Genomic DNA, 40,933 nt, shown 5'->3' with positions numbered 1-40,933 from the left:
GGAAATCTTATATCACTATTGTGGAAAAAGTGGGGAATTACTTTGATACTAACTGGGGAATTATTCTGATACCAGGTGGGGAATTATTTTGATACTAACTGGGGAATTTCGCTGATACTCGACAATATTCCGTAAATACGAAAAAAATGATAGAGAATGGTTTAATGTTTTTAAGGGTAAGATCAAATATGATGACATCTATTTGCCATAAAAAAGAGCGTGCCCTGCAGGTGCGTGCCCCCTGGCTTAGCCAACCTATGGAAGGGAACACCAGAGGAACCTACACAGGTCTTATCGCTCATTTATAATATGACATGCACACGCATAGATGTCAAGCACTAAATTAAAGCTATGATACCAAAGAAAATCATAGATAACAGTGAGTTAAAGCTGTCAGCCTTCCTCAACAGCGTTCTTGAGGAAATTCCTGATACTCGATTTGACATCGCTACAGCTTTTTTTAACATCCAGGCATACGCCTTAATAAAGAAGAATATTCAGGGCGTCAAGGGTTTTCGCCTTCTGCTTGGAAGGGCTCCGGAGATAAGGAGTGAGACAACCCTCGGAGATGTGCTCTTGAAGATGATAAGGGAAGAAGTTGAAGGATTTGACTTATCAAAGGAAAAGAATAGCCTTGTTAAGGAATTCATAGGGTTTCTCAATAAAGAGAATGTAGAGGTCAGGCTGTATGATAAGGAATTCCTGCATGGTAAAACATATATCTTTGACAAACTCGTTGTTATTGGCTCATCAAATTTTACTCCTTCAGGCTTAACACATAATACTGAATTAAAGCCGTTTCTCTAGCGGTGAGAAATTGACCATGGCTTACTACCGTATTCTTGAATATAAAAAGGTGGAAAAACTCTCAAAGGCAGAAGAGATGGCTTTAGGAAGAATGATAGCCCTGGATGGCATCTTCAGGACTATTCTTTTAAAGAGACTTGAAAGCAGTGTTGAGGCATTTAGAAAGAGCGTGGCAAATCATGTCAAGTTCCTTAATCAGAATAAGATCAGAAATATTGACAGCTCTGTGGGACTTGACACCACTGTCCTTGGAGAGGAAGTAAATCCCAAGGTATTTGGGATTATAAGGAGAATACGAGAGCAGGATGAAACAATCTTTGACGAATTAGAGAAAGAGGTCTTCGGAGGTGGAGAAAAATTTTATCAGCCATTGATGGATTACCTGAGGGCAAAGACTGCAAAAGAACTGGAATCTATTCCCTTTGGGATTCACAGCGGGCTTAAGAGAGGAACAAAAGGAATTTTTTTCTACTACAAGTACAGCGACGATTTCCACTTCTGGTATCTATATGACCTCATAACAGGTGAAATGATAAAAAACAAGACAAAGATACTTGATTACATAGCCTGCTCTCCTGAGGAGACAAGGGTTATACCTGATTTCTTCGAAAGGGTTTATGAGGCAAATGCAGAAATAATCCGTGATATAGAAGAAATATATAAAGAAGTAGAGCAAAGAGAAACGGTTGACCCGACACTCGGAGAATTCACCAGCGATAAGAGCAAGAAGTTTATATCAAGCATTATAAGGGAAATAGATTTGAGGTTGGACGAGTATCTTCTTGACTTCCCGGAAGATAAAGAAGCGGAAGAAAGATGGGAGAAAATAAAAGAAAAGCTCATGTCAGTCAGCCTTACAAAAAAGAGACTCCAAAATCTGAGGGCGGTTTGGAGGAATTATAAAAATAACCATAAAAGCTGGAAAAAGCTCCTGAAGGATATATCGGAATTTCTGGAGGGTAAACTATATATTGAGAAAGAAAAACTCTCACCTTATGACCCTTTGCTGCTTAAACTGGTTAGTATTGATTTTGTTTCATAAGGATTTTCTCTAATACATAAAACCTTCAATGCTTCATCCGGGGCTTGGACGGGGCTTGCGTGAGTTTGACTTCCCTTAGAATAGATAGACTTAAGGCTAATCTTTTAAAATGCAGGTGGAAGACCCACTTGCAAAATGTAAACATTAAGCCTTACCTCAGCATTGACATCGCCCGTTCAAGATTCATCCTGTCGTCGTCCTCGGTTTTCTTAGGTGTCTCGAGGATAAGGGGGATATCTTTGAACGGTGGGTAGTTTATAAAGCTCGCAAGTCCTTTCATCCCGATTTTTCCTTTTCCTATATGCTCATGCCTGTCTATGCCAGAGCCACAACCTGCCTTTGAATCATTCAGGTGGATAAGTTTCAGGTTTTCAATTCTAATGTGTTCTTTTATCTCTCTTGCTATCATTTCTATTCCGTTATCCTTTGAGATGTCATAGCCTGCTGAAAAGGCATGGCAGGTATCTATGCATATCCCACTGATTAGGGTGCCTTTTACAGCATTTATTATCTCTGCCATCTCCTTGATGCTTGATGATATATCTCCTCGCTCTCCTGCAGTATTTTCAATAAGAAGCCCTGCCTTCCATGAACCTCTACTTGCTACTACATTCAACGCTTCTATAGCCCTCTTCCTTGCATCAGATGGCTTATCTCCAGATGAGCTTCCTGTATGAATGACTACATACTCTGCACCTATTGCATCAGCCCTCTCCATCTCCACAACAAGCATATCTATTGACTTTTTCAAGAGGGTATTATTCACCGATGCAAGATTTATCAGGTAAGAGGTGTGTATGAATACAGGTGTGATGTTGTATTTTTCTCTTAACTTTTTAAATGCATCTGTATCTGTGTCAGAGATGCCTTTAACTGTCCAGCCCCTTGGATTATGGGAAAATATCTGCACAGTGGTGCACCCTAAATCCCTTGCCCGCTCAATGGCTCTATGTATGCCACCTGCAATGGATGTCTGAAATCCAAGTCGCCGCATAAGATAATATACAAAAAATTATTGCATCTTTGCACGATTTCTGGTATTTCTTTTGGAGAATGATAGTGAAAACCTTCAAGGTCTTCAGGTTTGATTCTGATAAAGATAAAAAACCATACTTTGATACCTTTAATGTCTCTGTCAAGCGGGGGACAACGGTTATCGAAGGGCTGTTTTATATACAGCAGAATATCGATCCTTCTCTTGCCTTCAGGTTTTCATGTAGAGGAGCAGTCTGTGGTTCGTGTGCCATGCATATTAATGGTAAATATCGCCTTGCCTGTGAGACACAGGTGCTTGATATAAAGAAGAATACTATAACCATCCAGCCACTTGGACACCTCTCTGTGATAAGAGACCTCTTTGTTGACATGGATAGGTTCTGGCAGTGCTACAGAGAAGTGAAGCCATACCTCATGGCTGGTTCTCCTCCACCTGAAAAGGAAAGGATACAAACCCCTGATGAACGAAAAAGGCTTGATGATATGATTGACTGTATACTGTGCGGTTCGTGTTTTAGTGCCTGCACTGTCACTGGGACAGATGAAAAATACATTGGTCCTGCAGCGCTATTGAAGGCAAATAGATTTCTCAAGGACAGCAGAGATGGGGTTAAGGGAGAAAGACTTCAGATAGTTGATGGACTACACGGGATCTGGCGATGTCATACGATTATGAGCTGTCAGGAGGTCTGCCCGAAAAACCTTAGTCCTACTGAGGCAATAGCAGAAATAAAGAGGACGATGGTTGCGAAAAAGTTCTCTGGCGAGTAAAATACCAGAGAGGATATTAAAGGAGGTGAGTATTTATGAACCTAGCAGTGAAGCAGGTTAAACATCCTTATATTACAAGAGATAAAAAGGTTAGAGGTGGAGTACCGATCATTGCCGGCACAGGGATTCGAGTTCTGGACATAGCCATTAGATATGAAGTTATGGGGATGTCGCCTGAGGATATAATAACTGCACTTCCGCACCTAAACCTTTCACAGGTTCATGACGCTTTGTCATACTACTACGAGCACAAGTCAGATATTGATAAGGAATGGAAAAGTGCAATTAAAGAAGCAGATTCAATGAGAAAAGCTTATCCATCGGTTCTGGAGAAAAAGATTGGCAAAATTAAAGATATACACCGATGAAAATGTTGATATAAGGATTGCATCTGGTCTAAGAAAGCGTGGCGTAGAAGCATTCTCTGCTAATGAAAAAGAAATGGTTGGTGCTTCAGATATCGAACATTTCAGATATGCGAATAATCTGAAATCTGTTATCTTTACACACGACCATCATTTCCTTGAGATAGCAAATTCGCTGACACAAGAAGGGGAAGGTCATTGGGGTGTAATTTTTGTTGAGATGAATCGCTTGAGTGTTGGAGAATGTATCAGACGACTATCACTCTATGCCGATGTTTTATTGGCTGAAGAAATGATAAATTCGGATAGAGTTTTTATGAGTCCAATTTTAAATAAAAATCATAGGAGGATAGTTGAAAGATATAAATTTAGAGTATTAAATGAATTAAAAGAGAAGGCTTTTAAATAATGGGAAGGGGTTAGATAAAACTATTCAAAATATAAAAAACTCGATGAACACTTTTAATATAGATAGCATCTTTATTTATGAAAAAGTCAAAAATGATAAGATGGCAAAGCAAATTATTTCTCAATTTCCAAATGTAAAAATTGAATATATACCTGATCAACTCCCAAGCACAATCCGAAAACGTGAATATAGATTTGCCAAGATTAACACAAATAATAAAAATGCTGGTATTGTAAACCTTGCGAAAAAACTTTTGGTTATTGGAACAGCAAGCCGAAATCAATTCGTTGAAAGATTCAGAAATAAACTCGATTGCTTATGTCCAGGGTTTTATTGCATAACTCCATTAAACAATGGATGTTATTATTCGTGTATGTATTGCTATCTGCAAATTACCTATAGGGGTGTTTTCCCTTACATTAAGATTAATGTTAACTTAGATGAGCTTAAAAAAGCCATAATAGATGCAGTAAAAAAAGAATGGTCTCTAAATAATCGAGGTTCAGATTTCAATTGTGGAGAAAAACTTGATTCTTTATCATTTGATAATTACTTAGAATTAAGCAAAATTCTCGTCCCTTTCTTCGCTGAAACTCATGAATTAGAACATTCCACCTTATTAATGCTCACAAAAAGTGATAATGTAAATAATCTCATTAATATTGCAAGAGAGAATTCAAATATGACTAAGAATACTGTTCTTTCTTGGAGCCTCAATGCTGAAGAATTTGCTCAGAAATATGAGATAGGAAGCCCATCACCTACAAAAAGATTGGCCGCTGCTAAAAAATGTCAAGATGTTGGATATAAGATACGCTTGAGAATAGACCCCCTTCTAATATTGCCAAATTGGAGATATGGATATACAAAATTAGTGGAAGATATATTTATAACATTCAAACCAGAATATATTAAGGAAAAGACCGGTATAGAGCCTCATGTTGGTCTACTCCGAGGTGCTGAAAACTGTTCTCCAGACTATTCTTGGTTTCCTAACTTATCATACTCGATTACCTTTACAACTAGAGGATGTCCCAGAAGATGCCATTTCTGTGCTGTGAGAAAGCACGAGCCTAAATTTATTGTAAAAGAAAACTGGGTAGAAGATATAGATATTACTAAAACAGGAATAATATTTTGGGATAACAATTGGCTTGCATCACCCAACTTTGAAAAAGATGTTAAACGATTGATGAAATTTCGGAAAATAGGAATAACACAGATTGATTTTAATCAGGGGCTAGATTGTAGATTAATTAATGAAGATAAAGTAAAACTATTGAGTCAGATAAAAATCAAGCCATTAAGACTTGCATTCGATAATAGTTCAGAAGATGGATATATACAAAAGGCTATAGAATTAGCTCAAAAATATGGATTTAAGGATATTAGAGTTTATGTCTTATACAACTCTAATGACAATCATGACACACCAGAATATTTTTATTATAGGATCAATGAAATCAATAAATTGGGAGCATTAGCATATCCGATGCGTTATCGTCCTATCGATAATATCAATGGACAGTATATATCTGATAGATGGGATAAAGAATTATTAAGAGCTTTGAAGCTGTCGCTTATGTTTTACTACACAAAAGGGATGATTACTAAAAATCGTAAAGCTTTTGAAAATATTTATGGGAATAATGCTCAGGAGTTCAAAGATAAATTGTATAAAATATATCAAAAAGACAAGTCGATAAAAAATAAAAAGGAAAATGTGGACTAAGTTAATAAAATGGCATTTGGACGTTTTGCTTGACATTAACTAAGATCATCGTGGATAAATGTCTTACTACTTCAGGCATATAAAGGATAATATTTGTTCTACAGGCATAGAGATAACCAAGAATAACAAGAAAGATATTGACAGGGCAATCCACGAGATTGTTGGTGTTAACTTTAAAAGTTGTCCAAATACATGGAAGAAAGGAAGAAAAATAAAGGGCAACGAAAGGCTGCAGTAGAAGTTTATCACAAAACTTGAGTCCAAAACTCGGGAAGCAATTGAATTGGGAAAAGGAGGGTAAATTATGTCAAGGTATCAGTGTTCGGTTTGTGGTTATGTTTATGATCCGGAAGCAGGAGATCCTGATGGCGAGATACCGCCGGGGACACCATTTGAGAAATTACCTGACACATGGCACTGTCCTGTATGTGGAGCAGCCAAGAGTGAGTTCGAAAGGATAGATTAACATGTATGACCTCATAATTATCGGTGCAGGTCCTGCGGGATTGACTTCAGGGATCTATGCCATGAGGGCAAAACTCAATACCATACTCATTGAAAAGACAGGTGCAGGAGGGCAGATAGCCCTCTCGGATGTTATAGAGAACTATCCAGGATTTCCGAGCATAAGCGGATTTGACCTCGGGAAGAAATTTGAGGAGCATGCGAGAGGACTGGGGCTTGAGATTAAGTTTGAAGAGGTAGAAAAAGTAGAGGATAGAGAAGACTATAAGGCGGTTGTGACCTCAGAGGCAGAATATAAAACAAAGGCGATTATTATTGCCACAGGGTCACAGCCAAAGAGATTAGGTGTAAAGGGAGAGGATACCTTTTCAGGAAGGGGGGTCTCTTACTGTGCAACCTGTGATGGATTCTTCTTCAGAGATAAGGATGTAGTCGTTGTCGGTGGTGGGGATACAGCCATAAAGGAGGCTGTATTTCTTACAAAGATGGCAAAGAAGGTTACAATCATCCACAGGAGGGACCAACTCAGGGCAGAAAAGATAATACAGGAGAAGGCATTCTCAAATCCAAAGGTCAATTTTATATGGGACTCGATTGTTGAAGAGATAGCAGGTAGAGATAGTGTTGAAAGGGTTATCACAAAGAATGTAAAGACACTGGAGGGCATGGAGATTCCGACCGATGGAGTTTTTATATTTGTTGGTATAAAACCAAATACAGGATTTATAGATATAGAAAAGGATGAATCAGGCTTCATCAGAACGAAGGAAAATCTCGAGACATCAATACCTGGAATATTTGCTGCAGGGGATTGCAGAACTAAACTACTGCGTCAGGTCTCAACAGCAGTTGGAGATGGTGCATTAGCAGCAGTGATGGCAGAGGAATATATTGAAAAACAGTGATAAGGATTAAAGGATTAAGGGGTAAGACATGCGTAGGGCAAAGATAGTCTGCACAATAGGACCAGCCAGCAACTCAAAGAGGATACTATCGTCCTTGATAAAAAACGGAATGGATGTCGCAAGGCTTAACTTTTCTCACGGAACACACGAAGAACATGGAAGGGTGATAAGACTTATAAGGGAGATAGCAGGTAGATTCAATAGTCCTGTAGCAATAATCCAGGACCTGCAGGGACTGAAGATAAGGGTAGGGAAGTTCAGGGAAGGAGAGGCATTTCTTAAGACAGGGACACGGTTTACAATTACGACGAGGGATGTCTCTGGAGATGAGAGGATTGTTTCCACTTCCTACAAAGGGCTGCCATCTGATGTACGGAAAGGAAATTGCATACTTCTTGATGATGGAATAATAAAACTCGAGGTGCTCGGAGTTAATGGAAAGGATATAAACTGCAGGGTTATAGATGGAGGCATGCTAAAGGACAATAAGGGCATGAACCTTCCAGGTGTAAGTATCTCTGCATCAACTATCACTAAAAAGGATATAGAAGATATTGCATTTGGATTAGAACATAAGGTGGATTATATTGCTCTTTCCTTTGTGAGAAGCTCTAAAGAGATAAAGTCAGTTAAGGATATCATATGCAAACATGGAGCAGACATCCCTGTGATAGCAAAAATAGAAAAACCAGAGGCTGTAGAGAACTTAGATGAGATACTTGGCTTATCTGATGGGATTATGGTGGCAAGAGGCGATTTAGGGGTAGAGATGTCTCCTGAAAAGGTTCCTATCATTCAGAAGGAAATAATCAAGAAGGCAAATGAGGCAAATATACCTGTTATTACAGCCACACAGATGCTTGAATCTATGACAGAACACCCAAGACCGACAAGGGCAGAGGCATCTGATGTTGCCAATGCAGTGCTTGATGAGACTGATGTCCTTATGCTTTCTGCAGAGACATCCTTAGGGAAATATCCTGTTGAATCCCTCAAGATGATGGTAAAGATAATCGAGGAGACTGAGCGTGTGTTTCTGAGAAGGAGGTTTTGGGACATCCATTCTGCAGATTTTCCAGAAGCCACCGTAGGAGCAGCAAGTCTGGCTGCAAAAAGTATAGGAGCAAAGGCAATGGTAGCCTTTACAAAATCAGGTCTTACCGCCCTGTTGATTTCAAAACAGCGTCCTCCTATGCCGATAATTGCCTTAACCCCAGATGATGCTGTAAGAAAAAGGATGTCACTTTATTGGGGAGTGATTCCGCTACTTCTCAGGAAGATAGTGAGCACAGATGAGATGATAGATGAAGTGGATCGTGTTATAATAGAAAAAAGGCTTGCAAAAAAGGGGGATGGAATAGTGATACTTTCAGGTGCACCCATATATAAAAAGGGCACTACGAACCTGATGAAACTGCACAGAGTAGGTGAATAGAGTTAGGGTATTGAGCGTTGGCTTATATAACTTAATTGCTGGATTTATGGAGAAGTAATAATGAAGAATGGGATACTCAAGGCGGTTGAGGAAGGGATAAAAGTAAAGGAAAAATTCTTTAAGGAAAATGTGGATATGATTGTCGAGGTTGTATACCTGATAACAGATGTCTTCAATACGGGGAAAAAACTTATACTCTTTGGAAATGGTGGAAGTGCAACGGACGCCTCACATATTGCGGCTGAGTTTGTTAACAGATTTCAGAAAGAACGCCCGGGACTCCCTGCCATAGCACTTAATACAGACATGGCAATCATAACAAGTATAGCCAACGACTATGAATATTCAGATGTCTTTGCAAGGCAGTTAAAGGCAATAGGGAATGAAGGGGATATTGTGATTGCTATCAGTACCAGCGGAAATTCGCCGAATGTACTCAAGGCGGCTGATGTAGCGAGGAGAAAAAAGATGAAGATTATTGCCTTTACCGGTAACACTGGAGGGAAACTTGCATCAAAGGTTGATTATGCCTTTCTGGTTCCTTCAGATTCAACACCGAGGATACAGGAGACACATATAACGCTTGGACACCTCATATGTCAGATGGTTGAAGAAAGTCTATTTGGCAGACACAGAAGGGAAAAATAAGATGGTCATCTTAAGAATCAGATCAATTATATTAATATTGCTTACAATCCTTCTGCTGATTGGTATATACATCCAGAGTACAAAGAGGTATCATTTTGAACCCCCAACTTTTTCATATGCTGTCTCAGGTAAAGAAGATGATTCATATCTCTCTGAAGATGAAAAGATTAATATAAGGGTTTATGGAATCGCAAGTCCTGGCGTAGTCAACATAACTACCACAATCTTTGTGCGAGACTTTTTCTCTATCTATCCCCAGAAGGGTGCAGGCTCTGGTTCTATAATAGATGAAAGAGGGTTTATACTCACAAACTACCATGTGATTGAAGGTGCGGCTGAACTCGATGTTGTTCTTGCGGATGGAAGTCATCACAGAGCAAAGGTCATCGGAACAGACCCTGAGAATGATCTCGCTGTTATAAAGATAAATCCAGAAAATAAGAAATTGATCATTATAAAAATGGGGGATTCCACAAGACTTAAGGTGGGGCAGAAGGTTCTTGCAATCGGTAATCCATTCGGTCTTGACCGCACCCTTACAACAGGTGTAATAAGTGCGGTAGGGAGACCATTGACCACAGAGGAAGGAAAACTTATCGAGAATGTGATACAGACAGATGCATCAATAAACCCGGGGAATTCAGGTGGTCCTTTACTTAACACAAAGGGAGAGATGATAGGGATTAATACCGCTATCTTCTCTCCTTCGGGAGGGAGTGTAGGGATAGGTTTTGCCATACCTGTAGAGATTGCAAAGGGGATAGTTCCTGATTTGATAGCGTATGGAAAGGTAAAAAGACCATGGGTAGGTGTGGTGACAATCCCGATATGGCCAAAACTTGCAGAGGCGCTAAGACTACCTGTGTCTGAGGGACTTCTGGTTTCTGAGGTTGTCCCTGGTGGACCAGCAGCAAAAGCAGGGATAAGAGGAGGAAAAGAAAAAGCAAGGATCGGTGATCTCATAGTCTATTTAGGTGGTGATATTATCACAAAGATAGATGATAAACCTGTGAGATCAATGGAGGAGCTCTCTGCCATCCTTAAAAATAAAAAGATAGGAGATAAGATAAAGATTACTATCCTTAGAGGTAAGACCCTTCAGGAGTTAGAGATTATATTGAAGGAGAGGCCCTGAAACAACCTTTTTCTTAATCCTCTTCAGAGAAACTGATTGCCCCTTCAGGACAATTCTCTGCTGCTGCTTCACAGCAGCCAACAAGATCACAACTATCCGGGTCTATGACATGGGATTTGCCATCTATGACCTGAAACACTGCAGAACATATCTCTTCGCAGTTTCCACAGCCAACGCAAAGGTCTTCGTCAACAACCGGTTTCATCTGAAAAACTCCTTAACCCCTTCCTTCACCGCCGCCGCAAGCAGTGGAAACATTATCTCATGATGACCTGTAAGTGCATAGCCCTTTCCTTCACCTGTGACCGGTCTTTTAAGCACATTCGTGAGTGGTCTATAGTGCTGGATGAAATCCATATTAACAGTGGTAAATCGCTTCAGCCTGTAACCTAAGTTTCTTACAATAGTAACCGCCTTCAAGAAAACCTCTGGCATCACAACAGCAGAGCCGAGATTTATGTATACGCCACCTTCAAGCCTCGAGACAATATCACAGAGCAGTCTGAAATCCCTGTGACTTCCCTCACCTATGGATGAGCCATCGGCTTGAGGATGCATGTGGATGATATCTGTGCCGATTGCAACATGGACGGTTGCAGGAATCCCGAGTCTGACTGCTGATGCGAGTATGCTTTTATCTTTATGTGGGAAATCACTGTTCTGAATCATCCTTCCTACCACCTCTCCGATTCCCATTCCCTGCGCTACTCCTTCAGATATAGCCCTGTTGAGCATCCTGCCTGTCTCCTCAGCCATTCCAAAGGAACCTGTAGATATCTCCCTGTCAACGTCCTCTGAGGTACATCCTGCAAAGGTAAGTTCAAAATCGTGTATAATACACGCCCCATTCATTGCAATAGCGGTAATGATCCCTCTCTCCATGAGATCAATAATTAATGGACTTAAGCCAACCTTAATAGGATGTGCACCCATACCGAGCAGAACTACCCCCTTCTTTTTATAGGTTTTGACGATGGAGCTTACTACCGTTTTAAAATCCTTTGCAGCGAGGATGTCAGGTAAGGTCTCTAAGAATCCTTTAAAATCTCCTCCTGCCTCAAACGGTCTGCCTGTTTTACTGACATCAACTTTGCTTCGCCGTTTTTTTAGAGGATAGGTCTTTATCCTGTCAAGCGAGATCGGTTTATATACCTTAGTCATAGCCTGAAGTATAACCAAGTCTTCTCTGGATTTCAAGCATTAGATTAGCGTTTGGCTTGACATAGAACTTTCTGCTATGGTAGTTTTTAGTCGTAATGACTGACATAGACAAACGTATCCTTTCAATGATACAGGACGACATACCCCTTTCCTTAACCCCTTATAAAGAAATCGCAGAAAAGGCAGGGATAACTGAAAAACATCTTATCAGGAAGATAAAATATTTCCGGGATAAAGGATATATACGCAGGTTTGGTGCTACGCTGAGACATAGAGAGGCAGGAATAGAGGCAAACGGTATGGGTGTATGGATAGTTCCTGAGAAAGATATCGAACGGGTTGGCAGGATTATGGCATCATTCAAGGAGGTGACCCACTGCTACCAGAGACCTACCTTCCCTGACTGGGAGTATTCCCTCTTTACAATGATACATGGAAAGACAAAAGAAGATGTAGAGGATGTGGCAAGACGGATATCGGAGCGCACAGGTATAAAGGACTACAGAATACTTTACAGCACGAGAGAGTTTAAAAAAACAAGCATGAAGTATTTTGGGTGGATGGATTTTTGAGATGTTATTCTATGACTATGACTCACAGGGAATCAAAGAGGCTATTTAAATTAGCAAAGAAGCATATACCAGGAGGGGTAAATAGTCCTGTAAGGGCATTTAAATCAGTTGGATATTCTCCTGTGTTCATTAAAAGGGCATCGGGATCGAGGATATACGATGTAGATGGGAATAGCTACATTGACTATGTCCTCTCCTGGGGACCAATGATACTGGGACATGCACACCCTTCGGTAATAAAGGCACTCAGAGATGCTGTTAGAGATGGGACAAGTTATGGTGCACCAACAGGTGCCGAAATCGAGCTTGCAACACTTATTAAGAAGGCATTTCCATCGATAGAGATGGTAAGGATGGTCAGTTCAGGGACGGAAGCGACAATGAGCGCTATAAGGGTAGCAAGGGGATTTACAGGCAGGGATAAGGTCATAAAATTTGATGGATGCTATCATGGACATGCAGACGGTCTCCTTGTGCGAGCAGGTTCAGGTGCAGCAACCTTTGGAGTCCCAGACAGTCCGGGTGTGCCAAAAGACTATACAAAAAATACCAGCACACTCCCCTATAATGATCTCAATGCGTTGAAGAAAACGATAGATAGGTCTTATAAAGATATTGCCTGTGTGATAATAGAGCCCATAGCTGGCAACATGGGTTGTGTGCCTCCAGGAGAGGGATTCCTTCAGGGTGTCAGGGAGATAACACAGAAATACGATATTGTGCTGATATTTGATGAGGTTATTACGGGTTTCAGGGTGGCTTTTGGTGGTGCTCAGGAACTTTATGGTATAAAAGCAGATATGACATGCCTGGGGAAGATTTTAGGTGGAGGTCTTCCTGTAGGTGCGTATGGTGGTAGAAAGGATATCATGTCTGTTGTCTCTCCAGAAGGGAAGGTCTATCAGGCAGGAACACTTTCAGGTAACCCACTTGCGATGAAAGCAGGTGTAGAAACACTCAGCATACTGTATAAAGATAGAAGGTCAATATATAAAGACCTCGATAGACTTTCAGGTATGCTTGAGGAAGGACTTAAGGACTCATCTAAAAAGGCAGGTGTAAAAGCTACTTTTAATAGGGTAGGTTCTATGTTCTGTGTATTCTTTACAGATGGTGATGTATGGGACTACGCATCTGCAAAGATGTCTGATACAAAGGTATTTGCAAGGTATTTCAAAGGAATGCTAAGCAGAGGCATATACCTTGCCCCATCTCAATTTGAGTCTGGTTTTCTTTCAATAGCACACACCACCACAGACATAGAAAAGACTGTAAAGGCATCCTATGAAAGCCTGAAATAATGAAAGAAGAAGATAAGAAGTTTATCCGAAGGATGCTTGTTCTCAGCACTGTTGGATTTACAATCGTAATCGCCACAGTGATAGGATTAGCAATAGGGCTTTATCTCGATAATCTCTTTGGAACATCACCGTGGTTGGCTCTTTTATTCTTCCTTCTCGGTCTAATCGCAGGTTTTAGAAATCTCGTCAGGATGTTTAAAAAAACCCAACAGTAATGGATACAGAGAATCTTTTAAGACGGATAGAGAAAAGAAGCGTAATTATTCTCTTTCCTGTAATGGTTATAACCTATATCATAGCTGGAGGTAATGTCATTTTCCCTTTAAGCATAATGATTGGTGGACTCATTGGATTGGGGAATCTGCGATTAATAAGCATTACTGTGAGTGGTGTGATAGGTCACCAGAAGGCTAAAAAAGTGGTTGTCTTTCTCTCGATAATCAAGCTCTCTTTTCTTATCCTTATACTCTATGCTATCTTGAAGATGCAACTTTTGAATATACTTGCTTTTCTCTTTGGATTTATGGTCGTAACAGTTATAATGATTATAGAAGGAATTATTTATTCACGGAGTTAATAATGGGGGTCCCCAGGTTTAGAGATTTGCTTTATGAGTCAGTTTTTCGTTTCAAAGATGCTTAATGGTCCATTCGATGATCCATGTCTCTTCATAAGTATTCTGAGAGAACGAAGGGCATTGCTTGTTGACCTCGGACACATGGATGTCCTTGAGCCAAGAAACGCCCTCAAGGTATCGGATATATTTGTATCACATACACATATTGACCACTTTATCGGATTTGACTACATGCTAAGGGTACTTCTCGGAAGGGGGAAGGAACTCAGGATATTTGGCCCATCCGGTATCATTTCAAATGTGGAAGGGAAACTATCAGGGTATACATGGAATCTTATAGATGGTTATCAATCGAGATTTATTGTTCATGAAGTGGACACTGACAGGATAGATGTAGCAACATTTGGATGCACAGAAAGATTTGAAAAGCAGATAGAAGGTTCTAAAGGATTCAATGGTATTCTCCTTGACGAATCTGAGTTTCTTGTGAGATGCGAACATCTTGATCACAATATACCTTCGGAGGTTTCCCCAAAATCACAAGGTTTTTGGGGATGTCCTTCGCTAGCATTTTCTATCGAGGAGAAAATGCGAATAAACATAAACAAAGATAGATTGCAAAAGTCTGGTATTCCTGTTGGACCATGGCTCAGCGATCTAAAAGAATGTATAAGAAAAGGTCTTCCAGAGGATTACCCGTTTATTGCATACTGGAAGACAAATGGACAAAGAGAAGAGAAAAGATTCTCTCTTGGTGAGATAACCAGAGAGATAGCAATGATAACAAAAGGACAGAAGATAGTCTATGTTACAGACGCCCAATATACAGATGAGAATATTCGTAAGATAATCACCTTAGCTGCTAATGCAGATATCTTTTACTGTGAGGCTTCATTCCTTGACAGAGATAGGGAGAGGGCTATGATGAGGGGACACCTTACTGCGAAACAGGTGGGTGAAATAGCAAGACAGGCAAATGTCCGTGAACTCACTATTTTTCATTTTTCTCCGAAATATCGTTCAATCCCTGAAGAATTTTACAATGAAGCGATGAAGGCATGGAAGATTTGACCTGAAAAATTGTAAAATATAGTAAGAGGAACGATGAAATACGAAGCGGTTATAGGACTTGAGGTTCATGCCCAACTATTAACAGATTCAAAGATATTCTGTGGGTGTAGCACAAAGTTTGGTGAGACACCTAATACCCAGACCTGTCCTGTTTGCATAGGCATGCCTGGAGCGCTTCCAGTATTGAATAAAAGGGCGGTTGAATACACTATAAAGACTGCACTTACGATGAACTGTGAAATTGCCGAATACAGCCGTTTTGCAAGAAAGAACTATTTTTACCCCGATCTGCCAAAAGGCTATCAGATATCACAGTATGAATTACCAATAGCCAGGAATGGATTCATAGAGATCCTCTCGGACGGCAAAAAGAAAAGAATCGGTATAACCCGTATACATCTCGAAGAAGACGCAGGTAAAAACCTGCATGAAGGTATAGTTGGTGCCAGTCATGTAGACCTAAACAGAACAGGTGTCCCATTGATGGAAATAGTAAGCGAGCCAGATATAAGAAGCCCCGAGGAAGCGGCTGAATACCTGCGAAAACTCAGAACGATACTCCGCTACATAGGGGTATGTGATGGGAATATGGAACAGGGCTCACTCAGGTGTGATGCCAATGTTTCTATAAGACCAGCCGGTTCTGGGGAACTTGGCACAAAGACCGAGATAAAGAACATGAATTCCTTCAGGCATGTAAGACTTGCACTGGATTATGAGATCAGAAGACAGATTGCAGTGATAGAAAGGGGAGGGATTATAGAGCAAGAGACACGGCTCTGGGATGTAAATCAGGGGATAACGCTTTCCATGAGAACAAAAGAGGAGGCACACGATTACCGCTACTTTCCTGAGCCAGATCTTGTTCCAATCGTAATTGATAAGGGATGGGTAGAGGACATCTGGAAAACACTCCCTGAACTCCCTGATGCAAAGAGGGAACGATTTATGAAAGAATATGGGCTTCCTGAATACGATGCTGACCTTCTCACATCTGAAAAGCCCCTTGCCGACTGGTACGAGGATGCTACAGCATCATATGCTCCGAGCGTTTCCGGGCCTAAGGCCGTAAGCAACTGGGTGATGGGAGAACTCACACGACTCCTTAACGAAGAGAATAAGTCTATCGAGGAATGTTCCCTGAAGCCATCACAGCTTGCCGAGATGCTCAAGCTTATCGATAATGGCACTATAAGCGGAAAGATTGCAAAAACGGTATTTGAGGAGATGTACAGGACAGGCAAGGACGCAGATACTATAGTGAAGGAAAAAGGACTGATTCAGATATCGGACGAAGAAGAGATTATAAAAGTGATAGATAATGTCCTTGAATCTTACCCCTCAGAATTAAAGGCATTCAAGTCTGGCAAGGAAAAACTCTTTGGATTCTTTGTAGGAGAGGTGATGAAGGCAACGAAGGGTAAGGCAAATCCTGCAGTTGTGAATAATTTGCTAAGGAAGAGACTTCAAGGTTAAACCTGCCGGTACTTCGGTTTGATTGAAATTCCACACAGGATTATGTTATACCTTTACACTATAATTTGAGAATTCGTCTGGAGGTGTTCTTAGATGCCAGTATACGAGTATGAATGTAACCAATGTGGCGAAGTCTTTGAGGTCATTCAGAGGTTCAATGACCCCCCTGTTACAGTGTGCAGGGTCTGCGGTGGTTCCGTGAAGAAAATATTATCGCCTTCAGCCTTTGTGCTGAAAGGGACAGGATGGTATGTGACTGATTATCCATCTGAGTCAAGAAAAAAGGCTATGGAGTCCGAAAAAGTAAGGACTGAGGAAAGAGAAAAGAAATCTGATGCAAATAAACCAGCAGAGGTAAAATCATAGGTGAATCATCTTCATATCCATTTACCATACAAAAAACTCGTTGAAAATATAGAACTTGTAAGGAAACGGCGTCTTGATTTAGAGATATACCTCAATGCAGATACACTTGATACTGTAACCGGAACTGATATAGAGAGACTAAAGGGATATTTAGATTATTTACCTTCTGTGACTTTTCATGCCCCATTCATAGACCTGAGCCCAGGAGGGGTGGACAGACTTGTCAGAGAAGTTACCCTTAAGAGGTTTCTTCAGTTAATTGATATTGCGCTTATCTTAAGACCAAAGGCAATAGTCTTTCATCCAGGTTTTAATAAATGGAGGTTCCATGGTCATAAAGATGAATGGCTCACCAATAGCATTAAGACATGGAGTATAATACTCGAGAAAACAGAACCTCTAAAATGCTTGATAGCGATAGAAAACATATTCGAGGAAGACCCATCAACACTTGAGAGTCTGGTAAATCATATCCCATCAGGGAGATTTGGGATATGCTTTGATATAGGGCATTTTAACATCTTTTCAAAGGCAGATATCATGGAATGGGTTAAAAGACTCAGCAACCAAATTAAGGAATTACATCTCCATGATAATAATGGTCTGTCCGACGACCATTTAGCCATAGGCGATGGGAATATAGATTTTCATGGATTCTTTAAGATGTTGAAAGAAACCTCAGTTAATCCACTGCTGACAATAGAGGTGCACACAATAGAGGCAATAGAGCGAAGTATTGCAAAAATGCCAGAGCTTTTAGCCATAATCGAATAGTTTTGTGCTCAGGTATCTATCACCTCTATCGGGGAATATAACAATCACCTTTCCGCCTTTACCTATTTCTTCTGCTACCTTTATCGCAGCCCATGCAGATGCACCAGAGGATGTCCCGGCAAAGATGCCTTCTTCTTTTGCAAGCCTCCTTGCCGTATATTCGGCATCGTCATCTGTTACGGCGATAATCCTGTCATAAATCTTCGTATTCAGAACAGAGGGTATAAATCCTGCACCTATCCCTTCAATCCTGTGAGGACCTGGCATTCCACCTGACAGCACAGGGGAAAAAGCAGGCTCAACTGCAATTATCTTTATCTCCTTAATCTTCTCTTTCAGAACCTCTCCAACTCCTGTAATAGTTCCACCTGTCCCTACACCTGCAATAAAGGCTGCTGTCTCCTTACCAATGGCATCCAGTATCTCTCGTGCAGTTGTCCTTCTGTGTATCTCAGGATTTGCTGGATTTGCGAACTGATCTGGCATAAAGTATCCTTTATTCTCTGCTATAAGTTCTTCCGCCTTCTCAATGGCACCTTTCATTCCCTTTTCAAATGGGGTTAGAACAAGTTCTGCCCCATGGGCAAGAAGGATTTTTCTTCGCTCAATGCTCATAGCCTCAGACATGGTAAGTATCAGCCTGTATCCTTTTACTGCAGCAACCATTGCAAGCCCGATACCTGTGTTTCCACTTGTTGGCTCCACGATTGTGCCACCAGGCTTGAGTCTTCCATCTTTTTCAGCAGATTCTATCATGGAAAGGGCGATCCTGTCTTTAACACTTCCTCCAGGATTATACCCTTCAAGCTTTGCCCATATTTCTGCAATATAGGGGGAGACGATCCTATGTAACTTTACGAATGGTGTTGAGCCTATATGTTCAAGTATATTCTGAGGAATCTTCATAAAATCAAATATTATAATATCCGGTGAGAAATTGCAAAACCAAAGTCTCAACAAAAAAACTTGACAATCGAATTTCATTAAAATATAATAATATTAGAATAGTTGAATATATGAGGGTGAACAGAAGAAGTAGATGGATCAGACAAAGGTATGTAAGATAGAAGGGAGGGAAGACAAAATGAGAGTTTTAAAGATAGCACTGCTATCCATGATGGTCCTTGGGTTAATTTTCTCGGTTGCCTTTGCAGCTGTTGATGTGTCAAAGGAAAATACTGTCTCTATCGCCTATGAAGAAGATGTGATTTTCTGCGCCCAGAATGCTTTTAAAAGCAAGATAATCGATGCAAAGTCTACAGACCAATATTGTTGCCTATAGCAAGTATCAAGCCCTTAAGATGTAGGGTATAGAAGGTTGTTAGTATGAAATAAAGTAAGAGGAGGCGATTGCCTCCTCTTATTATAATAGGGTAGTGAAAGATGATGATTGGCAAAGGTAAGACTTCTTCGATGCAACGGGATATAGGACATGATGGTAAAAATCTTATATAGTGTATCGATAAATCAAAGAGGCAGAATAACATCCGTCTGGTTACCTTTACCTGTTGATACTGATTATCAAAAACTCATATCCCTTAATCGTGAAGGAAATTTTTCAGAGTCAGGTGTATTTAGAGAAGATATATACGACACCCCAATGCTTTATATAGAGTGGAGAGGAGGAAAAACTAAAAAAATAGAGGTGAAAATTGATGTAGAGATAGGAGAAAGGAACACTGAATGGAGCAAAGTGAATGAAGATGGAAATATTCCAGAGGACATAAAGATATTCTTAATGCCAACCCTCCATATACCAACAGATAAAATCGTCAAAGAATATGCTGATAGAATTACAATGGAAAAGAAGAGTGTCGTAGAAAAGGTAAAAGCAATCTATGATTGGGTCATTGAAAACACATACAGGGAGCCAAGAGTTAAGGCGTGTGGACTTGGAAATGTAGAATCTATCCTTAAAAGTGGTAAATTTTGTGGAAAGTGTGTTGATATTAACTCTCTCTTTGTTGCCCTTGTTAGGGCTTCTAAGATACCCACAAGAGAAGTCTTTGGAATAAGGGTTGATAAATTTAATATAGCTCAATCCTTAGGTAAGAAAGGGGATATAACAACGGCACAACACTGTAAGGCAGAGTTCTATGTAACAGGATATGGATGGGTTCCTGTTGACCCTGCAGATGTGAGAAAGGTTATCCTTGAGGAGGATTTATCACTTAAAAATGCAAAGGTCAAAAAGATAAAGGAATATCTATTTGGTAACTGGGAAGATAACTGGCTTGCCTTCAACCATGCAAGGGACTTTACATTAAATCCACCTCAGAATAAAACTCCCTTAAATTATTTTATGTATCCTTATTGTGAAGTAGATGGGGATTCCTTAGACTATTTTGAACCAGAAACATTCAGATATAAGATATTTTCTTCGGTTAGTTCATAGACTGCCAATTATTTCATCTGAAGCGGGCATGATATTTACTACGCATTAACCAAACCTCATGGACTTTCTTTCCACCATTTTCCTGGATAAATGAAGATATATTTATGTTTTCCATGGGAATATTTCCAATCTGACATCTTTTAAATTTAAATTTTTTCTTCATAATCTTTACGGCTTCATTTATTAAAGTCTTTTCAATCAGGTCCTTATCATTTTTCATTTTCTTATTTACAATAATTTTAAAAATCTTTCCTTCTTGGATATTGTCAAGCAATTCTTCTACATAATTTTCTTTAACAAAGATAGCCTTGCGTCCGCCTTTTATCATTAATGAATACAAATTGGGCCACCAATGGATAAATCCTGTAATTTCCTTGCCTTTTTCGGCAAATAGAATGTAATCATCCCTGTTTAAAATGTGTGCGATTTCTGAATACCAGACCCGTGGCCATCCAAAGACATTGGAATACCAAAAACCATAATTGCCAAAATAGTAGGGGCAATCATCACTGAGGGACCATAGCTTATAATACATTTTTTTATCTTCCTCATCATCGGCTATATATTTTCGAATATGTATTTGTTGATCATTGTCTTCATTAAATTCGTCCAGATTCAACTCAAAGCAAAGAGTTACTTTGCTACATACAAATCCATAGCTTTCGAATATCTGTATCCAATCTGTGGTATTATATGTATTTATGGCACAACTGGCAGAAGGGAAAAATATTTTTGAATTGATCTCCCTGTAAAGTTCTACTTCGATAGCATTAACTCCAGCTCTGTTGCCTATTTCGTAGATTTCCTGCATCAAGATATTAACTGCTTCTTTTTTAAGTTTCGTATCGCATTGAAGTATAAGGGGTCTCGTTATTCGAAGAACCCCTTCTTTTCTCCATCTTCGTTTTGCGATATAGGGAAAACAATAAAAGCTTGCAATAGGAGTTTTACTTTTTTTATCACACAGGGTAAAGCCCTGAATACTCGAGGGGAATATTAACTCTGATGGAAGATAGTAGGGGTCTTTTGCAAATGCTTGATTAAAGATTCTGTGACATTCATTATCAATAGCATAAATTTTAATGTCTTTTGAGCTATACAAATTCTAATTCTCCCAAAATCCGACTGGCACCACTTAAGTAAAGCTCTTTCATTTCTCGAAAATCATTTATTTCATTTTTAAAAATCCAATTGTCGGGAATTAATGGTGCATATTTCTTTATCAGATGCGAATACGCTTCGCGAGGAACCATTGAAAACACATCAAACTGTTTAAGCTCTCGCCACCTATCTATCCTGATTAAATTTTCTTTATATAGCGCGATTGCCTCTGTGTCGGGATAAGGTGTCATTATCCAGAGTTGGGTCCTCCCTCCAAGCCTCTTAATCTCACACATTAAATCAAAGGTTAGATTTATTTCTTCTTTTGTCTCCGTGGGGATACCAATCATTGCGGACACTGTAGGATTTAAACCCAGACTTACTTCCTCTATAATCAACTTTTTGATATATTCTATATCTACCCATGCGGGAAAGCCTTTATGCAAAAGCTTCCATAATCTTGGAGAAGCGCTTTCTACGCCGTGATAGATTCCTTCACAACCAGCATTGAACATCATTTTAAGTAACTCAAAATCAACTTTATCAATCCTTGTCAGGCAGTCAAAGTGAATAGATAACCCTTTTAATGAATCAAATAATTTAAATGCCCAGTCACGATTAATTGTAAGGGTGTCATCTTCGAACCTTATAAACCCAACTTCATATTTATTTGCGAGCCACTTAATCTCCTTCAAAACATTCTCAGGGCTTCTTCTCCTTTGAAATTTCCATAAGCGATTGGCTGAACAAAAAATACATCTGTAGGGGCAACCGCGACTGGCGAGAATGGAAAAAACATATTTGCGATTAAGAGGTTGGTATTTTTCTATTGGTGGGAGTAAATTATAGGCAGGAAAAGGGATAGCATCCAGATTTTTAATTAAGGGTCTATCCTGAGTATGATGAATTACCCCATCCTTACGATATGAAATACCAGTGACTTCGCCCAGATCCTTATTTTTCTTGATTGCACGGACTAAATCAACGACCGTCTCCTCTCCTTCGCCCCTCACAATTATGTCCACCGGACATAATTTCATTAGATCCTCTGGTTGAGAGGATGCATGGACACCTCCCATAATGATTTTCACATCTGGATATTTCTTTTTATACATCTTAACAAATTCTATACAGAATGGGAGATGAACCGTCCAGCATGTTAATCCTAAGATATCTGCATTTCTTTTTTCTATTAACTCCACAGATTTTTTAAAGACATTTTGGGGCTCGGATATTTCAAAGTTCAAGTCAACAATATCAACATTATCAAATCCACAGTGGATTAACTGAGATGCTAAATAAGTCACACCTAATGGGTATAGTTTACTCGGAGACCAAAACTGCCATGGGGGGTATATGAGCGTTATTTTCATTAATAAAGGAGACCCTGATTAACAATGGGCTCAATCACTTACACAATTGAGCCCACTAATACTCGTTTTTTAAACACAGTTTGTCTGGAGGCTAAACTCTACACAGTTTTTCGACGCCTTTTGGACACATTATAAGGATTGCTGTTTCAGGCCCTCCCTTTATGACCTTTTCAGCCACGCTTCCCAAGACCGCAGGATAGGCTCCGGATACTCCACAGGTAGACATAACAATAAGACTAATGTTGTTTTCTTTCTGGTTTGGTACACGCTCACCTGTGGAAACAACCCAAGAAGTCTTTACCCCTTTTGAGTTTAACTGCCCAGCCAATTTAGAAAGATACCTCTCTACCACTGCCTTTTGTTTTTCATCTGCCTCGCAAACTGTGCAAATACCTGCTGGCTGCTCTATATCTGTATAGACAGTAACATAACTGAGAGCGTGGAAAAGGATTACTTCAGCGTTGGATTGCTTTGCCAATACCTCGACGGGATCCAATGCATTTTCTGCTAATTTCGATCCGTCCAATGGCACAAGTATTTTTTTAAACATAATAGATCTCCTTTAGATTATTCTTTAGTTAAAAATGTTAGGACCGTTCCTATTATCATCAATCCGGCGATAGTTATAAACACAATACTCCAGTTTCCTCCTGTCACCGTCAGGATACCGCCAATCAATATTCCTTGAACGCCCGCACCAGTATAGTTAAAAAGGTTGAGCGATCCTACAGCAGTCCCAGCCATTTTTCTACCTCCAAAGTCACAGCCTGCCGTAAAGAGAACTCCATTTATTCCAAGCACAAATAAACCAGCGAGCACCTGTAAGACTATGGCCCAAGTAAGACCCATCGTCTTAATGGGTATAAAACCCATTAAAAGAAGAACTATTATACACCCAACAAAATAGGTGCAGATCATTTGAAATCTTTTGGCCTTAAAGAATTTGTCAGATATCCATCCAGCGGTTATAGGACCGAACATCATTCCAAGAGGTAATGCAAAGGTCATAATTGGTACAGCCTTCAGTTTAATTCCTGCAGTCTCGGCATAAAATAGAGGTATCCATGTTAGAAGGCCAAATCTCCCAATGTAGACGAAAAAAGAGGATAAGCATATAAATAGAAATTTCCAATTCTTGTATAACATAAGCCAGGCCCTAACACCCTTTATTTCTTCATCTTTTAACTTCTCCGCTTCGGCTGAGATGCTTTTCTCTAACCTCTCTTTATATGGTGGGAAGCCAGCATCTTCTGGCTTGTTTTTGACTAAAAACCTAAGGGCAATTGTTGTAGGAAGGGTGAATATGAGCAATGGCCATATAAACGCTGCTCTCCAACCATAGTTAGCTACGGTATATCCTGTTATCGCCCATGCCACCAGTGAAGAAACGCCCATCGAGGTTCCATAAATACCGGTTGCAAATCCCCTTCTCGACTTGGGGTACCACTGGGTAATCAACATATTAGTTGGCGCATATACCTGACCCTGCACAAAGCCATTAATCGTATAAGTGGTAAATATTCCTGTAAATGTGCTTTGGAGGGCGGTGAGGATATTTAAGATAGTGGTTCCAACTCCTCCAATCGTCTGCATTATCCTCGGTCCATATCTATCGCCCCAACGTCCAGCGAGAAAAGTTCCTATCGCATAAGACCAGAGCAAACCCGTGGCGACCATACCGCATTGCATCTTGGTAAATCCTAAATCTTTTATTATCCAGGGCATACATACTCCCCAATTCAGACGCCCCAGATAATAAAAACTATACCAGATTGAACTGGCTATTACAATCCGCCAGAACCTGAAACGATCGTAAGCCAATTTTTGTTCTTCTGTTAGCGGGAGACCCTCAAATTCGGGCCATTTTAAAGCTTTTACAACTTCTTTAGCTGTCATTTTTCTCACTCCTTTATCATCTAATTTCAAACTTTTCTTTTGGGTTTCATAAATCTCCCTTCCTCCTTATATCCTTTAGCAGACTTTATACAGGGGATTTTATCCCCAAAAGCTTAGCGTAATAGGGGATAGTTTTTCTTATTCCCTCTTCGAGAGATACTTTTGGTTCCCAACCGAGGTATTTTTTGGCATTTGTTAGATCAGCCTTAGTATGTAACTTCACTTCTCCTGTCCTCAGTGGCAAATATTCTATTTTCGATTTGCTTTTGGTTAGTTCTATTATCATCTCAGCAACCTTTTTTACAGGTGTGGATATACCAGTCCCGATATCACAAACCTGGCCTATGGCAGATTCCTTTTGAATCAGTATCGCATCCACAACATCGTCAACATAAACAAAGTCTGAAGATTGTTCTCCGTCTCCAAAGACGATGACAGGTTCATTTTTAAGCGCAGCAATGATATTCGATGCCATAAATTTCCTTCCCTCGTGAGGCCGTAATGGATTCGGGTTGAGTATAGCGCGCTCTCTTGGACCGTAGCAATTTGCAATATTGTGACCAATAGTGGGAAGTCCAAAAACAATATTGTACATCTGGGTAAATAGTGTCTGTGCGGTTTTACTAATAATATATGGAGTCAACCAGACGGCAAGGGCTGGCCTGGGAGGATGGACGAAGTACTTTACCCCAGCGTTTAGAGAGGCTTCCAAAACATTTATCGTGCCAATAACGTTTACTTCCACTGTTGGGATTTGCCATTCTCTAAAACGTGAACTCGTTCCCATAAGAGCTGCGAAATGATAGACAACTTCTGTGTCCTTATTAATAACAGCATCCACAGCGGCTTTATCCCTGGTATCGCCTTTTACATATTTAACATTTTTTCTCTTGTTGAGAAACTCTTTGATATATTCAGGCAAAGTGTGTTGCTCATTATTATCAAATAAAACTATTTCCCTCCCTGTTTCGGCTAATCTCTCAGCAGCATGAGACAGGATAAAACCTGTGCCACCAGTCATTACAATTTTCCCCTCTTTCATTTTCCATTTTCTCCTTTCATTCTTCACTGCCTTACCATTTATTAGATAATTTTTACTTACGACTTCTGTTGGTATCCTCCGTTATTCACCTCCTTCTACTTTCAATTATAGAGCATTAAAAATATAAGTCAAATTAATAATTTTTTAAATTTTTTAAAATAATTTTATAGTTTTCGCAATAAAGACAAAGGTGATAGGATAGGAGGGTAAGTATAAGCCTTTACATTAGTCAGTTATTATTGCTGGCTTTAGAGGAACATCATTAACCGTTCCGAAAGGTCTTTCTCCTTTTAGAGCCTGTAAAACATTAAGAGCCTGTATTTTTGCCATTTCGATGCGTGTTTCCATAACTGCAGCGCCAAGATGGGGCGTTAAAACGGTACAATCTGGATGATCAATAAGATATTTATTAACATAGGAAGGATGGGTAAGGAATTGTTTATCTTCCATTTCGAATACATCAGCAGCATAGCCAGTAATTCTTTTCTCCTTGAGTGCTTTTGCAACTGCTTCTTCATCGACCTCTGAGCCACGTGCCGTATTAATAAGATAAGCCGAAGGCTTCATTAAAGAGAGTTCATTTGTGGATATCTGGTGGAATGTTTCGTTAGTCAAAGGTGAAGCAATACATATGAAGTCAGATTGCCTGAATATCTCATCTCGTGGTACGTATATTAAACTTAACTTTCTCTCACGGTCAATATCAAGGCGATGTCTTTGATAGTAAAGTATCGTCATATTGAACCCTGATGCACGACATGCAATAGCCCTTCCTAACTCACCCATTCCGATAATACCCAGAGTTTTTCCAAAGATATTGCTTCCCAAAAAAGGTGTAGGATGACTCCAGCCTGAAAACTTACCAGATCGTACAAAAGAATCGGCTGAAATAAGCTTTCGGGCAACAGCTAAGAGGAGTGCCCAGGTTAGATCAGCTGTTAGCTCTGTCAATAATTCAGGTACTTGTGTAACCCAAATGCCCCTTCTTGTTGCTGCAGCTACATCAACATTATCATATCCTCTGGCGAATATTGATATAATTCTCAATTGTGAGCAGGAGGCGACTATTTCCTCATCTATAAGATCTAGTACAAAACAACATAAAGCATGGGCATTCTTGGCGCTTAGAATAATATCCCTCTTTGAAGGGCTTTCATAACTCTCATTTTCAATCACCTCACAGAAAGGCTTAAGTAAATCAGGACCTTCTGGTGGTGCCTTGTGTGTGTAATATACAAGAGGCTTTTTATAAGTCACAGTTAACTTTCCCCATTTTCTCTGAAACGCTTTGCAAATTTAGCATTTAGAAGTATGCAGGTAATTTATGAATTCCTTTATAACAGGCGTAAAAATTTTCCCTTTCAAATAAATTATATTGTATTTTTTCTTCAATTCAACCCCATCAATTTGAATTGACTTCAAACTGCCACTTTTGAGCTCTCGAGTAACTGTATTTTCTCCAACAATTGAAACACCTAAGTTTTCTTCAACCGCTTTCTTAACCGCTTCTGTGCTTCCAAGTTCTAGAAAAATCTTCAAGTGATCTACAATAGAAGGTATTTTATCTTGCAATACACGACGTGTACCTGACCCACGTTCACCAACAATAAATGGCTCACCTGTCAATTGAGAAGGCTTGACCTTCTTAAGTTTCACAAAAGGATGTTTTGGTGAAGTAACCAAAACAAGTTTCTCCTCCCTCCAATGTTCTATAACCACTTCTGGACTACGAATTTGCGCCTCTACTAACCCGATGTCAATTTCGTTATTTAATATCTTCTGCTCAATTGTTTTTGTATTGCCGATGGAGACCTGGATATTTATCTTAGGGAATATATTCTTAAAATCACCAAGTAAACAGGGTAGAATATAAACACCTATATTACTGCTTGCACCCAAAGATAGACTTCCACGTTGAAAATCAATAAAACCACTGAGCGTCCTTTTTGATTCATCGATTAAATTGAAAATTCTTTCTGTATAATGATAAAGCGCTTTCCCTGCCTCGGTTAAAACATATTTTTTATCTACCTTATCAAAAAGTCCAACCCCATAATAGTCTTCCAATGTTTTAATGTGTATACTTATTGCTGGCTGGGTGACACAAAGTTCTTCTGCAGTTCGGCTAAAGCTTCCTTTTTTTGCTAAAACATAAAAGGTTCGCAATAGGTGAACGTTAATTTCGCTTGAGTTAAAAGGGCTATGATTTTTCATTACAAAATTATTCTATCATATTTTTATTAATATATTAACATAAAAATAGGCATAGAGATTGTTATACATGCTCATATTAAGAAATTTTTAAAGACCTTGAGCCCCGAAAAACTTGACAATCGAATTTCATTAAAATATAATAATATTAGAATAATTGAATATATGAGGGCAGTGTAAAGGAGGTGAGAATGTGGCAGAGATATTGACCTTAGTATTAAGCACATCGCCTTATACCCACGAGAACACCTATACTGCTATAAGGCTTGCAGAGGCAGCACTTGATGCAGGACATCAGGTTAATCTCATTGCATCTGGCGACGGTATATACTGTTTTATGCGTAATCAGAAGGGAAAAGGTCTACCGAGTGCGATTGAAGGCTTCAGTAGACTTATACAGAAAGGCCTCAAGGTGCTTCTCTGAGGGAGTTGTGTCCACTTCCGTGGTCCTGCGGAAGATGATTTTATCGAAGGATGCACAAAGATATCGCTTAAGGAGTTCTTTAAGTTGCTGAGAGAAAGCAAGGTATTTTTGAATATTGGTAGTTAAATGCGACTACTAAATTTTTAATAATCGCATTTACCCTGAGCCGAAGCCCTGAGCGTAGCGAAGGGGCAGCGAAGGGTCTCATAAGATGAAATTCTTCACAGGGAGGTAAGGATGGATAAGGTTTCGATAATATTAAGGAGATCGCCCTATGGTACGGTCAATGCTGGTGAGGCGATAAGACATCTCCTCGGTGCAGAGTCAAATAACTTTAAGGGTTACCTCTTTTTAGTTGATGATGGTGTTTATACTGGTAAAAAGGGTCAGAGTACAGAAGGAACAGAGTGGATAAATCTTGCGGAAAGTTTCTCTATGATTTCACCAGAAGAAGAGTTAAGCCCTGAGGTCTACGCAGAAGAAGAATCTGCGAAAAAAAGAGGCTTAACAGGAGATGATCTCGTCGAGGGAATAAAAATAACTAACATGAAATTTATAGCAAAGACTATAAGCGAGTCAAAAGGATTTCTTATCTTTTGATTGGTCTATGACCAATTGGAGGTGCATATGGAGACATTGATTCTGTTATCAAGTCCGCCCGGAAAAGAGCTCAAACGGGCATTAAAGATCAGCGAAGAGATTAGTAAAAACACGAAGTTGGCACTCTGTTTCTTACAGGATGCGATATACTTTACGCTGAAAGGCAATCTTGATAAAGGACTGTGTAAGGATGCAGAGATACTTGTTATCGATGATGATATAAAATTAAGAGGTTACAGCCCCGATGACCTCTTGCCCGAGGTAAAGCCCATAGATTATAATATCCTGGTTAGCAGGATGATGAAGGACAATACCAGAGTGCTTGGGTGCTTTTAACATGGTGGTGCCATGCTGACCATTGTTATCATCGGTGGTTCTTTTGGTGGTCTGACCACAGCCTTTGAACTCAAGAGACTGCTCGGCAGGAAGCATGAAATCACAATAGTCTCTGACACAGATACCTTTGTCTTTATCCCATCTCTACCATGGTTAGCACTTGGTTTGAGAAAGGCCAGAGACATAACAATCAAACTAAAACCATTGCTTGATAAGGGTGACATCGGATTTATCCATGCCGCTGCAGAAAAGATTGATCCAGAGAAAGGAATAGTTTATACAACATCAGGTCTTGTTCATTACGATCATCTAATAATTGCTACAGGTGCATACCTTGAATTTGAGGCGGTCCCAGGGCTTGGACCTGATAAATACACGGATTGCATCTGCACACTCGAACATGCAGAAAAGGCACATTATGGATGGAAGAGATTTCTTGAGGGACTGGGACCGATTGTGATAGGCTCTGCACAGGGCGTCAGTTGTTTTGGACCTGCTTATGAATTTGCATTCGAAATTGACTCAATGGTGAGGAGAATAAGGAAAAGACATAAGGTGCCGATGTTTTTTATAACATCAGAACCATATGTAGGACATTTCGGAATCGCTGGGCTCAAGAACTCAAAAAGACTGATGGAGGACGAATTTGCAATAAGGGATATCAAGGTTCTACCGAATGTTGCAATAGAGGAGATTACCCCTGGAAATATCAGATTGAAGGATGGAACAACCCTTCCTTTTAAATACTCAATGATAGTCCCTGCCTTTAAAGGGGTAAAAGCAGTAGAGGTATCTGGACTCGGTAACCCAAGGGCATTTATACCTGTAGATGAGTTTTATAGACATACAAAATACAAAAATATCTATGCAGTGGGTGTCTCTGTTGCTATTGCCCCTCCTGAACAGACCCCAGTTCCAACAGGTGTGCCAAAAACAGGGAATATGACAGTAAAGATGGCAAAAAAAGCTGCAAGGCACATCTATTCTGATATTAAAGGTGGCAGTATCTCTCCATCTGAATTAAGTGTAACATGCCTTATGGATATGGGAGATGAAGGGGCACTGATGATGGCAGATCCTGTTCTTCCTCCAAGAAACAGGTCTTTGTTTAAGAAGGGACGGTGGGTGAGGTGGGTAAAGGTTGCCTTTGAAAAATACTACTTGTGGAATCTCAAACACAGGTTCTTTAACTATCCTTAAAACCAGTCTCCCCAAAAATCCCCTTAAGGGTCTTTACAAGTTTTGCATTATGCGCATGGCTTTTTACAGCTATCCTGATGTATCTGTTCCCGATGCCAAAAGATGCACAGTCCCTGACCAGCATTCCTCTTCTTGCAAGTATTTCACTCAGGTTTGTTGAATTGAACCGCTCGTCCTCAATCCTTATCAGCAAGAAATTTGCTGAAGATGGAAGAGGCGAAAGACCATCTATCTTCTTAATCGCTTTAAGGAGAAACTCCTTTTCACTGGCTATTACCTCAAATGTATTCTTTATGTATGTCTTATCCTTCATGCTAACTATAGATGCCTTCTGGGCAAGGGTATTTACCGTCCAGGGTTCTTTAAACGCCTTGAGGTGCTTCGCGGTATCGGCGTGTGTGACTGCATATCCTATCCTCAATCCAGCGAGTGCATAGAATTTTGTGAATGACCTGAGACAAATCACATGCCTGCTTTCTGATGCTTCTCTGATGATGGATTCTTCTGGTGTAAAGTCAATAAATGCCTCATCGACAACAACCATTATATTCCTCTCAAACGCAGCACTGCACAACCGCATAACCTCGTCTTTCTTGAGTAAATGTCCTGTGGGGTTATTTGGATTGCAGAGAAATGCCATGTTGAAGGATAGTGATGAGTGATGAGTGATGAGTGATATAAACTCATCAGGATTTATCTTAAACCCATCTTCTTCCTTTAACTCATAACTCATAACTCTCAACTCAGAACTTATCTGGCATGCCCTTTCATATTCTGAGAATGTTGGCTGAGGTATTAGAACACCATGAGGTTTAAATGCCATCGGGATAAGATATATAAGTTCTGTTGAACCATTACCACATAGTATGCTCTCAGGTGAGATGTTATATCTGATGGAGATTAATCTTCTCAATGCTTCCACATCGGGGTCAGGATAATTAGGAAGCCTCTTTATTGCCTTTCTAATAGTAGCCTTTGCCTTTCGTGAGACCCCCAGTGGATTAATACTGGCACTGAAATCAATGATTCGTTCTTCTTTTATCCTGTATTTTCTCGAGGCACTGTAGATATTTCCACCGTGAAAATAATTCATAGTAAGCTCCATTTCAATGAAAATGTCACTTTTAAGATGTTGAAGAGACTATATCATATAAATAAACCTTTCAATATTTGCACTGATAGTGTAAATAATAACATCAGCAGAGATGAAGTATACATAATCCGCACCGCATCTTCAACCTTGGAGGCGTCCAGCGTATTCATACCCTCACCTATGTAAGGTTTAAAATCCTTTATACCTGAATAAGATGCCTCTCCACCAAGTCTAACTCCAAGTGCCCCTGCCATTGCTGCCTCAGGTATGCCAGCATTCGGACTCGGATGTTTTCTTCCATCACTGAGCATTATCTTAAGTGAGAAGTGAGAAGTGGGAAGTGAGAAGCGAGAAAATGATGTAGACGCAGGCTTTAGCCTGCGAATTAGTGAAAGAACAAAAACTGATGCAGCTATTAAGACCCCTGTTATCCTTGCAGGTATGAAATTAACTATATCATCAATCCTTGCAGATGCCCAGCCAATATTGATATACCGCTCATTTTTGTAGCCTAACATAGAATCGAGGGTATTAACTGCTTTATATGCCATGGCGGCTGGCACACCACCTACTGCTAAATAAAGAAGAGGGGCAACAATGCCATCAGATGTATTCTCTGCAATGCTTTCTACAGAAGCCCTGAGTATCTCTTTTTCTTCAAGCGACTCTGTATCCCTTCCAACTATCATCGAGAGATTCTTTCTCGCTTCACTGATTGACCTCTCTTTCAAAGAATATATGATTTTATATGCGACATCACCCAGCGAACGGGTTGCAAGGGTGGTGTAGGCTAAAAATATAGTGACCACGGTCCCCGATATATCTGAGATACGGTAGGATACGGTTATGAAAATAGTAGATAAGATATATGTCCCGGCGATAACAACTACTGCTATAATGGCGCCTCCAATTTTCTCTGGTAAAGCATTTTTTGCATAGGAACGGAGCATCTTCTCTAAGACACCAATTCCCCTTCCGATACATACTACTGGATGGGGTAGCCATCGAGGGTCGCCAAAGGCAATATCAAGTAGATAAGCAATCAGGGTTTGTATTGGGGTTATCATTTAATAAAAATCAAAAATCAAAGATTAAAAATCAAAGATACATTGAGTTGTCCATTATTCTATAAATAGTACTCATGTCAATGTGTTTTCTGAGTAAAGATGCTAATTTATTAAAACCTTTTTCCCTTTCCATCTGGTAGATTGATGTCTTCTGGAGACAGTCATTCCTCCATAAGTTTATCAATTTCCTTCTGAACCAGTCATTATCAAATAAGCCATGAATATAGCAGCCCCATATCCTACCATCAGGGTTTATAGCACCATCAGTTTGTTGATGATTTGAGGTTTCAGATGACTTATTATTCGTCAATCTTCTGATTGAAAAGAGTGGTCTGACTCCATTACCCAGCAATGTCTTCCCCATATGTATTTCATAACCCTTCAATACCCCCAACTCTGAACTTTGAACTAATTCTGCCTCTACCTGTGATGTTATTTTTTCCTTTTCAAGTGTGGTCTCTATGTCGAGCAGTCCAAGTCCTTCAATTTCTGTCGTATGTGTCTCGACATGATAGGGGTCTTTTATGACTTTACCGAGCATCTGGTATCCACCGCATATCCCTATCACAGGTATGCCTTTAGATGCCATATTTACTATTACATCTGCGATACCTGAATTTTTTATAGCGATAAGGTCTTCAATCGTATTTTTTGTCCCGGGAAGCATGATAGCATCGGCATTTCTTAGATTCTCAGGCCTGTTGACATAGTTTATCTTTACATCAGACTCAAACCTGAAGGGGTCAAAATCTGTAAAATTAGAGATATGTGGAAGACGCACTACAGCGATATTCAACTTAGTTCTGTGTTCTGTGTTCTGTACCCTATACTCTGTGCTCTGTGCTCTATCGAATACAACGCCGTCCTCTTCCTGGATGTATATATCTTTGAAAAAGGGCACGACGCCGAGGACAGGTCTCCCTGTCTTCTTCTCAAGAAAATCAAGTCCTGGTCTCAAGAGTGAAAGATTACCCCTGAACTTATTTATTATAAAACCTGCGATCCGCTGTCTTTCATCCTCTTCAAGAAGTTCAAGAGTCCCAATTATGGAAGCAAAGACTCCTCCTCTATCTATATCAGATACAAGGATCACCGGTGCATCGGACATCTCAGCAACACGCATATTAACGATATCGTGTTCCTTTAGATTTACTTCAGCGGGGCTACCAGCCCCTTCTATTACTATGACCTCATATTGCGATGACAGACGACTGTAACATTCCCTGACAGCCTCCCACGCAAGATCCTTCATTCGGTAGTAATCAGACCCAGAGATATTTGCAGCATGGACCTTTCCTTTAATAATAACCTGCACACTGTTATCAGAGTTTGACTTCAAAAGAACAGGATTTATATCAACCGTTGGTATGATACCTGAAGCCTCTGCCTGCATTGCCTGAGCCCTTCCGATCTCGTCTCCCTCTGCTGTAATGTATGAGTTGAGCGCCATATTTTGTGCCTTGAAAGGTGCGACAAAAAATCCATCCTGTTTAAGAATACGACAGAGACCGGCGACTATCACACTTTTCCCGACATAGGAGCCAGTGCCCTGTATCATAATAGACTTAGCCATATAGTTTTTTATACCATAATTATTATATTTCATGCTATATTTTTTCTGATGGCTGGTTTTCTCACAAGACGATTATTGACGATGATTCCCCTGATTATCGGTATCACATTAATCACATTTATTGTTATTCATCTTGCACCCGGTGGACCAGCAGAGGTAGAAACAGAGATGAGCCTTAAGGCATCTGCACAGGCGAGGGAAAACCTTAAGAAACTCTACGGTCTTGATAAGCCATTACATGTCCAGTATCTTGATTGGCTAAAAAGATTTGTATACTTTGATTTTGGCACTTCCTTTGTTGATGGAAGGCCTGTTGTAAAGAAGATAATGGAGCGTATTCCTATAACCATAACTATAAACCTGCTCTCCATGTTACTCATTTTTATTGTTGCTGTGCCGATTGGTGTCCTTTCAGCAACAAAACAGTATTCCCTCTTTGATAAAATAACCACTGTATTTGTATTTATTGGATTTGCCACTCCGACATTCTGGCTTGCACTCCTGCTTATGATACTCTTCGGGGTTAAACTTGGATGGCTGCCGATATCAGGGATTCAGAGCCTTAATGTCTCTGGCATGTCTGCCCTCGAGTTACTTTTCGACAGGGCACAACACCTTATTCTGCCCGTCTTTATTGCTGCTTTTGGTGGAATTGCTGGCTTTTCACGGTACACAAGGTCAAATATGCTTGAGGTAATCAGGCAGGACTATATAAGAACAGCGAAAGCAAAAGGGCTATCTGAAAGAGATGTTGTATATAAACATGCCCTGAGAAACGCCCTCATGCCGATAGTAACGATACTCGGACTCTCTGTCCCGGGGCTGATTGGTGGAAGCGTGATATTTGAGACAATATTTGCAATACCGGGAATGGGTCAGCTCTTTTACGCATCAACAATGGCAAGGGATTATCCAACCATAATGGGGATACTCGTTATAGGTGCGTTTCTCACATTGATAGGAAACCTCCTTGCAGACATAGCGTATGCAGTTGTAGATCCAAGGGTGAAATTAAAATAGGGACACCCCAACTAAGGGGTACCCCAAAAAGTCGTAGACTTTTTGGGGAGGGTAGTATCACAAGATTTTTGGGACTCAGTTAGGTGCTGTGGTGTTTACCATCACATATCTTTTCTGGAAGAGGTTTAGTAGAAATCCACTCGGTGTAGCAGGTGGTATAGTGGTCCTTTTGCTTTTTGCAGTATCTTTCTTTGCAGAGACAATCGCACCCTATGACCCGAACTTCATAGATACGGATAACATCCTTTCTCATCCAACAAAGACGCATCCACTCGGCACAGACGAGCTCGGCAGGGATGTACTTTCAAGGATGTTGTTGGGCTCCAGGGTTTCGCTCAAGGTAGGTTTTATAGCAGTTGGAATAGCTATAATGATCGGAATAATCGTTGGTTCGATTGCAGGTTACTACGGTGGAAGGGTAGACAATATCCTCATGCGTTTTGTGGATATAATGCTCTGTTTCCCGACATTTTTTCTTATCCTTGCGGTTATCTCAATACTTGAACCGAGTATCTGGAATATTATGATTGTTATAGGTGTAACCGCATGGATGGATGTAGCAAGGCTTGTAAGGGCAGAGTTTCTTACCCTCAAAGAGAGGGACTATGTCTCTGCAGCAAAGGCGGTTGGGTCTGGTGATATAAGGATAATATTCAAACAAATACTGCCAAATGCCCTCTCACCCGTGCTTGTTGCAGCTACGATGGGTGTTGCAGGTGCAATTCTTACAGAATCTGCTCTCAGCTTTCTCGGACTTGGTGTCCAGCCACCAACACCGAGCTGGGGTGGGATACTTACTTCAGGGAAAGACAATATAGAGATAGCATGGTGGCTTTCGCTTTTTCCGGGGCTTGCCATCCTCATGACCGTTCTCAGTTACAATCTTCTCGGTGAAGGCATAAGAGATGCGATAGATCCGAGGTTAAGGTAACAATTGTGCATCAATAATGCATAAAATTACTTGATTTTTATGTGCAGATATATCATAATAGTTCTATGAGGTCAACAATAACGATCGAAAAAGATATACTCGATGAGCTCCTGAAAGAGACTGGTGCGAAGAGTAAGGCAACAGCGGTAAAAGAGGCTATAGCAGAGTATCTAAGACATAAAAAAATTGAAAAGATAAAGTCTATGAAAGGTAAGTTGAAATTTGACCTTACCGCTGAAGAACTCAGGCACTATGAACGGTAATGTCCTCGTAGATACCTCTGTATGGATTAATTACTTCCAGAAGGCAAATAGAGATTTATCGGAAAAGTTAGAGAACCTTCTTTCGGATTCTCAGATATTTGTCCCGAAGATAGTTATTGCTGGACTCATACAGGGTGCTCATTCAGAGAAAGAAATCGCTGTTATTGCTAACTTTCTCGATGCATTTAAGATTGTAGATCAAAAAGAAGATACATGGCTCAAAGCTGGGAAACTTTCATTCGGTATACGAAAAAAAGGTAAGAGTGTAAATCTAATAGACTGCTATATTGCTGTGATTGCAAAAGAACACAGATGCTCCATCTATACCCTCGATAGACATTTCAACGACATTTCCAAAGAATTAGGAATAAAATTACTGTGAATGTATACATGGGTCTACCTCCTCTTTAAAAGATTTAAAGAGTATTCCTACGAGCATTTGCTTGCCAAATCAGTGGAGATAAAGATAGAATAATGTATGTTCTTAGAATATATAAGGGATTATGGTTTCAAAAACATTCAGAGGGCAGAGAAAAACATTGAGTCGCTGAATAACGAGATAAGAGATAAGGCGCTCACCATCTCCCTCATAGAACAGATATCAAAGACACCAGACCCTGATATTGCTCTCAATAACCTCGAACGACTTACATCGTGTCATCCCAGAAAGGACAAACTGCACGGGATTTTCACAGATATAACATCTACGCAGAACTTGCTTACACTCTTTAGCAGCAGTCAATTTCTTTCAAACTTTATCCTCACTTCTCCAGAGGAATTGCTGGACTGGATACTGAAATCTGAGACATTGAGCTCTGCCGGGGAGAAGAGGTCATTTACGAGAGAGCTTTCAAGCCTTAGAAGAGAAGATACGGCAATAGATGGTCTGATTCCAATACTCAGGAGATTCAAAAATAAACAGATATTGAGAATCGGACTCAGAGACCTCACAGGAAAGGCAGATTTTACCGAGACAGCAGAAGAACTTTCTTCCCTTGCTGAGGTTATTGTTCAGAGTGCTTATGCGATCTGTGATAGAGAGCTTAAAAAGAAGTATGGGACTCCATCTAACCCTGCCTTTGCAATCATTGCAATGGGAAAACTTGGTGGGACAGAACTCAATTTTAGCTCAGATATAGACCTCATGTATATATACTCCGAGACAAAAGGTGAGACGACAGGACATATACGCATATCAAATCATGAATATTTTACCAAGCTCGCTGAGCTTATAACAAAGGTATTGAGCACCGCTACAGAGGATGGTTTTGCATACAGGGTTGATCTGAGGCTCAGGCCTGCAGGAAGCCGGGGTGATATTGCAGCGTCTATTGATTCCTCTGAATTATATTATGAGTCATGGGGACAGACATGGGAACGTATTGCGTTGCTCAGGGCAAGACCGATTGCTGGAGACGAATGCCTTGGAAGAGAATTTATGAACAGGATAACACCATTCATTTACAGGAAATATCTCGATTTCAGTGCAATAGAAGAGATAAGGGCGCTAAAGTCCAGGATAGATAGAAGTGTGATGCTCAAGGGAAGGGGTGACAGAGATGTCAAGAGGGGCTACGGTGGTATAAGGGAGATAGAGTTCTTTATACAGACACTCCAGCTCATATATGGTGCAAGAGAAGAAAGCATACAGGAGAGAAGTACCCTCAAGGCACTGCATAAACTCAGTCTCAAGGGATTACTTTCGCATGAAGAACACCTGACTCTCTCAAAGGCTTATGTATTTTTTAGGACAGTTGAACACAGGCTTCAGATTGCCGATGGCAGACAGATTCACACAATTCCTGCACAAATTGAAGATATAGAGAAACTTGCGAAGAGGATAGGTTACAGGGATGAAAGCAATCAAAAGGAATCTGAGGCAATGATGGAGGATTACTACAGACATACTGAAGCCGTTCACAGGATATACGATAACCTTTTTCAGCAATATAAGATTGAACCTGATACAGAAAAATCAAACATACGCAGCTTACTCGAAGGTGAGATAAGCGAAAAGAGGGCGGTAGGGATACTTACAGGATATGGATTCCATGAACCAATGAAGGCTTATCGAAATCTCATAAGCATAAGAGAAGGTGAAGCAATGAGCCATAGGACTCCAAGATTCTGGAGGATACTCAGGGATATTATGCCATATATCTTTGAGAAGATTATCAGTCTGCCTGACCCGGATCTTGCCCTCAACCACCTTGAATCATTCTTTAATTCGGTGCAACAGATAGAATCCTTTCTTACACTTATAAAGGAAGATATAAGAGTAATAGATATCCTTCTTAATCTTTTTGGTAACAGTGAGTATCTGTCAAGGATAGCGATCGGTCATCCAGAGATTGTAGAGTCACTGATTACTATCGAGAAGAAGCGAAGCAGGAGTGGGATGCTAAAGGAACTTTCCGATGCTGTTTCTGGATGTAGAACATCTGGAGAGATGATGGATGCCATAAGGCGTTTTAAATACCTTTATGAAATAAAGATAGGACTTGAAGATTTAGTTAAAGATGCAGGTTTCATAAAGATATCCCATGAGCTTACGAGGCTTGCAGATACATGCCTTACAGTATCTCTCGAGCTGTCTGAGAGAGAACTTAAAGAGAGGTTTGGTGTTCCTATTGGTGATGACAGCTTACCTGCAGGAATAGCCATAATAGGTCTTGGAAAACTTGGTGGGGCAGAACTTACATACAGTTCAGACCTCGATATCCTGTTTGTGTATTCGAGGGATGGGCAGACAGATAAAGGTATGAGCAATCATGAATATTTCTCAAAACTTGCCGAAAGGGTTTGTTATATTCTCAGTGCATATACTAAGGAGGGCTCTGCATTCAAGATAGATACGCGTCTGAGACCGACAGGTTCAAAAGGACCTATAGCACAATCTCTTGATAGATTCAGACACTACTATATCAGTGAATCAGAACTATGGGAAAGACAGGCATTGATAAAGTCACGGTTTATTGCGGGAGACGTAGCACTCGGGAGGGACTTTCTTGATGTCGCACATACAACTGTCTATCTTGAACCATTACAGGATAATTCCGCACAGAGGATAATGGAGATGAAAAAGAGGATGGAGTCAGAGTTATCCAGAGAGGATACAGAGACTATAGACCTCAAATTTGCCCCTGGAGGGATTGTTGATATCGAATTTTTAATTCAATATCTACAACTTAGATATGGGAAAATGCACAGACTTCTACGAGTGCCTAACACCTTTCTTGCTTTTAAAAGGATATATAATAAAGAAATTATAACATGCGAAGAATATGAGATTATTAGCTCTGCTTACATGTTCTTAAGGATAGTCGAAAGTAGGCTGAGACTCTTAAAAAGCCAATCATCAAGCCTTCTTTCAAGGGACCAACAGAAACTTACATCGTTTGCCAAACGTATGGGATTCAATTCTTCAATGCAATTTATTGAACAGCTGGAAAATCACAGAGAAAAAGTGAAGGTTATCTTCGAGCGGATATTTTGTAATCCCCAAAAAGTCAAATGACTTTTTGGGGTACTTTTGACTGGAGGGCATCCCTCATTACTTCGAGAGGAGGAGTCAGGCCTGTCCAGAGTTCAAATGAGAGCGCACCCTGGTGGAGTAACATACCAAATCCATCAACCACTTTTGCCCCCTTCTTTCTTGCCTCTATTGATAGCGGTGTGACTTTCGGAACAATATCGCATACTGTTAATCGGTTGTGAATTAAATCAGGGTCAACTGGGAATGGGTCATCCTCTTTCATACCGAGAGATGTTGCATTTATGAGTATATCAAAATTATATAATGATTCTATATCCTCAAGTGAGATTGCACCAACATCTGTGCATTGATATACATCCATTACTTGTTGTGCGAGGATTACGCTTTTTTCCTGTGTGCGGTTAGCAATGGTAAGCTGTTTTGGATTCTTTGCGACGGCTGTTAATGTAATTGCCCGTGCAGCTCCACCTGCTCCGAGAACCATTATTCTCTTATCATCTAAGGTTACGCCTGATTCCTTCATAGAATTAAAAAATCCTCTTCCATCGGTATTATAACCAATAAGTTTTCCATCTCTGTTTACAATAGTATTAACCGCACCTGCGATTTCAGCCTCTTTATCAAGTTCATCAAGATAAGGTATTACCTTTTCCTTGTGTGGTATAGTGATATTTACCCCTTTGAGGTTTAATGCTCTTATTGATGAAACTGCAGTAGCGAGTGTTCCCGGTTTCACAGAGAATGGTATATAACAGTAATCTATCCCGAGTGCATTAAACGCAGCATTGTGCATCGGTGGTGAGAAGGTATGTTCGATTGGATAACCGAATATTCCTACAATCTTCGTTTTACCTGTTATTTGCATGTTAATAATACAAACGCATTAAATAAATTGACATTTTCA

Annotated in this window: 46 protein-coding genes; 31 read left to right on the top strand and 15 right to left on the bottom strand. The window is 40.1% G+C overall.

Features of this window, described 5'->3' with window-relative positions:
* Positions 1-351: 351 nt before the first annotated feature.
* Together AB1488_02155 and AB1488_02150 are read left to right on the top strand one after the other, a co-directional pair.
* On the top strand, positions 352-807 hold the full coding sequence (locus tag AB1488_02155) for a phospholipase D-like domain-containing protein (protein ID MEW6408902.1): 456 nt from the start codon (positions 352-354) through the stop codon (positions 805-807).
* 16 nt (positions 808-823) lie between these two features.
* A complete protein-coding gene (locus AB1488_02150) occupies positions 824-1,849 on the top strand; it encodes a hypothetical protein (protein MEW6408901.1) in 1,026 nt (341 codons plus the stop codon).
* 151 nt (positions 1,850-2,000) lie between these two features.
* Here AB1488_02150 and AB1488_02145 read toward each other — a convergent pair whose 3' ends face one another.
* A complete protein-coding gene (locus AB1488_02145; protein ID MEW6408900.1) occupies positions 2,001-2,843 on the bottom strand; it encodes a deoxyribonuclease IV in 843 nt (280 codons plus the stop codon).
* 65 nt (positions 2,844-2,908) lie between these two features.
* Between AB1488_02145 and AB1488_02140 the strand changes: the two genes are divergently transcribed.
* The 10 genes from AB1488_02140 to AB1488_02095 all read left to right on the top strand — a co-directional run bounded on the left by AB1488_02140 (position 2,909) and on the right by AB1488_02095 (position 10,710).
* Entirely contained in the window at positions 2,909-3,616 is a 708-nt protein-coding gene (locus tag AB1488_02140; GenBank protein ID MEW6408899.1) for a succinate dehydrogenase iron-sulfur subunit, read from the top strand.
* A gap of 35 nt (positions 3,617-3,651) precedes the next feature.
* Complete coding sequence (locus AB1488_02135) at positions 3,652-3,984, top strand: DUF433 domain-containing protein (GenBank protein MEW6408898.1); 333 nt, start codon at positions 3,652-3,654, stop codon at positions 3,982-3,984.
* A complete protein-coding gene (locus AB1488_02130; GenBank protein MEW6408897.1) occupies positions 3,956-4,390 on the top strand; it encodes a DUF5615 family PIN-like protein in 435 nt (144 codons plus the stop codon). Before AB1488_02135 ends, AB1488_02130 begins: the two co-directional genes overlap by 29 nt.
* Positions 4,391-4,490: 100 nt before the next feature.
* The gene (locus AB1488_02125; GenBank protein MEW6408896.1) at positions 4,491-6,122 is read left to right on the top strand and encodes a spore photoproduct lyase family protein; all 1,632 of its coding nucleotides are present in this window, start codon (positions 4,491-4,493) and stop codon (positions 6,120-6,122) included.
* Positions 6,123-6,180: 58 nt separating this feature from the next.
* On the top strand, positions 6,181-6,360 hold the full coding sequence (locus AB1488_02120) for a hypothetical protein (protein ID MEW6408895.1): 180 nt from the start codon (positions 6,181-6,183) through the stop codon (positions 6,358-6,360).
* Between the two features lie 66 nt (positions 6,361-6,426).
* A complete protein-coding gene (gene rd / locus AB1488_02115) occupies positions 6,427-6,588 on the top strand; it encodes a rubredoxin (GenBank protein ID MEW6408894.1) in 162 nt (53 codons plus the stop codon).
* Between the two features lies 1 nt (position 6,589).
* Positions 6,590-7,492 (top strand): thioredoxin-disulfide reductase, encoded by a 903-nt coding sequence (trxB, locus tag AB1488_02110; protein MEW6408893.1) that lies wholly within the window; start codon positions 6,590-6,592, stop codon positions 7,490-7,492.
* 28 nt (positions 7,493-7,520) lie between these two features.
* Positions 7,521-8,927 carry a pyruvate kinase gene (pyk, locus tag AB1488_02105; GenBank protein MEW6408892.1) on the top strand — a complete coding sequence of 469 codons (1,407 nt, stop codon included), beginning with the start codon at positions 7,521-7,523 and terminating at the stop codon, positions 8,925-8,927.
* Between the two features lie 60 nt (positions 8,928-8,987).
* On the top strand, positions 8,988-9,575 hold the full coding sequence (locus tag AB1488_02100; GenBank protein MEW6408891.1) for a D-sedoheptulose 7-phosphate isomerase: 588 nt from the start codon (positions 8,988-8,990) through the stop codon (positions 9,573-9,575).
* Entirely contained in the window at positions 9,550-10,710 is a 1,161-nt protein-coding gene (locus tag AB1488_02095) for a trypsin-like peptidase domain-containing protein (GenBank protein ID MEW6408890.1), read from the top strand. The genes AB1488_02100 and AB1488_02095 overlap by 26 nt, the downstream gene beginning before the upstream one ends.
* Positions 10,711-10,723: 13 nt before the next feature.
* Here AB1488_02095 and AB1488_02090 read toward each other — a convergent pair whose 3' ends face one another.
* Together AB1488_02090 and AB1488_02085 are read right to left on the bottom strand one after the other, a co-directional pair.
* Positions 10,724-10,915 carry a ferredoxin gene (locus AB1488_02090; GenBank protein ID MEW6408889.1) on the bottom strand — a complete coding sequence of 64 codons (192 nt, stop codon included), beginning with the start codon at positions 10,913-10,915 and terminating at the stop codon, positions 10,724-10,726.
* On the bottom strand, positions 10,912-11,871 hold the full coding sequence (locus tag AB1488_02085; protein ID MEW6408888.1) for a hypothetical protein: 960 nt from the start codon (positions 11,869-11,871) through the stop codon (positions 10,912-10,914). The genes AB1488_02090 and AB1488_02085 overlap by 4 nt, the downstream gene beginning before the upstream one ends.
* A 95-nt stretch (positions 11,872-11,966) precedes the next feature.
* Here AB1488_02085 and ahbB point away from each other — a divergent pair, with 95 nt between their 5' ends.
* From ahbB to AB1488_02045, 8 genes are all read left to right on the top strand, one after another.
* Positions 11,967-12,443: a siroheme decarboxylase subunit beta gene (gene ahbB / locus AB1488_02080; protein MEW6408887.1), complete on the top strand. Its 477-nt coding sequence runs from the start codon at positions 11,967-11,969 to the stop codon at positions 12,441-12,443.
* 17 nt (positions 12,444-12,460) lie between these two features.
* Complete coding sequence (gene hemL, locus AB1488_02075) at positions 12,461-13,744, top strand: glutamate-1-semialdehyde 2,1-aminomutase (protein ID MEW6408886.1); 1,284 nt, start codon at positions 12,461-12,463, stop codon at positions 13,742-13,744.
* Positions 13,744-13,959: an AtpZ/AtpI family protein gene (locus tag AB1488_02070; GenBank protein ID MEW6408885.1), complete on the top strand. Its 216-nt coding sequence runs from the start codon at positions 13,744-13,746 to the stop codon at positions 13,957-13,959. Before hemL ends, AB1488_02070 begins: the two co-directional genes overlap by 1 nt.
* A complete protein-coding gene (locus tag AB1488_02065) occupies positions 13,959-14,321 on the top strand; it encodes an ATP synthase subunit I (GenBank protein ID MEW6408884.1) in 363 nt (120 codons plus the stop codon). The genes AB1488_02070 and AB1488_02065 overlap by 1 nt, the downstream gene beginning before the upstream one ends.
* 33 nt (positions 14,322-14,354) lie before the next feature.
* Positions 14,355-15,392 carry a ribonuclease Z gene (locus tag AB1488_02060; GenBank protein MEW6408883.1) on the top strand — a complete coding sequence of 346 codons (1,038 nt, stop codon included), beginning with the start codon at positions 14,355-14,357 and terminating at the stop codon, positions 15,390-15,392.
* 33 nt (positions 15,393-15,425) lie between these two features.
* The gene (gene gatB, locus AB1488_02055) at positions 15,426-16,868 is read left to right on the top strand and encodes an Asp-tRNA(Asn)/Glu-tRNA(Gln) amidotransferase subunit GatB (protein MEW6408882.1); all 1,443 of its coding nucleotides are present in this window, start codon (positions 15,426-15,428) and stop codon (positions 16,866-16,868) included.
* 93 nt (positions 16,869-16,961) lie between these two features.
* A complete protein-coding gene (locus tag AB1488_02050) occupies positions 16,962-17,234 on the top strand; it encodes an FmdB family zinc ribbon protein (GenBank protein MEW6408881.1) in 273 nt (90 codons plus the stop codon).
* On the top strand, positions 17,235-18,008 hold the full coding sequence (locus AB1488_02045; protein ID MEW6408880.1) for a sugar phosphate isomerase/epimerase family protein: 774 nt from the start codon (positions 17,235-17,237) through the stop codon (positions 18,006-18,008).
* On the opposite strand, the gene cysK is transcribed toward AB1488_02045, so the two are convergent.
* Positions 17,991-18,914: a cysteine synthase A gene (gene cysK / locus AB1488_02040; GenBank protein MEW6408879.1), complete on the bottom strand. Its 924-nt coding sequence runs from the start codon at positions 18,912-18,914 to the stop codon at positions 17,991-17,993. The two genes, AB1488_02045 and cysK, sit on opposite strands and share 18 nt — an antisense overlap.
* A 133-nt stretch (positions 18,915-19,047) precedes the next feature.
* On the opposite strand from cysK, the gene AB1488_02035 reads away from it, so the two are divergent.
* Positions 19,048-19,290, top strand: coding sequence for a hypothetical protein (locus AB1488_02035; GenBank protein ID MEW6408878.1), 243 nt, complete (start codon positions 19,048-19,050; stop codon positions 19,288-19,290).
* 150 nt (positions 19,291-19,440) lie between these two features.
* Positions 19,441-20,403, top strand: coding sequence for a transglutaminase domain-containing protein (locus AB1488_02030; protein ID MEW6408877.1), 963 nt, complete (start codon positions 19,441-19,443; stop codon positions 20,401-20,403).
* A gap of 13 nt (positions 20,404-20,416) precedes the next feature.
* Here the strand turns inward: AB1488_02030 and AB1488_02025 are convergent, their stop codons facing one another.
* The 7 genes from AB1488_02025 to AB1488_01995 form a co-directional block, all read right to left on the bottom strand.
* Entirely contained in the window at positions 20,417-21,505 is a 1,089-nt protein-coding gene (locus tag AB1488_02025; protein MEW6408876.1) for a hypothetical protein, read from the bottom strand.
* On the bottom strand, positions 21,498-22,877 hold the full coding sequence (locus tag AB1488_02020) for a radical SAM protein (protein ID MEW6408875.1): 1,380 nt from the start codon (positions 22,875-22,877) through the stop codon (positions 21,498-21,500). The genes AB1488_02025 and AB1488_02020 overlap by 8 nt, the downstream gene beginning before the upstream one ends.
* A gap of 91 nt (positions 22,878-22,968) precedes the next feature.
* The gene (locus AB1488_02015; protein MEW6408874.1) at positions 22,969-23,427 is read right to left on the bottom strand and encodes a universal stress protein; all 459 of its coding nucleotides are present in this window, start codon (positions 23,425-23,427) and stop codon (positions 22,969-22,971) included.
* A gap of 17 nt (positions 23,428-23,444) precedes the next feature.
* Positions 23,445-24,773: an MFS transporter gene (locus AB1488_02010; protein ID MEW6408873.1), complete on the bottom strand. Its 1,329-nt coding sequence runs from the start codon at positions 24,771-24,773 to the stop codon at positions 23,445-23,447.
* 85 nt (positions 24,774-24,858) lie between these two features.
* Entirely contained in the window at positions 24,859-25,815 is a 957-nt protein-coding gene (locus tag AB1488_02005) for a GDP-mannose 4,6-dehydratase (GenBank protein MEW6408872.1), read from the bottom strand.
* 225 nt (positions 25,816-26,040) lie between these two features.
* On the bottom strand, positions 26,041-27,072 hold the full coding sequence (locus AB1488_02000; GenBank protein MEW6408871.1) for an NAD(P)-dependent oxidoreductase: 1,032 nt from the start codon (positions 27,070-27,072) through the stop codon (positions 26,041-26,043).
* A gap of 39 nt (positions 27,073-27,111) precedes the next feature.
* On the bottom strand, positions 27,112-28,029 hold the full coding sequence (locus AB1488_01995) for a LysR family transcriptional regulator (GenBank protein ID MEW6408870.1): 918 nt from the start codon (positions 28,027-28,029) through the stop codon (positions 27,112-27,114).
* Between the two features lie 190 nt (positions 28,030-28,219).
* Between AB1488_01995 and AB1488_01990 the strand changes: the two genes are divergently transcribed.
* From AB1488_01990 to AB1488_01975, 4 genes are all read left to right on the top strand, one after another.
* Entirely contained in the window at positions 28,220-28,450 is a 231-nt protein-coding gene (locus AB1488_01990) for a DsrE family protein (GenBank protein MEW6408869.1), read from the top strand.
* A gap of 237 nt (positions 28,451-28,687) precedes the next feature.
* Positions 28,688-29,050: a DsrE family protein gene (locus AB1488_01985; GenBank protein MEW6408868.1), complete on the top strand. Its 363-nt coding sequence runs from the start codon at positions 28,688-28,690 to the stop codon at positions 29,048-29,050.
* A 27-nt stretch (positions 29,051-29,077) separates the two neighbouring features.
* Positions 29,078-29,386 carry a DsrH/TusB family sulfur metabolism protein gene (locus AB1488_01980; GenBank protein MEW6408867.1) on the top strand — a complete coding sequence of 103 codons (309 nt, stop codon included), beginning with the start codon at positions 29,078-29,080 and terminating at the stop codon, positions 29,384-29,386.
* A gap of 12 nt (positions 29,387-29,398) precedes the next feature.
* Complete coding sequence (locus AB1488_01975) at positions 29,399-30,586, top strand: FAD-dependent oxidoreductase (protein MEW6408866.1); 1,188 nt, start codon at positions 29,399-29,401, stop codon at positions 30,584-30,586.
* Here AB1488_01975 and cobD read toward each other — a convergent pair.
* Genes cobD through AB1488_01960 form a run of 3 tightly spaced genes read right to left on the bottom strand, consistent with a single transcriptional unit; the run spans position 30,573 to position 34,352 of the window.
* Positions 30,573-31,679 carry a threonine-phosphate decarboxylase CobD gene (gene cobD, locus AB1488_01970; GenBank protein MEW6408865.1) on the bottom strand — a complete coding sequence of 369 codons (1,107 nt, stop codon included), beginning with the start codon at positions 31,677-31,679 and terminating at the stop codon, positions 30,573-30,575. The two genes, AB1488_01975 and cobD, sit on opposite strands and share 14 nt — an antisense overlap.
* A gap of 53 nt (positions 31,680-31,732) precedes the next feature.
* A complete protein-coding gene (cbiB, locus tag AB1488_01965; GenBank protein MEW6408864.1) occupies positions 31,733-32,746 on the bottom strand; it encodes an adenosylcobinamide-phosphate synthase CbiB in 1,014 nt (337 codons plus the stop codon).
* Between the two features lie 31 nt (positions 32,747-32,777).
* Positions 32,778-34,352 (bottom strand): cobyric acid synthase, encoded by a 1,575-nt coding sequence (locus AB1488_01960; GenBank protein MEW6408863.1) that lies wholly within the window; start codon positions 34,350-34,352, stop codon positions 32,778-32,780.
* Between the two features lie 15 nt (positions 34,353-34,367).
* Between AB1488_01960 and AB1488_01955 the strand changes: the two genes are divergently transcribed.
* From AB1488_01955 to glnE, 5 genes are all read left to right on the top strand, one after another.
* Positions 34,368-35,339 carry an ABC transporter permease gene (locus tag AB1488_01955; GenBank protein MEW6408862.1) on the top strand — a complete coding sequence of 324 codons (972 nt, stop codon included), beginning with the start codon at positions 34,368-34,370 and terminating at the stop codon, positions 35,337-35,339.
* A gap of 100 nt (positions 35,340-35,439) precedes the next feature.
* Complete coding sequence (locus AB1488_01950) at positions 35,440-36,270, top strand: ABC transporter permease (protein MEW6408861.1); 831 nt, start codon at positions 35,440-35,442, stop codon at positions 36,268-36,270.
* A 65-nt stretch (positions 36,271-36,335) separates the two neighbouring features.
* Entirely contained in the window at positions 36,336-36,533 is a 198-nt protein-coding gene (locus tag AB1488_01945) for a type II toxin-antitoxin system VapB family antitoxin (GenBank protein MEW6408860.1), read from the top strand.
* Entirely contained in the window at positions 36,523-36,915 is a 393-nt protein-coding gene (locus tag AB1488_01940) for a PIN domain-containing protein (GenBank protein MEW6408859.1), read from the top strand. Before AB1488_01945 ends, AB1488_01940 begins: the two co-directional genes overlap by 11 nt.
* Before the next feature lie 96 nt (positions 36,916-37,011).
* Positions 37,012-40,050, top strand: a complete 3,039-nt coding sequence (glnE, locus tag AB1488_01935; GenBank protein MEW6408858.1) for a bifunctional [glutamate--ammonia ligase]-adenylyl-L-tyrosine phosphorylase/[glutamate--ammonia-ligase] adenylyltransferase — start codon at positions 37,012-37,014, stop codon at positions 40,048-40,050.
* On the opposite strand, the gene aroE is transcribed toward glnE, so the two are convergent.
* On the bottom strand, positions 40,043-40,894 hold the full coding sequence (gene aroE / locus AB1488_01930; GenBank protein ID MEW6408857.1) for a shikimate dehydrogenase: 852 nt from the start codon (positions 40,892-40,894) through the stop codon (positions 40,043-40,045). The genes glnE and aroE overlap by 8 nt on opposite strands.
* Positions 40,895-40,933 lie beyond the last annotated feature (39 nt).

The sequence above is a fragment of the Nitrospirota bacterium genome (assembly GCA_040756155.1).
GTDB lineage: Bacteria > Nitrospirota > Thermodesulfovibrionia > JACRGW01 > JBFLZU01 > JBFLZU01.
Note: the sequence above shows the minus strand (reverse complement) of the source record. Positions and strands in the feature narration are given on the sequence as shown.

Coding starts and splice junctions, on each gene's coding strand:
- AB1488_02155 (MEW6408902.1), top strand. CDS start 352: ATGATACCAAAGAAAATCATAGATAACAGTGAGTTAAAGCTGTCAGCC.
- AB1488_02150 (MEW6408901.1), top strand. CDS start 824: ATGGCTTACTACCGTATTCTTGAATATAAAAAGGTGGAAAAACTCTCA.
- AB1488_02145 (MEW6408900.1), bottom strand. CDS start 2,843: ATGCGGCGACTTGGATTTCAGACATCCATTGCAGGTGGCATACATAGA.
- AB1488_02135 (MEW6408898.1), top strand. CDS start 3,652: ATGAACCTAGCAGTGAAGCAGGTTAAACATCCTTATATTACAAGAGAT.
- AB1488_02125 (MEW6408896.1), top strand. CDS start 4,491: ATGGCAAAGCAAATTATTTCTCAATTTCCAAATGTAAAAATTGAATAT.
- AB1488_02120 (MEW6408895.1), top strand. CDS start 6,181: ATGTCTTACTACTTCAGGCATATAAAGGATAATATTTGTTCTACAGGC.
- rd (MEW6408894.1), top strand. CDS start 6,427: ATGTCAAGGTATCAGTGTTCGGTTTGTGGTTATGTTTATGATCCGGAA.
- trxB (MEW6408893.1), top strand. CDS start 6,590: ATGTATGACCTCATAATTATCGGTGCAGGTCCTGCGGGATTGACTTCA.
- pyk (MEW6408892.1), top strand. CDS start 7,521: ATGCGTAGGGCAAAGATAGTCTGCACAATAGGACCAGCCAGCAACTCA.
- AB1488_02100 (MEW6408891.1), top strand. CDS start 8,988: ATGAAGAATGGGATACTCAAGGCGGTTGAGGAAGGGATAAAAGTAAAG.
- AB1488_02090 (MEW6408889.1), bottom strand. CDS start 10,915: ATGAAACCGGTTGTTGACGAAGACCTTTGCGTTGGCTGTGGAAACTGC.
- AB1488_02085 (MEW6408888.1), bottom strand. CDS start 11,871: ATGACTAAGGTATATAAACCGATCTCGCTTGACAGGATAAAGACCTAT.
- ahbB (MEW6408887.1), top strand. CDS start 11,967: ATGACTGACATAGACAAACGTATCCTTTCAATGATACAGGACGACATA.
- hemL (MEW6408886.1), top strand. CDS start 12,461: ATGACTCACAGGGAATCAAAGAGGCTATTTAAATTAGCAAAGAAGCAT.
- AB1488_02070 (MEW6408885.1), top strand. CDS start 13,744: ATGAAAGAAGAAGATAAGAAGTTTATCCGAAGGATGCTTGTTCTCAGC.
- AB1488_02065 (MEW6408884.1), top strand. CDS start 13,959: ATGGATACAGAGAATCTTTTAAGACGGATAGAGAAAAGAAGCGTAATT.
- AB1488_02060 (MEW6408883.1), top strand. CDS start 14,355: ATGAGTCAGTTTTTCGTTTCAAAGATGCTTAATGGTCCATTCGATGAT.
- gatB (MEW6408882.1), top strand. CDS start 15,426: ATGAAATACGAAGCGGTTATAGGACTTGAGGTTCATGCCCAACTATTA.
- AB1488_02050 (MEW6408881.1), top strand. CDS start 16,962: ATGCCAGTATACGAGTATGAATGTAACCAATGTGGCGAAGTCTTTGAG.
- cysK (MEW6408879.1), bottom strand. CDS start 18,914: ATGAAGATTCCTCAGAATATACTTGAACATATAGGCTCAACACCATTC.
- AB1488_02035 (MEW6408878.1), top strand. CDS start 19,048: ATGGATCAGACAAAGGTATGTAAGATAGAAGGGAGGGAAGACAAAATG.
- AB1488_02030 (MEW6408877.1), top strand. CDS start 19,441: ATGATGGTAAAAATCTTATATAGTGTATCGATAAATCAAAGAGGCAGA.
- AB1488_02020 (MEW6408875.1), bottom strand. CDS start 22,877: ATGAAAATAACGCTCATATACCCCCCATGGCAGTTTTGGTCTCCGAGT.
- AB1488_02015 (MEW6408874.1), bottom strand. CDS start 23,427: ATGTTTAAAAAAATACTTGTGCCATTGGACGGATCGAAATTAGCAGAA.
- AB1488_02010 (MEW6408873.1), bottom strand. CDS start 24,773: ATGACAGCTAAAGAAGTTGTAAAAGCTTTAAAATGGCCCGAATTTGAG.
- AB1488_02005 (MEW6408872.1), bottom strand. CDS start 25,815: ATGAAAGAGGGGAAAATTGTAATGACTGGTGGCACAGGTTTTATCCTG.
- AB1488_01995 (MEW6408870.1), bottom strand. CDS start 28,029: ATGAAAAATCATAGCCCTTTTAACTCAAGCGAAATTAACGTTCACCTA.
- AB1488_01985 (MEW6408868.1), top strand. CDS start 28,688: ATGGATAAGGTTTCGATAATATTAAGGAGATCGCCCTATGGTACGGTC.
- AB1488_01980 (MEW6408867.1), top strand. CDS start 29,078: ATGGAGACATTGATTCTGTTATCAAGTCCGCCCGGAAAAGAGCTCAAA.
- AB1488_01975 (MEW6408866.1), top strand. CDS start 29,399: ATGCTGACCATTGTTATCATCGGTGGTTCTTTTGGTGGTCTGACCACA.
- cobD (MEW6408865.1), bottom strand. CDS start 31,679: ATGAATTATTTTCACGGTGGAAATATCTACAGTGCCTCGAGAAAATAC.
- cbiB (MEW6408864.1), bottom strand. CDS start 32,746: ATGATAACCCCAATACAAACCCTGATTGCTTATCTACTTGATATTGCC.
- AB1488_01960 (MEW6408863.1), bottom strand. CDS start 34,352: ATGAAATATAATAATTATGGTATAAAAAACTATATGGCTAAGTCTATT.
- AB1488_01955 (MEW6408862.1), top strand. CDS start 34,368: ATGGCTGGTTTTCTCACAAGACGATTATTGACGATGATTCCCCTGATT.
- AB1488_01945 (MEW6408860.1), top strand. CDS start 36,336: ATGAGGTCAACAATAACGATCGAAAAAGATATACTCGATGAGCTCCTG.
- AB1488_01940 (MEW6408859.1), top strand. CDS start 36,523: ATGAACGGTAATGTCCTCGTAGATACCTCTGTATGGATTAATTACTTC.
- glnE (MEW6408858.1), top strand. CDS start 37,012: ATGTTCTTAGAATATATAAGGGATTATGGTTTCAAAAACATTCAGAGG.
- aroE (MEW6408857.1), bottom strand. CDS start 40,894: ATGCAAATAACAGGTAAAACGAAGATTGTAGGAATATTCGGTTATCCA.